This window comes from Streptomyces sp. NPDC041122 (genome assembly GCF_055592445.1).
Genome location: NZ_JBVIYQ010000001.1, coordinates 568059 through 625729, shown reverse-complemented (window position 1 = coordinate 625729; position 57671 = coordinate 568059). Strand labels below are relative to the sequence as shown.

Below are 57671 nucleotides of genomic sequence, written 5' to 3'. Positions count from 1 at the left end.
GTCCGCGCCGAGCCAGCCCGTGATGGCGTGCGCGCGCTCGTCGGCGTACGCCTCCGCCTCGCTCATCAGGCCCGCGGCGACCATCTGCGCCGCCCACGAGTCGTCCTCGGTCAGCCGGACGGTGGGGCCCGTGCGGTCGTCGGGCACCCAGTAGGCGCGGCTGTCGCCGACCCAGCCGACGACGAGCAGGCCGCCGGCGACGATCGCGCCGACCAGGGTGCAGGCCGGCGCGTTCTGGTGCGGGCTGTGCTCGCGGGCCGCGGCGGGCTCGTCGGCCAGCGCGTTGACCGCGTCGGCCGCCGCGAGGATCGCGTCGTGCATGCCCTGCTGCGGGTGGACGCCGCGCGGCAGGGACTCCCGAAGACAGGCGCCCGCGGCGCGGGAGGCGGCCAGCGAGGCCTCGTCCGGGCGGGTCGCCGAGGAGACGCCGTCGCAGACGATCGCGACGGTGGCGGGAGAGCCGTCGGGCAGCGCGGCCGCGGAGATCGCGAAGGCGTCCTCGTTGCGGTGGTGGCGCAGCCCGCGGTCGCTGACCGCGGCGACGGTATCGAGTTCCTGCTCCATGTGGTCGCGCTCGCGCGGCTGGGCGTGCCCGCAGTTCTCGCAGTACCCGTCCGGGTCCACCCGGCCCGAACGGCACGCCACGCAGAGCTTGGTGCCGGCCGGGGGCGTGCCGCCGGGCAGGTCGGTGCGCGGGTCGGCGCCGGCCGCGGGCTCGGCGGCGGGTACGGGGGCGGGTGCGCCCGCGCCGGGAGCGGGCAGCGGGTACTCGTCCGGCTCGGCGGGCGCGGGGCGCTCCGCAGGGGGCTGCGCCTGCGCGGCGTTCCGGGCCGCCGCGGCCACCGCACCGGCCTCCGGGGTGCCGGAGAGCGCGCCGCCCGCGGAGTCCGTGCCCGCCAGGTCCGTCGGCAGGTGGGCCGGCACCGGCCGGTCGGAGCTGTCGGCGTCCGGCGCGACCGGCCAGCGCTCCGGCTCGCCCGCTGCGGCGGACCCGTCCGGCGAGGCGGCCGGCCGCGGTGGCACCGCCGACAGGTCGAACCCGCACGCACCGCAATACAGGTCACCCGACTCCAGCGGCTCCTCACAGCTGGGGCAGGCAGACAGCTGGGGCATCTGCGACATACTCACACCCACGTCCGGGGGCGGAAACGGTTGGCCCGTTCCACCAGTTCGATCCTCTCCTCGCCACCCTGAGCGAGCCGGGCCAGTGTCCGGTACGAACGCTCCAGACCGAACCGGAGGCCGCGCTCGTCCAGGTCGCTGCCGAGCAGCACGGTCCGCGTGCCGGTGGTGGCCGGCGGCGCGGAGGCGTGACCAGAGTGCCTACCGGAGAGTACCCAGTCGAGCGCCGTGCCCAGTACCTCGGTCGACAGGCGCTCCCTGCGCACCGCGTCGAGACCGAAGGCGGCGAGCGCCTCGGTCTGCCCCGCGGCGGCCGTCAGGTCGTCCAGGAAGGCGGCGTCCAGCGACGGGTCCGCACCGGCGCCCATGCGCTGCCGCAGCCGCGCCCGCACCGCCGCGACCCGGGCAGCGGTGTAGTGGATGGACGACTCCGGCACCGACTCCAGGGTGCGCACGGCGCCGCCGCGGTCACCGGCCGCGAGCTGCACACGGGCCAGGCCGAACGCCGCGCTCACATAGCTCGGGTCGGTCGCCCACACCAGGCGGTAGTACTCGGCGGCGTTGTCCAGCTGGCCGAGGACCTCCGCGCAGACGCCGAGCGCCAGCTTGGGCGCGGGCTCGCCGGGAAAGGCGTCGTAGACGGCGTCGAAGGAGAGCGCCGACGTCTCGAAGTCGCCGGTCGCCAGGGACGCGACGCCCCGGTACCAGACCACCCGCCAGTCGTCCGGATGCTGGAGCTCCAGATCGGCCAGGGCCTGCGCGGCGGGCCGCAGTTCCCCCATGGCGAGGCGGGCGCGCAGGCCGCGCAGCTGGAGTTCGAGGGAGGCGGCGGGCGCCGCCCGCAGCGCGGTGATCAGCTCGGCGGGCGCGGAGGCGATGAGGCCCGCGAGGAACCCGGCGTTCGGGTCGGCCGGGTCGACGAGCGGCACGGGCAGCGCGAGGGCGGTGGTGACGGCGTCCATCGCGCGGACGATGCCGGTGGCGCCCTGCGGGCCGGTGCCGGTGCCGGTGCCGGGCGCGGGCGGTGCGGCGCGTACCCCCAGCAGGGACACGTCGCCGGTCTGCTCCGCGAACAGCTCGGTGTCCGGCACCTTCACCTCGGGTCCGAACAGCGTGGAGAGCGCGGGCCGCGGGCGCCCCGTCTGCAGCGCCACGACCTCCCGCAGGACGCCCGTGAGCTGCTCGGCCATCTCCTGCGCGGTGGCGAAGCGGCGGGCCGGGTCCGGGTCGGTGGCGCGCACCAGGAGCCGGTAGAACGACTCGTACGTACGGAAGACGTCGATGTTGTCCGGGTCGGGCAGGGAGTCCACGAAGACGTTGGTGTAGCCCTGGAAATCGAACGTCAGGACCGCGAGGGTGCGCGCGACCGTGTAGAGGTCGGAGGCCACCGAGGGGCCCGTGTCGGCGACTTCGGGGGCCTGGTAGCCGACCGTGCCGTAGATCGCGGACTCGTCGTCGTCCATCCGGCGGACCGCGCCCATGTCGATGAGCTTCAGCTGGCCCTCGGTCTGGATGGCGTTGTCGACCTTGAAGTCGCAGTAGAGGAGGTTGCGGCTGTGCAGATGGCCGAGCGCCTCCAGGGCCTCGATGCCGTACGCGCAGGCCTGCTCCACCGGCAGCGGGTCGCGCCTGCCGGTCTCCGTGCGGCGGCCGTTGGCTATCTCCTTCAGCGACTTGCCGCCGACGTACTCCATGACGATGTAGCCGTCCATCGAGCCCGTGCGCTGGTCGAGGTGCTCGACGAAGTTGTAGATCCGCACGATGTTGGAGTGCTCGATCTCGGCGAGGAAGCGGCGCTCGGAGATGGCCGCCGCCATCGCGTCCTGGTCGCCCGTGTCGAGCAGGCCCTTGAGGACCACCCAGCGGTCGGACACCGCGCGGTCGATGGCGAGGTAGACCCAGCCGAGCCCGCCGTGCGCCAGACATCCCACGACCTCGTACTGGCCGTGCACGATGTCGCCGGGGTTCAGCTTGGGCACGAAGGAGTACGGGTGACCGCACTTGGTGCAGAACCCCTCGGTGCGGCCCGGCCGGTCACCCCGCGCCCGCCCCACCGGGGCCCCGCAGTCCGAGCGCGAGCAGAACCGCTTGCGCTCCGGCACCTCCGGGTGATCCTGCACCGCGCCGCGCGGGTCGGGGCGCGGCACGTCCGGCACCGCGACCAGGCCGGCCCCGAGCCGCCCGCGGCCCGACGACGAGGCCGCCGAACCCGAGCTGCGCACCGACACCGAGCGGGATGTCGAGTCGCCGGACAGCGAGCGGGACAGCCGCCCCGACACCGACCTGCGCGAGGAGTGCGACCGCGAGGAACGGGACGAGCGCGAGGACGTGCCGGAGGTGGAGCGGGCGCTGGAACTGCCCGAGCCCCGCGACCCCTTGGCGCCGGCCGTGATGCCCGTCGGCGACGAGCCGACCATGCCGTTGGGCGCGACGACCGGGGCGAGGCCGCAGGTGTCGCAGTACATCTCGCCGCCGCCGACGTCCTCGTACGACCCCGTGCATCCGGGCCGCTGACACTGTCGCTGGCTCACGATTCCCCCGTCCGGTCGGTGGGCCCGCCCTGCTGCGGGACCTTCGGCGCGAGCGCCTCCGCGGCGGCCTGCTGGTAGCGCAGGACCGCCTGCTCCGCCACGCGGAGATCGCAGGGCGCGCTCCACAGCATCCGGCGCGCCGCGTCGTACCGCTCGATCAGGAACGGGTCCTCGGCGTGGCCGAGGCGGGCGATCTTCGCCTTGTACGCGTCCAGGCGGCCGCGCAGCTCCGCGCGGACCGCGAGCGGCGCCGTCACGGCGGTCAACGACTCGCGGGCGCGCAGCAGTTCGTCCTCGGCCTTCTCCTCGAGGGACTCCAGGAGCGGCGAGAGGCGGTGCCACTGCCCGAACCTGCGGTACTCGGCGGCGGCCGCCAGCTGTTCCTGCAGCGCGGTCGGCGGGCCGCTGACCGCGGGGACCTCGGAGGCGGCGATCTTGGCGAGGACCTCGCCCCGGGCGCTCCTGGCCTCCGCGAGGGTGCGGTCCGCGCGCGAGAGCACGTCGCGCAGCCTGCCGAGCCGGGCCTCCGCGTCCTGGCGGACGGTGAGCACCGCCTCGATCTCGCGGCGCACCTCCTCCAGGGCGCGGGCCTCGCGGTCGTAGCGCTCGGTGTGCGGGCGGCCGCCGCCGGGCGCCGAACTGCCCTCGGCGCGCTGCCAGAAGGCGAGCGGGTCGGAGACCACCTGCTCGCGCAGCGCGGTCAGGGTGCGGGTGATGCGGTCCAGGTCGTCGCCCGCGGGGTGCTCCCCGGGACGTACGCCCACGGAGTGCGCGAGCTGGCGGGTGCGGCCCAGCTCGGCGGCGAGCAGGTCGATGCGGGCGGGCAGTGCCGACCAGACCGCGTCGGCGGCGACCACCATGTCCAGGGAGTGCGCGTACAGCTCGTTCATCCGCGCCACGAGCTCTTCGAGCGTGAAGCGTTCGGTGAGTCTGGCGGGGCCGGTGACCGCGGCGGACGCACCCGAAGCGGAGCCGCCCGGGACCGTCACCGAGTCGCCGCGCAGCAGCTCGGTCAGCTCCACGAGGTCGTCCCGGCCGGGCCAGCGTCTGCGCTCCCGTACGTCGTGCGCGGTGCGCAGGGCGCCGGCGTAGGCGTCGAAGTAGGCCCAGAGCAGCGTGATCCGCTCCTCCGTCGTGGTCCAGCGCTCCTCGGTGACGCCGGTGAGCCGGGCGCCTTCGAGCAGGCGGCGGCCCGCGTGGTCCTGGAGGGCGAGGAGCGAGGTCTCGATCGCCTCGTGCTCGGCGTCGAGGCGCGCCAGCGCACGGTCCACCTCGTCCCGGTCCATCACCGGACCGGGGGGTCCCGCGACGCTCATCGATCACCTCTCCGCTCTGTGTCGCCGTGAGTCCTCGGTCGTGAGTCCTCAGTCGTAACTCTCCAGTGGTACCAGGTCCGTTGTCGGCTCCGGGTCAGTCGCGGTACGCGGGGGCCGGCGGGTCCGCGTCCTTGTCGAGGGCCGCCTTCAGCCAGCGGTCGTAGGACTTCTTCCAGCCGTCGTCGTCGCGGTAGTCGTCGAGGACCTTGTTGACCCGGCGGACCAGGTCGTCGGAGCCCTTCTTCATCGCGATGCCGTAGTGCTCGGTGGTGAACGGCTCCTTGCCCTTCAGCTCCACCGTCGGGTCCTGCGCCGCCTGGCCCGCGGCGAGCGCGCTGTCGGTCACCACGGCGTCCACCTCGCCGAGCTGGAGCCGCACCAGGCAGTCGAGCTGGTTCGGGACCGTGGTGGAGATGTCGGCGCCGTAGTTCTTCTTCTTGAGCTCCTCCTCGGCGATGGAGCCGGAGGCGGTGCAGATCTTCTTGCCGGCGAGCGAGGTGTCGTAGCCGGTGATGTCGGAGTTCTTCGGGGCGAGCACCTGCTGGCCCGTCTCGAAGTAGCCGGTGGAGAAGTCGACGTCCTTCAGACGCTCGCAGTTGACCGTCATGGTGCGCACGACCATGTCGACCTGACCGCTCTGGATCGCCTTGATGCGCTGGTTGGTGGGGATCGCGCGGAACACCACGGCGTCGCGGTCGCCGAAGATCTCCTCGGCGATCTCGTGCGCGAGGTCGATGTCGAAGCCCTCCAGACGGCCGCCCGCCTTGTTCGGGTCGCGGTAGCCCCACCGGTAGCTGTTCTGGTCGACGCCGACGACGAGCTTCTTCACCTCGCGGTTCTTGATCTTCTCGATCGCCGGGCCGTCCTTGCCGGAGGGGCGCAGGCTGCGGTCGTTGCAGTCGTCGGCGTCGGCCCGCGCGGGGGCCGCGACCGTGCTCCCGGGGCCGCCGCGGCCGGTACTGCCGTCCCCGCCGCCGCCCCACTGCGGGAGCACCAGGACCAGCGTGCCCGTCAGGGCGCACGCCACGCCCATCGCGCCGATGCCGCCCCAGCCGCGCAGCCTGCCGGGCGTGCCGCGCCGTGTCCGCATCGTCCGCGCGCCCCCTCTCACCTCTGACTCCATCACCGGTACTCCGAAAGCCTGCGGCCGATACCGAGCACGGCGCCCGCCGCGGCGAGCACGGCGAGCACGGCGGCGCCGACCGGGAGCCCGCTCATGGCGCCCCTGCCGTCCCGCGCCGCCTGCTGGAACTCGTTCTGTTCGAAGGCCAGGGCCCGGTCCAGGGCCGCGTCCACGTTGTCGAAGCACTCACCGGTCGGCTTGTCGGCCTTGGAGCCGATGACCTTGTCGAGCGCGCCCCGGTAGTTGCCCGCGTCGTCGCTGGCGCGCGCCACCTTGTGCCGGTCCTTCCACACGCCCACGTTCTTCGCGGCCTCGGTGACGGGGCTCTCGCCGCCGGTGTCGCGGGCGAGGTCGGCGGCCCTGCCGAGCAGACCGCTCCCGGCGCCGCCCAGCTGCTTCATCTGCGCACGGTAGGCGACGTCGAACTTGTCCTGCGCCTCGCCGTTCACCTCGGTGGTCTCCGCGCCCCGGCTGACCAGGGTGAGGTTCTCGTTGCCGCGCGCCTTCAGGGAGCTGATGCGGGCGTCGTTGAGGACGTTCAGCGAGCGCACGCCGTGGTCGTAGGAGTCGCCGAGACCCGAGCGGGCCACGGTGTGGCCGACGACGAGCCAGAGCAGCACCACCGTCGCGGCGGCGCTCGCGCCGAGCAGGCCGTGGTTGAACACCCGGTTCGTACGGCGGTAGTTGCGGCGCTGCGCCCAGCCGAGGGCGGCGAGGGCGAGGACGCCGAGGGCGATGGCGAACCAGGGGTAGGGCCTCGCGCTGTCGTAGTCCGAGCTCAGCCGGTCGTTCTCCGCCGTGTAGAGCTTCTCGGCGGCCGGCAGCATCTGGGTCTGCATCTTGTCGTTCGCGTACCGCAGATAGGCGCCGCCGAGCGGCAGGCCCTGGCGGTTGTTGGCGCGGGCGCGCTCGATCAGGCCGGTGTACTCGGGCAGCAGCTTGTTCAGCTTGCCGACGGAGGCCGCCGAGGAGGAGCCCGACCCGGCGTTCGACGCGGCCTTCGCCAGCTTGTCGGAGGCGCGCTCGATGTCGCGCTCGTAGCGCGCGCGTACGTCGGCGGGCTCCTGGCCGCCGGCCAGGAAGCCGCTGGAGGCCGCGGTGTTGGCGTCCGCGAGGGAGCGGTAGATGGCCGCGGCGTCGGAGGTCAGCGGCTGGCTGCGGTGCAGCACGTCGTCCGCGGCGGCCGAGCGCTCGGTCATCTGCCAGGTGGTCACCGCGCCGAACGCGACGACGAGCAGGGCCAGTACGGCGCCGATGATGCGGAGCCTGCCCGGTTCCGTGGTCGCGGCGGCGCGCAGCCGGTCCACGCCCTCGGACCAGGCGGTACGGCGGCGCGGGGCGCCGGGGGCCGCCGGGGGGCCAGGAGTACCCGGGGTGTGTGGAGTGCCTGGCGTCCCCGGTATCTCCGGTGAGGTCGACGGCGGCGGTACGGACGCGGCGCCCGGCGCCTGCGGCGGCCCGGCGGGCATCGCGGGCGCGGCCGGACCGGGGCCCTGCGTCGGCGGCCCCGGCGGGCCCGGCGGCACGGCTCTGCCGCTCGGCGGTTGTGTCACCTCGACCTCGACCTCCCCCTCGGTCTCCGGACAGTTGCTCCCGCCCGGCGCGCGGCGCGGGAAGAAGTGCTCGGCCGCAAGTATTGCCGCAGGGACTCACATCCGCACAGGTCTTGACTCGATCTTGTGCGGATCCCTGCCCTTGTACACGTGATTGAGGGGGGTTCGGTTCCATACCCCGCGCCACAGGGCGCGGGGCATCCGTCCGTTCAGCCGCGGGCGCCGCCCTCGTACTGCTCGCGCACCCGCGCGAACACCCGCGCGGGCGCGTCCACCCGGTCCAGGCCGAGCAGGGCCGCGCCGAGCACCGGCCGTGCGGCGACCACCCGGGGTACGGCCTTCGGCGCCCGCTCCGCGAGCAACATCCCGATCCGGTCGTCGAGTTGCGGGTGACGGGCGGCCAGGACGCTGCCGCCCAGCAGGACCGGCGCCTCCTCGTCGAGCAGGCCGAGCCGGTCCAGGGCGACGCCCGCCATGGCCACCACCTCGTCGGCCATCCGGTCCACCAGCGACCGGGCGACGGCGTCGCCGGCCGCCGCCGTGGCGAACAGGACCGGCGTCAGCTCGTGCCGCCGTAGCGCGGCGATGTGTCCCAGGTGCAGCGCCTCGATCAGCGCGTACATCGACACCAGCCCGAAGTGCGCGGGCAGCGCCTCGCGCAGCGCCGTCGCGGGCCCGCGCCCGTCCTCGGCGCGTGCCGCGTGCCACAGCGCCTCCTCGGCGAGGGCGGCCCCCCCGCCCCAGTCGCCGGAGATCCGGCCGATGGCCGGGAAGCGGGCGGTGCGGCCGTCCGCCAGCATGCCGACGCAGTTGATGCCCGCGCCGCACACCACGGCGACACCGCGCGGCTCGGCGTCCTCCAGGAGCCCGGCGCGCAGGACCGCGAACGTGTCGTTGCGCACCTCGACGGAGGAGCCCCAGGCGCGCAGCCGCAGCGCCTGCGCCAACTGCCGCTCCTCGACCGGGAGATCGGCGTTGGCCAGACACGCCGACACATGGCCCACGGAGTCGGTGCCGGCCTCGGCGAACGCCCGCGCCACCGCCCCCGCGAGGATGTCCACCGCGGCCTCGACGCCGACCAGCGGCGGCTGGAACCCGCCGCCGCGGGCCGCGCCGACGACGCTGCCGTCGGCCGCGACCACCGCGACGTCGGTCTTGCTGTTGCCCGCGTCGATCGCGAGCACGCTCGTGCCTACGCCCACGCCAGGTGCTCCCGGTTGTGCGCGATGAGGCTGTCGGTGAGCTGTTCGGCGTACGCGTACTGACCGATCAGCGGGTGCGCGAGCAGCGCCTTGAAGACGCGCTCGCGGCCACCGTGCAGCGCGGCTTGGAGAGCCAGGTCCTCGTAGCCGGTGACGTGCGCGATCAGTCCGGAGTACAGCGGGTCGAGACCCGGCACGGGCAGCGGCGTGGCGCCCGAGCGGTCCACCGTCGCCTGCACCTCGATGACCGCGTCGTCGGGCAGGAACGGCAGCGTGCCGTTGTTGACGGTGTTCACCACCTGGTGCGGGCTGCCGCCGTTGCCGAGCAGCGAGGCCGCCAGGTCCACGGCCGCCTCCGAGTAGAAGGCGCCGCCGCGCCTGGCGAGCAGCTCCGGCTTCTCGTCGAGCGTCGGGTCGCCGTACATCTCCAGCAACTCGCGTTCCATCGCGGCGACTTCGGCGGCGCGCGACGGCTTGATGCGGAGCTCCTCGACGACGGCGTCGTGCTGGTAGAAGTAGCGCAGGTAGTACGAGGGGACGACGCCGAGCCGGTCGACGATGGCGCGGGGCATGCGCAGGTCCTCGGCGACCGCGTCCCCGTGCTCGGCGAGCAGCTTCGGCAGGACGTCCTCGCCGCCCGGCCCCCCGAGCCGTACCCCCGTCTCCCAGGTGAGGTGGTTGAGGCCCACGTGATCGAGGTGCACCTCGCCCGGCGCGACGTCGAGCAGCCGCGCGAACTTCCGCTGGAAGCCGATCGCCACGTTGCACAGGCCGACGGCCTTGTGCCCGGCCTGGAGCAGCGCACGGGTGACGATGCCCACCGGGTTGGTGAAGTCGATGATCCAGGCGTCGGGGTTGGCGCGCCGCACCCGCTCGGCGATGTCGAGGACGACCGGCACCGTGCGCAGCGCCTTCGCCAGACCGCCCGCGCCGGTGGTCTCCTGCCCGACGCAGCCGCACTCCAGCGGCCAGGTCTCGTCCTGCTGCCGGGCGGCCTGCCCGCCGACGCGCAGCTGGAGGAGGACCGCGTCGGCGCCGGCGACGCCCGCGTCCACGTCGGAGGTGGTGACGATGCGGCCCGGGTGGCCCTGCTTGGCGAAGATGCGCCGCGCGAGGCCGCCCACCAGCTCCAGGCGGTCGGCCGCCGGGTCCACGAGGACGAGCTCCTCGATCGGCAGGGTGTCCCTCAACCGGGCGAACCCGTCGATGAGTTCGGGTGTGTAGGTCGACCCTCCGCCGACCACTGCGAGCTTCATACCGTTTCTCAGCCCTTTACTCCGGTGAGGGTGACGCCTTCGACGAAGGCCTTCTGTGCGAAGAAGAAGATGACGATGACGGGCGCCATGACGAGCAGCGTCGCGGCCATGGTCATGTTCCAGTTGACGCTGTGGGCGCTCTTGAACGACTCCAGGCCGTAACTGAGCGTCCACGCGCCGGGGTTCTGGGCCGCGTAGATCTGCGGCCCGAAGTAGTCGTTCCAGCAGTAGAAGAACTGGAAGAGCGCGATGGCGGCGATGCCGGGCTTGGCCATCGGCACCACGATCCTGACGAGCGTACGGAACTCGCCGCAGCCGTCGACCTTCGCGGACTCGATGTACTCCTTGGGGATGGTGAGGAGGAACTGCCGCAGCAGGAAGATCGAGTACGCGTCGCCGAACGCCATCGGGATGATCAGTGGCCACAGCGTGCCCGACAGGTGGAACTGCTGCGCCCACACCAGGTACATCGGGATCACGATGACCTGCGGCGGCAGCATCATCGTCGAGATGACGAGCAGCATCGCGGTGCGCCGGCCGCGGAAGCGGAACTTGGCGAGCGCGTACGCCACGGGGACCGCCGAGCAGACCGTGAAGAGGGTGCCGAGCCCCGCGTACATCAGCGAGTTGCGCCACCAGTCGAGGAAGCCCGGCGTCTCGAAGACCTGTCGGTAGTTGGACCAGTGCCACGCGTCGGGCCACAGGTCGCCGCTCATCGCCTGCGAGTCGCTCATCACCGACGTCAGGAAGACGAAGACGAACGGCAGGACGAAGAGCAGCGCGACGGCGATCGCCACGCTGTGCACGGCTATCCAGTGCAGGATCCGCTTGCGGCGGGCGCGGGCGGCGGCGGGGCCCCGTTCCCGGGAGGCGGGGGCCGCGGTGGTCGGCGCGCCGAGAGTCGTGGTCGTCATGAGTCCTCAGTCCTCCGCCGCGAGCAGCCCGGAGCGCTTGCGCATCAGGAGCGTCGTCACGGCCATGGCGATGGCGAAGAGCACGAGCGAAAGCACGCACGCGGCACCGGTGTTGAAGTTCTGGAAGCCCATCTGGTAGACGAGCTGGGGGACCGTGAGGGTCGAGTGGTCCGGGTAGCCGGGCTGGATCACCGAGCCGGGGCCGATGTTGACGCCGGAGGCCACCTTCCCCGCGACCAGGGCCTGCGTGTAGTACTGCATGGTCTGTACGACGCCGGTGACCACCGCGAACATCACGATGGGCGTGATCGCGGGCCAGGTCACGTAACGGAACTTGGCGAAGGCGCCCGCGCCGTCCAGGTCGGCGGCCTCGTACTGCTCCTTCGGCACGTCGAGCAGTGCCGCCATGAAGATCACCATCAGGTCGCCGATGCCCCACAGGGAGAGCAGCACCAGTGAGGGCTTGGCGGTGTCCGGGTCGTTGAACCAGTTGGGCCCGGAGATGCCGACCGCGTCCAGGATCTCGTTCACCGGGCCGGTGCCGGGGTTGAGCAGGAAGACGAAGGCGACGGTGGCGGCGACCGGCGGGGCGAGGTAGGGGAGGTAGAAGGCGGTGCGGAAGAAGCCCGTGCCCGTCTTGATCTTCGTGATGAGCAGCCCGAGCGAGAGCCCGAAGACCACCCGCAGCGCCACCATGACCACGACCAGCCAGAGGGTGTTCCACAGGGCGGGAGCGAACAGCGGCATCTGCTCGAACACGTACCTCCAGTTCCTCAGGCCCACGAAGGTGGGCTCCTTGATCTGGTTGTAGTGCATGAACGAGAAGTAGACGGTGGCGATCAGCGGGTACGCGAAGAAGACGCTGAACCCGACCAGCCAGGGGGAGAGGAAGCCCAGCGTGCGCAGTCTGCGGCGCGCGGGGTTGGAGAGGGAGAGTGCCATGGCGGGGTCCTCGGTTCAGCTCTTCGACTGGAGGGTGTCGGCGTCGATCTGTTCGTCGAGCTTCTTCAGGCCCTTGCGCAGGTCGGGGACGCGCCCGGCCTCCGCGGAGTACGAGAAGTCCTGCAGCGAGACGACGTAGGCGCCGCCGTTGACGGAGGGCGGCAGGGCCTTGCTGTGCTTGTTCTCCAGGATGTCGAAGAAGGTCCGGAAGGTCGGATCGGCGTCCAGCTTCGGCGACTTGAGCGCCGCGAACGTGGAGGGCACGTTGTGGATGGCGTTCGCGAAGTCCACGACCTGGCCGGTGTCCGCGGTCAGGAAACGCACCAGCTCCCAGGCGGCGTTCTGGTGCTTGCTGCTGTGCGCGATGCCGGCGACGGTGCCGGTGATGAAGCCGCGCCCGTACGTGTCGGCCTGGTCGTCGGGTACGGGCAGCGGGGCCACGCCCCAGTCGAAGTCGGCCTTGGCCTCCTTCAGCATCAGGCCGCGCCATTCGCCGTCCAGGTGCATCGCGACCTTGCCGGTCAGGAAGGCGTTCTGGCTGGACATCTCGTCGCCGAAGGTGAGGCGGAACCGTTCGAGATCGCCGTAACCGCCCTGTGCGTCGGCGAGTTGCCGCGCCGTCTTGAAGAACGCGTACGTCGACGGCTCGTCGGCGAGCCGCGCGTCCCCGGCCTTGTCGAAGTACCGCGGTCCCCACTGGGCGAAGAGGCGGTCCGGACTGTTCTGGTAGAAGCGGAAGTTGGGCATGAACCCGACCCGCTTGTACGAGTTCTTGCCGCTGCGCACGGTCAGCTTCCTGCTGACCTCCTTGAACTCGGACATGGTGCGCGGCGGACGCTCGATGCCCGCCTCTTTGTAGGCGTCCTTGTTGTAGTACATCCCGAAGGCGTCGGCGAGGAGTGGCAGGGCGCACTGCTTGCCCCGGTAACTCGTGTAGTCGAGCAGGGTCTTGGGGAACGTCTTGCGCTTGTCGAGGCCCGTCTTCGCCATGAACGGATCGAGATCCGCCCACATCCCCGAGTCGCAGTACTGGCCGACGTTGTTGGTGGTGAAGGACGACACCACGTCCGGGGCCTTGTCGCCGCCCGCCCGCAGGGCCTGGTTGATGGTCTCGTCGGAGACGTTGCCGGTGGCCCGCACCTTGATGTTCGGGTGCAGCTTCTCGAACCGGTCGATGCTGTCGTTCACGGCCTTGACCTCGCCGGGCGTCGCCCAGCCGTGCCAGAACTTCAGGGTGACCGGCTCGGTGGGGTCGTCGTTCGCGCTGCCGACGCTCGGGTTGGCGCAGCCGGAGAGCAACAGACCGGCTGCGGCGAGCGCCGCGGACGCGCAGATGGGCATGCGCCATCGCGGCATGGCGGACTTCCTTTGCAGGAGGGGGAGTTGGCGGGGCGGTGGACTGGTGGGCGGGGGTGCTTCAGGCCGTGTCGAAGACCTGGTCGCGGGCCTGGGTGAGGGCCGAGCGGAGGGCACCGGTGAGGATCGGGTCGCCGTCGAGTTCGCTGATGCGGATCTGGGGGCGGGGGAGGGCGAGCCCGGTCAGCTCCTCCTCGACCCTGACCCGCAGCTTGTCGCCGCCGGCCTGGGCCACCGATCCGGACAGCACGACGAGTTCGGGGTCGACGACGGCGACGACCGCGGCGATGCCGGTGGCGATGCGGCGGGCGACCTCGCCGAGCGCGGTGTCGTCGGCCATGACCTCCTCCAACGTGGCGCCACCGTCGGTGAGTTCGCGGACGACGTACGCGGAGACGAGGCTCTCGAAGCCGCCGTTGCCGCCGCCCGTGCCCTCGCCGCGCAGCAGTGGGGCGCCGGGGAGCGGCATGTAGCCGATCTCGCCCGCTCCGCCGGTCGCGCCGCGCAGCAGGGTGCCGCCGAGCACGATGGCGGCGCCGACTCCTTCGTCGAGCCAGGTCAGCACGTAGTTGTCGTGGTCCTGGGCGGCGCCCTCGTACTGCTCGGCGACGGCGGCCAGGTTCACGTCGTTCTCGATGTCGACGGGCGTGCCGAGGACGGCGGCGAGATCGTCGCGCAGCGTCCGCGAGTGCCAGCCCGGCAGATGCGGGGCGTAGCGCAGCTGGCCGGTGTGCGGGTCGATGGCGCCGGGGGTGCCGATGACGGCGGCGCGCAGATCGTCGTGGCCGAGGCCCGCCTGGCGCAGGGCGCCGTCGACGGCTTCGGTGACGAGCTGGGCGGTACGGTGCCGGACGTCCTCGGCGACGGCGTCCGCCTCCACGCGCGCCTTGCCGAGGACGGTGCCGGTGATGTCGGCGACCAGGGCGGTGATGCCGGTGGGGTCGGCGGACAGTGCGGCGACGTGGCCGGCGCCGGGGTCGATCTCGTACAGCTGGGCGTTGGGGCCGGGGCGGCCGCTGAGGCTCCCGGTGGTGTGGACGAGCCCGGCGGCCTCCAGGCGGCCGAGGAGCTGCGAGGTGGTGGGCTTCGACAGTCCCGTGAGCTCGCCGATACGGGTGCGGGTGAGGGGGCCGTGGACGACGAGGAGGTCGAGGACGGCGCGGTCGTTCATGGCGCGCAGGACGCGGGGGGTGCCCGGGGTACCTGGGGAGCCCGAGGTACCCGGGGAGCCCGGGGTGCTGCCTGCTGTCGTCATGCCGACGCCTGCCTCTCGACCGCTAACTGTTAGGAAACTTTCCAATTGGTGAGGACCGTACGGCTGGCGTGAACGGGGCGTCAAGAGTGAATGGCTCCCCGGCTACGAAGTCGTTATCTCGGAGGGGTTGGTGTTGCGCAGGGTGCGGCGGCGACGGGGCTCGGTCTGTCTCGGCCTCTTCGGTGGGCCGGTGGCGTTGATGGGTACCGGGGCCGCCCGGGTGTTTGCGGAGTGTGGCGCCTCCGGGACGGGAGTAAAGGGCGCTTCGCTGCGCTACGCGTCGGCTTCGCCGATTGCGCTGCGCTCCACCCTTGACTCCCGTCCCTCCACCGCAGCGAAACGTCCGCCCCGGCCGGCCAGGGGATGGCGGCGGACCTAGCCGGTCGGGTCATCGGCTTTCGCGGCCGGGTGCGGCCCGGCCCATCGTGGGCGGACGCCCCGGTGCGAGCTCGGCCAGCCGCGCGGCATCGCCGCTCGGGTCATCGGCTCGCGCGGCGGGTGCGGACCGGCCCATCGTGGGCGCGGGCCTCGGTGCGTGCTCGGCCAGCCGTCCGGCTTCGCTGCGCGGGTCATCGGCTTTCGCTGCCGGGTGCGGTCCGGCCCATCGCCAGCGGACGCCACCTCCGTTGGACTGCCCGCCGGGGGGGGCTGGCACCTACTTTGGGAAAGTTGCGAATGAGTATGCCGCGCGCCCCCCTCCCACACCCCAAAGCGCCCCGGAAGCGGTCAATCCGCCGCGAGGGGTGGGGCGGACGGGGTTTCTGCGGGACACGGGGAGTCTCGGGACAGACGGGTTGTCGTGACGCATGAGGCATGCGGGATGGATGAGTTGAGTGGGGCTGCCGGGCTCACGTGGACGGCGCGAGCCTGCAACCGGCCACCCACTCGGCGGCGCGTGGAGCGTGGGGAGGGGGCGCGCGGGGGTCTGCTTCGCAACTTTCCCGAAGTAGGTGCCGGACCCCCCCCGGGCAGGACAGTGAAGGTGGCATCCGCTGGCGATGGGCCGGTCCGCACCCGGCCGCGCGAGCCGGTGACCCGAACCAGCTGGGCCGTGGGCCGAGCCCCGACCGTGGCATCCGCGCACGATGGGCCGGGCCGCACCCGGCGACGAGAGGGGGTGGCCCGAGCAGCGTGGCCGCGTGGCTGGCCGAGCACGCACCGAGGCGTCCGCCCGCGATGGGCCGGTCGGCACCCGGCAGCGAGAGGTGATGACCCGACCGGCTAGGTCCGCCGCCATCCCTTGGCCGGCCGGGTCGGACGTTTCGCTGCGGTGGAGGGACGGGAGTCAAGGGTGGAGCGCAGCGGAATCGGCGAAGCCGACGCGTAGCGCAGCGGAGCGCCCTTTACTGCCGGCCCGGAGGCGCCACACTCCGCAAACACCCGGGCGGCCCCGGTACCCATCAACGCCACCGGCCCACCGAAGGCTCCGCGCAGACCGAGCCTCGCCTCTGACGTCCGCCCCCATGGGGCCGGTTCGCGTGATGGACGGAGCAGAGCGGGCCAAGCCCGCCGCCATCCCCCTACTTCGACCTACTTCGACATGTTCGGCGGGGGCGGCGGGATCGGCGACGCCGCCAAGGACTGGGGGGACGTCGCCGACGCGTACGCCGAGAGGGCCGCCACCGCCGCCGACGGATCCGGCGCGTCCTCCGCAGACTGCAACGGAAGGCCGCCCACGATCCGGATGCCCGCCTCGTCGAACGCCCGCTTGATGCGCCACCGCAGCTCCCGCTCCACGCCCAGGGACTTGCCCGGCATGGTCTTGGCGGAGACCCGTACCACCATCGAGTCGAGCAGCACGCTGTCCAGGCCCAGGATCTCCACCGGCCCCCAGAGACGCTCGTTCCACGGCTCGTCCTTGGCCATGGTCTCGCCGACCTCCGCCAGCGTCGCCTTCACCTTCTCCAGGTCCTCGTCCGGGCGGACCGTCACGTCGACGCCCGCCGTGGACCAGCCCTGCGACAGGTTCCCGATCCGCTTGACCTCGCCGTTGCGCACGTACCAGATCTCGCCGTTGTCGCCGCGCAGCTTCGTCACGCGCAGGCCGACCTCGATGACCTCGCCGGAGGCCACGCCCGCGTCGATGGAGTCGCCGACGCCGTACTGGTCCTCCAGGATCATGAAGACGCCGGAGAGGAAGTCCGTGACGAGGTTGCGGGCGCCGAAGCCGATCGCGACGCCCGCGACACCCGCGGAGGCGAGCAGCGGGGCCAGGTTGATGTCGAAGGTGCCGAGGATCATCAGCGCGGCGGTGCCGAGGATCAGGAACGACGCCACCGAGCGGAGCACGGAACCGATCGCCTGCGAGCGCTGACGGCGGCGCTCGACGTTCACCAGCAGGCCGCCGAGCGCCGTGCCGTCCACGGCCTGGGCCGTGCGGTTCATGCGGTCGATCAGCTTGGTTATGGCGCGGCGCACCAGGACGCGCAGGACGACGGCTATCGCGACGATGAGCACGATGCGCAGACCGATGCCCAGCCAGGCGGACCAGTTCTGCTCGACCCAGCTGGCCGCGTTCGTGGCGCTCTCCTGCGCGTCCTCGAGCGTGGGCGGCTTCTGCGTCGGCTTGTCGTCCGGGTCCGTTCCGGCTGCCGACAGGACGGACAAGAACACTGCGGGTACCTCCAGGTATCGCGGCCTGCCCGGGAGGTGAGAGCGGCTCGACGGAGACGAACCGCGGGTCCGGGCAGACACACCACACTAACGGGGCATCGTGTGTGGATCGTTGCCATCTTCGCGGGAGAGACGGTGCTCACCTGGGGAAGAACCAAGGGACGTCCCGCCGCCGGCACCCGTTGTGGTCGAAAACACTTCAAGGCCGTTACGAGCACATGCTGGCGCTACGACCAGGCATGAGGGGAGACTGGCTGCAGATCGTCCCGGCGCGAGCCACGCGCCGCCGGCGTACAAGGAGGCATCCGCCGTGCCGCATGTCTTGGTCCTCAACGCGTCGTACGAGCCCCTCGGCGTCGTACCGCTCCGCCGCGCGCTCGTCCTCGTCCTGGAGAACAAGGCTCTCTGCCTCGAGGAATCCGGCGCCTTCATGCACAGCGCGTCGCGCACCGTCCCCGCACCCAGCGTGGTCCGCCTCAAGCGGTTCGTCCGGGTCCCCTACCGGGGGCCCGTTCCTCTGACCAGGCGGGCGCTGTTCGCCCGCGACGGCGGTCGGTGCATGTACTGCGGTGGCGTCGCAACCAGCGTCGACCACGTCATTCCGAAGAGCCGAGGCGGCCAGCACGCCTGGGACAACGTGGTGGCCTCGTGCCGCCGCTGCAACCACGTCAAGGCCGACCGTCACCTGATGGAGCTCGGGTGGCGGCTGCGGCACAAACCCGCACCGCCCTCCGGCCTCGCCTGGCGCATCATCGGGACCGGACACAGGGATCCGCGCTGGCTGCCGTACTTGCAGCCGTTCGGCGCGGACGACGCGATGGCCCGGATCGACGGCATTTCCGCCTAGCTCCCGATCCGGGCCTTTGTTGTACGCGGCTGTACGGCCGCGGGTGTACGGACGACGCGGTACGTACGCGGATGCCGTACGCGGTCGTCAAGGGTCACTCCTCGGCGACCGCGTACGCCTCCACCGACCAGAGCGAGTAGCCGAACCGCGTCGCCCGCCGGTCGCCCTGCACGCGGAGGTAGCGGGTGCCGGGCGCGTCCATCCGGACCGACTCGCGGCCGCCCCGGCCGTGCCGCACCGTGGCCGCCGTGCGCCAGGTCCGGCCGTCGGCCGACGTCTGCACGCGGTACCGGGCGGCGTACGCGTCCTGCCAGCGCAGCACGACCTCGCCGAGCCTGACCGGCCCGGCCAGTTCCACCTGCCACCACGCGCCGTCCTCGGCGGGTGACGACCAGCGGGTCCTCGGGTCGCCGTCGACGGCGGCCGACGCCGGGAAGTCCTTCGTCTCGTCGCCCGAGGAGTCCGCCCGCGCGCCGCGCGCCAGATCGGGGCCGGCGGTTCTGGGGACGGCGCGGACGGTCACCGTGCGGTTCTCCCCGCCGAAGGCCACCGGGACCTCGTACGTGCCCGCGCGGGTGCCCGCCGGGACGGTGAGGCCGACCGGGACGCCGACCCGCGTGCCGCGCGGCAGCGTGACCTCGCCGGGCGCCTTCACCGCGAGGCCCCGCGGGGCCCTCACCCGCAGCCTTCCGCGGACGTCGGCGGGGCGCAGGGAGCGCAGGCCCACCGTGATCCGGCTCGGGCCGCCGCCGATCTCCACGTCGGCCTCGGCGCGGCTCAGCGTCAGGCGGGCCGCCGGGCCGTCGGCGAACCACGGCACGAGGTGACGGACCGCGCCGTCCGCGCCGTGGGCGGGAACGACACGGACGGCGTCCGCGCGCCTCGCCGTGGTGCCCGCCGCGTGGCCGTCGTCCCGCGGGAGGCGGAGCTCCGTGAAGCCGCTGCGCGCGAGCGTGCCGAGCCGTCGCCAGCCCTCGCCGGGGACGTGCGACTCCACGGTGCCGCCGGTGCCGGGGTCGGCGAGCACCGTCACCGCGGCGAGCGCGCGGGCGCGGCCGAAGCGGGCCGTCGCCTCGTCGGTCGCCCGCTCGCCGTCGGTCCCCGCCCACGTCGCGTACGCCTGGAGCGCGCGCTGGAGGAACGGGTCGAGCACCCCCTTGCCGACGGTGACGCCGCCCTCCTTCAGCTCCTCGCGCAGTGCGGTCAGCCTGCGCGCGCCCCGCCAGGCGGCCGCGCCGTCCCCGGCGGACTGCGCGGCCAGCAGGTCCACCGCGGTCTCGCCCGCCGCGCCGTACCGCCCCAACTGCGTGATCCAGGGCCGCACCTCGCCGGCGAGCTCGCTGCCGGCCAGCCGGCGCGGCGCCCCGCGCATCACGGTGAAGGCGGCGCGCAGCCGCTTCGCCGCGCTCTCGGCGGCCGCCCGGTCCGGCTCCGTGCGGGCGCGCCAGAAGGCGGCCATGAGCGGGCGCAGATACGCCGACTCGTCGGCGCCGAGCACGGACGAGGCGTTGTTGCCCGCGAGGGCCCGCAGCGCGCCGCGCGCCTTCGGGTCCTCGCCCGCGAGGTCGTCGATGGCGGCGAGCCAGGACGCGTGGGGGCGGTAGGCGCGCGGGTTCCAGGCGTAGTCGGCGGCGGTGAACAGGGGGATGCGGGAGGCGGCCGGCTGCTCCATGGCGTTGCCGAGGAGCGCGGCCGATCCGGTGGCGACGGCGGGCCGGCGGCCGGTGTAGGGGCCGAGGAAGACGCGGTCCTGCGCGAAGTCGTTGACGGGGTAGTTGTCCATCGTGACCAGCGGGTGCGGCCCGAACGCGGCGCGGGCGCCCGCGAGTTCGCGCCCGGTGATGGTGCGGGGGACGACGCCGACGCCCGTCCAGGCCACCTCGACCCGGTGGTCGAGGCCGCGCGAGAGGGCCGCGCGGTACTCGGTCGTGCCCCTCTGGAAGTACTCGGTCGGCAACAGGGAGAGCGCCGGCGCCCCCGGGTGGCGCCGGGCCAGATGGGCGGCGACGGCGTCGGCGACCCGGGCCTGGGCCCGCGCCGCGGCAGCGGGGCCCGAGCCGAACCGTTCGGCGTCCTGCGCGCAGTGCCATTCGCTGTAGCTGACGTCCTGGAACTGCAGCTGGAAGGCGCGTACGCCGAGCGCCCACATGGCGTCGATCTTGCGGGTGAGGGCGGCGACGTCCTGGTCGGACGACAGGCACATGGCCTGGCCGGGGGAGACGGCCCAGGCGAGCGTGACGTGATGGGCGCGGGCGCGCTCGGCCAGCGCGCGGAAGTCGGCGCGCCGGGCGGCGGGGTAGGGCTCGCGCCAGCGGGCCTGGCGGTAGAGGTCGTCACCCGGGGCGTAGAGGTAGCGGTTCTGTTTGGTGCGCCCCATGAAGTCGAGCTGGGCGAGGCGCTGCTCGCGGGTCCAGGGGGTGCCGTAGAACCCCTCGGTCAGACCGCGTACGGCGGTGCCGGGCCAGTCCCGGATCCGTACGCCGGGCACCTGGCGCGGGCCGCTCCCCGCGCCGATGAGCTGCCGCAGGGTCTGTACGCCGTGGAAGAGGCCGTCCGTGCCGGTGCCCGCGAGGGCGATGGTCGCGCGCCCGGCGACGCGGCCGACGGCCAGGCGGTAGCCGCCCGCGGGCAGGTCGCCGCGCTCGCGGACGCCGAGGGAGCGCAGGGCCGGTTCGGCGCCGGTCCCGTCCGCGCGGACGACGAGGGCGCCGCCCGCGGGGAGCGGGTCGCCGTCGCGCACCTCGGTGATCCGCCGGGCGCCGGCATCGCGCAGCAGGGTGCGGAGGGTTCGGAGGGCGTACGGGTCGGCGGCGCCGGCTTGCGGTGCGACGAGGAGGACGTCGTCCCCGACGGTGACGGCGGTCCCGGTGGCGCTCATGGACTGGGGGCGCGGCCAGACGGCGGGCAGGCCGGCGCGGGGGGCCTCGTCCGGGGAGGTGACGGGGGCATCGGGTCGGGCGGGCGGTGCGGACGTACCGGGCGCACCAGGTGCTCCGGGGGCCGCGAGGGCGCCGGGCGCGCCGCCGAGTGCTCCAGCGATCACGGCGAGCGCGACGACGGCCGTACCCTTCCTGCGTCGCAGCTGCACGGCCCTCGCCCCTGTTCTCGTTCCCGGGGGTCCTTGCGGTCCCTTGCGTCACATGTGGCAGCGAGCCCACCACTGACGCGAGGGGGGTGTCAACGGGGCCGGGTATCGGTCGGGTGATTCTTCGCGGAACCTGTGCGCATCCTTGCGGCGGGAGGTTCGGATCAGGCGGTACGAGGGTCCGGACCGCCCCGGAATCGGGCGTTCCGGGGGCCTCCGTGCGGGCCCCGCGCGGGCCGGGGCGCGGGCCTGCGCGCCGCGCAGATCTTCCCGGGCGCCGCCGCTCCGGAGCCTGTTCTTCCGGGGGCGGCGGGGGCTCGGGGAGACAACGTCCGCGACGGGAACCGGATGTGACCCAGGACACGTTGAGGCAACGTATACGTCTGCGACCCCGCGCATTGGGTAGGGCTGCCGAGACCTGCCCCCTGACAAGGAGCTCCCACGTGGCCGCTTCCGCGAATCTTCTGCTCTCCGCCCTCTCCAAACAGGTGTCCTATCCCGACCAGGCCGCCTACCCGGACCAGCTCTCCTACCCGGACTACCCCGACCAGGTGTCCCACCCCGACTCGGGCCTCGACGGCTCGTGCTCCTGCGGCTGCATCGAGCCGCCCCTGACCAGCGAGCCCCCGCTCGCCGACGCCGCGCCGCTGACCAGCGAGCCGCCCCTCGCCGACGCCGCCCCGCTGACGAGCGAGCCCACCTCCACCGGTATGGCCTCGGGCCTGGACTTCATGGCGGTCTGATGGGTCTGTCGCGGCTGGCCGCCTCCTACGGCGTGGCCACCTCCTACTCCCCGTCCCCGGGGCGCGTCGTCCCGGCCGCCGACGCCGCGGTGATCGCGGCGCTCGCCGCGCTGGACGTGGACGCGAGCACCCCGGAAGCGGCCGGGTCCGCCCTGGCCGCGCGCGAGGCGGAGCTGTCCGCGCGCCTGCTGCCGCCGACGGTGGTGGCCTGGACGGACGCCCCCACGCCGTCGACGCCCTCGACCGCGCCCGACCGGCCGGCCCTCCCCACCACCTCCGCGCCGCTCGCCGGACTGCCGCCGGGGTCCCGGGTGCGGGTGGACCTGGAGGACGGCGGGGTCACGGTGTGGGAGGTGCCGCAGCCCCACGGCCGGGACGGCCACGGCGTGAGCGGGCCGCTCCCCGCGCCGTCGCCGGACGGCCACCGGGGCCGGGGCGGGCCGCTCCCCGCCCCCTCGCCGGACGGTCACAGGGGCCCGAGCGGACCGCTCCCCGCCCCCCTCCCGCACGGCGTGCACCGGCTCCGGGTGCGCGCCCCCGACGGCCGTGACGCGCACGCCCACCTCATCGTCGCGCCCCGCCGGGTCAGGACCCCCGGACGGCGTGCGCACGGACTCCTCGTCCAGCTCTACTCCCTGCTGTCCCGCCACTCCTGGGGCATGGGCGACCTCGGGGACCTCGCCGAGCTCGTCGCCTGGTCGGGACGCGACCTGGGCACCGGCTTCGTCCAGGTCAACCCGCTCCACGCGGCCGTGCCCGCCCCGCCGGGAGGCCCGGGCGGCGACCCCTCGCCGTACCGGCCGTCCTCCCGGCGCTTCCCCGACCCGGTGCACCTGCGCGTCGAGGCCGTCCCGGAGTTCGCGTACCTGCGGGGCGAGGCCCGGGACCGGGTCGACGCGCTGCGCCGCCGGGCCGCCGAGCTGAGCGAAGGGGTGCTGCGCGAGGACGCGTTGATCGACCGGGACGCCGTGTGGGAACTCAAGCGCGAGGCCCTCGAACTGCTCCACGAGGTCCCCCTCGGCCCCGGCCGCCGCGCCGCCTACAGCGCCTTCCTCGCCGACCAGGGCGCCGCCCTGGAGGACCACGCCACCTGGTGCGCCCTCGCCGAGGTGTACGGCCCCGAACCGCACTCCTGGCCCACCGCCCTGCGCGACCCCGCGTCCGCCGAAACGGCCCGCGCCCGGCGCGAGTTGATGGACCGCGTCGACTTCCACAGCCGGCTCGCCTGGCTCACCGACACCCAGCTGGCCGGCGCCCAGCGCGCCGCGCGCGAGGCGGGCATGGACATCGGTCTCGTGCACGACCTCGCGGTCGGCGTGCACCCCGGTGGCGCCGACGCCTGGTCCCAGCGGCACCACTTCGCCCCGCACATGACGGTCGGGGCGCCACCGGACGCCTTCAACGCGCTGGGCCAGGACTGGGGCCTGCCGCCGTGGCGTCCCGACCGCCTCGCCGAGTCCGGCTACGCCCCGTACCGGGCCCTCCTGCGCGGCCTGCTGCGCCACGCGGGCGCCCTGCGCATCGACCACGTCATGGGCCTGTTCCGGCTGTGGTGGGTGCCCGAGGGGCGGCTGCCCACCGAGGGGACGTACGTCCACTACGACGCCGAGGCGATGCTCGCCGTCCTCACCCTGGAGGCGCACCGCGCGGGCGCCCTCGTCATCGGCGAGGACCTCGGCACCGTCGAGCCGGGTGTCCGCGAGACGCTGCGCGAACACGGCGTGCTCGGCACCTCGGTGCTCTGGTTCGAGCGGGACTGGGAAGGCACCGGCCGGCCGCTGCCCGCCGCCGGCTGGCGCGCCGACTGCGTGGCCACCGCCACCACCCACGACCTGCCGCCGACCGCCGCCCGGCTCACCGGTGAGCACGTCCGACTCCGGCACGACCTGGGCCTGTTGACGCGGCCCCTGGCCGAGGAGCAGTCGGAGGCCGCCGCGGACGTGCGCGAGTGGCTGGGCGTGCTCTCCCGGCTCGGCATGCTGCCCGGCGGCATGGGCTCCGAGGAGGACGAGGTCCGCGCCGTGCACCGCTTCCTGCTGGCCACCCCGGCCCGCATGATCGGCATCTGGCTGCCGGACGCGGTCGGCGACCGCCGCCCGCAGAACCTCCCCGGCACCTGGGACCAGTACCCCAACTGGCGCCTGCCCGTCGCCGACGCCGCCGGACGCCCCGTCACCCTGGAGGAACTCGCCGCGTCACCGCGTCTGCACGCGCTCATGGCGGTGTTCCGCGAGGGCGCGGGAGCGGTCGAAAGCGCCCGTACGGCACCCCCGGGCGCGCACCCCGTTTAGGAGTTCGCTACGTTGGCACCGTGGACAAGAAGAACGCACTGCGCGCCGGCGCCCTGGCCTCCGGCACGACGCTGATGATGCTGCTCATGTCGTCCCCCGCCTTCGCGGCCCGCGACGACGGCGACGACCCGGGCTCCGGCCTGAGCGTCATCGACACGCTCGGCCTCTACGTCGCCGCGCCCATCGTGCTGTTCCTGGTGATCGCCGGCCTTGTGATGGTCGGCGACAAGTCCCGCAAGCAGCAGAAGCGGGGCTGACCCGCCGCACCGCTCTTTCCGCCGAGGGCGCCCTCCGGCGACGTGTTCCCCGTACCGCGTATCCGCGTACGGACGTCGCCGGAGGGCGCCCTCGGCGTGCTCACGGCCGCTCGGCCGTCAGATAGCGCTGCAGCGTCGGCGCCAGCCAGTCCGTGACCTCCTCGGGCGTCAGCGCGACCGTGGGCGGGAAGCGCAGCACGTACCGGGTCAGCGCGAGCCCGAGCACCTGGGCGGCGCAGAGCCCCGCCCGCTTCGGCGCCTCGGCCGGATCGGGGCAGGTCTGGCGCGCGACCGGCAGCAGCTGCTCCTCGAAGATCCCGCGCATCCGCTCCGCTCCCGCCTGGTTGGTGAGGCCCACCCGGAGCAGCGCGGTGAGCACCCCGTCGTCCTCCCACAGGGTGAGGAAGTGCGTCACCAGGACCCGTCCGACGTCCGCGCGGGGCACCCGGGTGAAGTCGGGAAGCCGCAGGTCGACGGAGGTCGCCGCGTCGAAGAGCCCCTCCTTGTTGCCGTAGTAGCGCATCACCATCGACGGGTCGATCCGGGCGTCCCTGGCGATGGCGCGGATCGTGGCGCGTTCGTACCCGTCCGCCGCGAACCGCTCGCGGGCCGCCGCGAGGATGCCGGCGCGGGTGGCGTCGGAGCGGCGGGGCTGCGTGGCTGCCGTGGCGGTGGGCGCGGCGGACGCGGCCGAGGTGGCTGAGGCGTTTTCGGTCATGCCAACAAACGTAGGCCAACGGACGTTGACAGTCCATGGGTGCGGCCCTACGTTGGCCAACAAGCGTTGACCAACAGACGTTGACCAACGGGCGTTGGCATCAGGAGGCAGCCATGAACGGCACCACCGGAACCATGGACACCACGAGCCGCGCTCGCGCGGACGGCGCGGGCGGCACCGGGGGCCCGGGCAAGGCCACCGGGACCGTCGTGGTCGTCGGCGCGGGACCCACCGGGCTGCTGCTCGCCGGTGACCTCGCCGCCGCGGGCGTCCCCGTCACGCTCGTCGAGAAGCGCGCGCACGGCATCAGCAACCTGTCGCGCGCCATGGTCGTGCACGCCCGCACCCTGGAGCAGCTGGACGCGCGCGGCCTCGCCGACGAGCTGGAGGCCAGGGGTGAGCCGCTCGACAGGCTGCGGCTCTTCGAGCGTCTGTCGTTCGACCTCGCGGGGCTGCCGTCCCGCTTCCCGCACGTCCTGGTCCTCGCGCAGTACGAGGTCGAGCGGGTCCTGGAGCGGCGCGCCGTCGAGGCCGGGGTGCGCTTCTCGTACGAGACCGAGGTGGCCGGACTCACCCAGGACGCCGACGGCGTGACGCTCCAGCTGCGGCGCCCCGGCCCCGGCGGCGGGTCGAGCACCCTGCGGGCCGCCTACGTGGTCGGTGCCGACGGGCTCCGCAGCGGGGTGCGCCGGGCGGTCGGCCTGCCCTTCCCCGGCCGGTCCGTCATCCGCTCCCTCGTCCTCGCCGACGTCCGGCTCGCCGAACCGCCCCGGTCGCTGCTCGCCGTCGACGCCGCCGGGGACTCCTTCGCCTTCATCGCGCCCTTCGCCGACGGCTACCACCGCGTCATCGGCTGGGACCGCCGCCGTGACGTCCCCGACAGCGCGCCGCTCGACCTCGACGAGGTCAGGGGCATCGTCCGGCAGGCGCTCGGGCGGGACTTCGGCATGCACGACGCCCGCTGGATGTCCCGCTTCCACAGCGACGAACGCCAGGCGCCCGCCTACCGGGTGGGCCGCGTCTTCCTCGCCGGGGACGCCGCGCACGTGCACTCCCCGGCCGGCGGCCAGGGCATGAACACCGGCCTCCAGGACGCCGCCAACCTCAGCTGGAAGCTGGCCGCCGCCGTCAACGGCACCGCTCCGGAAGGCCTGTTGGACACCTACCAGGCCGAGCGCCACCCGGTCGGCAAGGCAGTGCTCCGCAGCAGCGGCGGCCTGGTCCGGCTCGCGATGGCCAAGCGCCCGTGGACCCGGGCGGCGCGCGCCGCGGTCGCCACCGTCGTGAACCACGTGCCGGCGGTACGCGCCAAGGCGGTCGGCCAGGTCACCGGTATCGGCATCGCCTACCCCGCCCCGAAGGGCGCGCACCGCCTGGTCGGACGCCGCGTCCCCGATGTGGCGCTGAAGGAAGGGCGGCTCTACGAGGCCCTGCGCGCGGGGGAGTTCGTGCTCATCTCCCCGGCGGACACGGCGGACACGGCGGACACGGCGGACGCGGCGGACACGGCGGACCCGGCCCCCGCGGCGGGCCGCGCCGTACCGGTCCACTGGGCGAGCGACCGCCGCACGACGGTCCTGGTCCGCCCCGACGGATACGTGGCGTGGGCGGCGGAGGACGCGGGGGTGGAGGCGGTGCGGGAAGCGCTCGCGCACCACGCACCATAGATTCGTTCACTTCTTCTTAAGAGAACAAGCAAAAGTATTCGATGGACCTGATGGGTCAGGGGGTGCCACGGTGGTCTCCGCGAACGACGTGACCGACCACCGAGACGCCCCGCAGGCGCGGGGAGAGAGACAAGGGATACCCCGTGGCACTCCTGGACCGGACCCCCGCACGCACCGCACCCACCGCTCACCCCGCGGCGCGCCCCATCGGCGTCGGGCTCGCCCTCGCGGCCCTCGCCACGGTCGTCTGGTCGGGCAGCTTCGTCACCTCCCGGGCCCTCCACGACAGCGTGCCGCCCATCCAGCACGCCTTCTGGCGCTGGGTCATCGCCATCGCCGCGGTCGCGCCGTTCGCGGTCCGGCGGACCTGGCGGCAGCGCAAGCTGCTCCGCGCACACCTCAAGTACCTGCTGCTGGCCTCCCTGTTGGGCGTCACCGTCTACAACACCCTGGTGAACCAGGCCGGTATGACGACCACCGCGGGCAACATGGGCATGATCATGGCCGCGTCACCGGTCCTGATGGCCCTCTACGAACGCCTCGGTGGCGTCCGGCTGGGCGCCCGCCGCGTGACCGGCATGTTCGTCGCCTGCGCCGGAGTCCTCCTCTTGGTCAGCAAGGGCTCGCTCGCCATGGACTTCGCGGTCGGCGACCTGTGGGTCATCGCGGGTGCGGTGTCCTTCGGCTCGTACAGCGCACTGCTCAAGCGCAGGCCCGCCGAGATCGGCGGACTGCCCTTCCTCTTCACGACGTTCGTGCTCGGCGCGCTGATGCTGCTGCCGGTGTTCCTGATCGACTTCGCGGTCGAGGGCGGCTTCGAGCCGACACCGGGCACGGTCTCGCCGCTCCTGTACGTGGGCGTGGTGTCCTCGGCGGTGGCCTTCTTCGCCTGGAACAAGGCGATCTCGATCATCGGCGCGGCCCGCGCCGGGGTCGTCTACTACCTCCAGCCGGTCTGCGTCGCCCTGCTCTCCTTCGCGCTCCTCGGCGAGGCCATGGGGTGGCTCCAGGTGCTGTGCATGGGACTGATCCTGGGCGGTGTTGTGCTCGGCGCCGCCCGCGCGAAGTAGGGGGGCGCGGCCGGTGGGGTCCGTGCTCCTGACCAGTAGGTACGTTGGCCTCATGAGCGAGTGGGACATCAAGAAGCTGCAGATCCTGCGCACGCTGAGCGAGCGAGGCACCGTGACGGCGACGGCGCAGGCGCTGCGGATGACGCCGTCGGCCGTCTCCCAGCAGCTGTCCAACCTCGCCAAGCAGCTGGGCGTGCCGCTCCTGGAAGCGCACGGGCGGCGGGTCAGGCTCACCGACGCCGCGCATCTGGTGCTGCGGCACGCCGAGGCCGTCTTCGCCCAACTGGAGCAGGCGGACGCCGAGTTGGCCGCGTACGCGCAGGGCGAGGCCGGGGAGGTGCGGGTCGGGGCGTTCTCGACCGCCGTGCCCGCGCTGGTCGTGCCGGCGGTCCGGGCGCTGCGGGAGGCGGCGCCCGGAATCTCCGTGCGGGTACGGGAGACCGAGGCGGCCCGGGCGTACGAGCTCCTCGCGGCCGGCGAGGTCGACATCGCGCTCTCCCTGGCCGTCCAGGCGCCCGCAGCGGCCGACGCGGACACCCGCTTCACCCGGGAGTCCCTGCTCGCGGACCCGCTGGACGTGGCGCTGCCCGTGGACCACCCGCTGGCGTCCGCGGACGACCTCAGGCTCGCCGATCTCGCGGCCGAACCGTGGATCTTCGGCGGCAGCGGCCCCTGGTCGGACATCACGCGGGCGGCGTGCGAGGGCGCGGGGTTCGATCCGGAGCAGGCGCACTCGGCGTCCGGCTGGACGGCGATCCTCGCGATGGTGGAGGCGGGGATGGGCGTGGCGCTGGTGCCGAGGCTGGCGGCGGTGCGGCGGGACGGGGTGGTGATGCGGGACCTGGCGACGGACCGCCCGCGCCGCCATGTGGTCGCGGCGGTGCGGCGGGGGGCCGCGTCGGGCGTGGCGGTCTCCCGGGTGTTGCGGGCCCTGCGGGAGGCGGTGCCGGAGCGGGACCGGTAGGCCGGTGGAGCGCCGGGGCCCCGCGGTTGGGCCGGTGGAGTGCAGAGCCCCTGCGGTCCTTGCCGGCCCGGCATACGCTGTGGCGCATGACGCAAGAGGACAGTGGTGAGCTGGACAGCCTCGTACGCAAACGGATCCGCGCCCTGCGCCTCGCCCAGGGCTGGTCGCTGGAGGAGCTGGCCGCCCGGGCCAAGGTCAGCCAGTCCACGCTCAGCCGCATCGAGAACGGCCGGCGCCGGCTGGCCCTGGACCAGCTGGTGACCCTCGCCCGCGCCCTCGACACCACGCTCGACCAGCTGGTCGAGACGGCGACGGACGACGTGGTGTCGAGCCCGGTCATCGACGCGGCGCACGCCCGGATGAGCTGGCTGCTCAAGGCGGAACCGGGTGTGACGGTCATGCGCCAGCGGATGACCGAGCCGCCGCCGGAGAACCTCTCGCGCATGCGGGCGCACCCGGGCCGGGAGTGGCTCGTGGTGCTCTCGGGCACGGCGACGCTGCTCCTCGGCAACCGCCGCTTCCGGGTCGAGACCAACCAGTCCGCCGAGTTCCCGACGATGCTGCCGCACGCCATCGGCGCGGAGGGCGGGCCGTGCGAGGTCCTCGGCATCTTCGACCGCGACGCGCGCCGCGGCCACCAGCGCGGCGAGGACGGCGGGGCGGAGGGCCCGGGCCGGCGCTGAAGCCCTGGGGCCCTGAGGTCCGGATGCCTCCGCCCCTCCCCCCGGCCCGCCCTCGTTCGCCCGGACTCCTTCTCGGGGGCCGCTGATGCTCAGCGGCGGGCTGCCCAGGCCTGGCGTTCGGTCCGGACCGCCAGGTCGTCGCGGCGCAGGATGCTGTGCGGGCCTCCGGTGTCGAGCAGGCGGTCCAGCGCGGCGATGTCGGCGGGCGCGAGCACGTCGTCGACGGTGCCGCGGATGCGGCGCAGGCCCTCGAGGGCGTAGCGGCCGACCGCTTCAGACCCTGCGCCGTCGATGTCCACGGTGACCGTGCGTTCGGCCTCGACGGTGAACCCGGCGGCGGTGAGCAGCGGCCCCCAGTCGGCGCCGCGGTGCGGCATGTGGGACGCGTGGTGGTGCTCGGTGGCCGCGTGGCAGCGCTCTTCGAGGCCGGGCGCCTCCTCGGGGGCGTCCGCGGGCAGGAAGCGGGGGAAGCCCGCCAGCTCCACGACGGCGAGCAGACCGCCGGACACGAGCGAGCCGTGCACCTGGCGCAGGACGCGCGCGGGGTCGGCCATGTGGTGCAGCGAGGCGGACGCCCAGACGAGGTCGGGGGCGTCGAGTTCCGGCCAGGAGGTGTCGAGGTCGGCGAGGACGGTCCGTACCCGGTCGCCCACGCCCCGGGCCTCCGCCTTCTCGCGCAGGCGCCGCAGGTGGGCCTCGGAGGAGTCGACCGCGGTGACGTACGCGCCGGGGAAGCGGTCCAGGAGGGCCAGCGTGCCGGTACCCGTACCACTGCCGAGGTCGACGACGCGACGCGGCGCCTCGGTGAGGGGAAGCCACCCGGTGAGGGACGCGATGTGCTCGGCGAGGACGTCCGCGTCGAGGTCGAGGAGGTCGGACTGGTCGGCACCGGTGTCGGTGTCCGGGCCGGTCCCGTGCGTGTGCTGGTGTGTCGCGGAGTGGGTCATACGTGCACGCTAGGGCGGCCGGGGCGCGGATCCGCCTCCTGCGGCGGGATGCGCAAGACGATGCCCCTCCACACTGCCGAAAGCGCAAGACGCGCGAGCCGTCCGGGGACGACCGGGCCGGGTCCCACGGGTTCGGTCCCGACCGCCGCACGGCGAACCCGCCCCCACCGGCGTGCCGGGACCACTACGCGCCGAGCAGGAGGCCCCCGTCCCCCCGCCCGGCCAGAGGGCTACGCGTCGGCCGCCCGAGCCCGCAGCGCCCGCTCCACGCCCGCGCGGGACTCCGTGATCAGACGGCGCAGGGCCGCCGACGGCTCCGCCTCGGCGAGCCAGGCGTCCGTGGCGTCCAGCGTGGCCATGGAGACCTGGAGCGCGGGGTAGAGGCCCGTCGCGATCTGCTGCGCCATCTCGTGCGAGCGGGAGTCCCACGCGCCCTTGACCGCCGCGAAGAACTTCTCCGTGTACGGGGCGAGCAGTTCGCGCTGGTCGGTCTGGACGAAGCCGCCGATCACCGCCTCCTGGATGGCGTTCGGCAGGGTGTCGGACTCGACGACCGACGCCCAGGCCGCGGCCTTCGCCTCCGGGGTCGGCAGCGCCGCCCGCGCGGAGGCCGCGTGCCGCTCGCCCGCCGCGGTCCTGTCCCGCTCCAGCTCCGCCGCGATGCCCGCCTCGTCGAGACGGCCGGTCGCCGCGAGCCGGGCCACGAACGCCCAGCGCAGCTCGGTGTCGACCGCGAGCCCCTCCACCGACTCCGAGCCGTCCAACAGGCGCTCAAGCAGGGCGAGTTCCGCGTCCGTGCGGGCCGTCGCCGCGAAGGCGCGGGCCCACGCGAGCTGGTGGTCGCTGCCCGGCTCGGCCGCCCGCAGGTGCTCCAGCGTCGCCTCGGTCCAGCGGGCCAGCGCCGCGTCCCGGCCGGCCGGCGCCGCGTACAGGTCGAGGGAGAGCTTCACCTGGCGGTGCAGCGACTGCACGACGCCGATGTCGGACTCCTTGCCGATGCCCGACAGGACGAGGTTCAGGTACTCCCGGGTCGGGAGCTCCGCGTCGCGCGTCATGTCCCACGCCGACGCCCAGCACAGCGCGCGCGGCAGCGACGCCTCGAAGTCGCCGATGTGGTCCGTGACGAAGGCCAGCGACTCGCTGTCCAGGCGGACTTTCGCGTACGACAGGTCGTCGTCGTTGAGCAGGATCACCGCGGGGCGGCGCTTGCCCACCAGGGCGTCCACGGCGGTCAGTTCGCCGTCGACGTCCAGTTCGACGCGGTCGGTGCGCGCCAGCTTGCCGGTCGCCTCGTCGAGGTCGTACAGGCCGATCGCGATGCGGTGCGGGCGCAGGGTCGACTCGCCCTTCGCGCCCTCGGGCAGCGCCGGGGCCTCCTGCTTGACCGCGAACGACGTGATGACGCCCTGCGTGTCGACGTCCACGACCGGGCGCAGGACGTTGATGCCCGCCGTCTCCAGCCACTTCTTCGACCAGGTCTTCAGGTCGCGGCCGCTGGTCTCCTCCAGGGCGCCGAGCAGGTCCGACAGGCGCGTGTTGCCGAACGCGTGGCGCTTGAAGTACGCCTGCACGCCCTGGAAGAACTCGTCCTCGCCGACGTAGGCGACGAGCTGCTTCAGGACGCTCGCCCCCTTCGCGTACGTGATGCCGTCGAAATTGACCAGGACGTCGTCCAGGTCACGGATGTCGGCCATGATCGGGTGCGTGGAGGGCAGCTGGTCCTGCCGGTAGGCCCACGTCTTCATGGAGTTGGCGAACGTCGTCCACGAGTGCGGCCACTTCGAGCCCGGCGCGTACGCCTGGCAGGCGGCCTCGGCGTAGGTGGCGAACGACTCGTTCAGCCACAGGTCGTTCCACCACTCCATGGTGACCAGGTCGCCGAACCACATGTGCGCCAGCTCGTGCAGGATCGTCGCGGCGCGCACCTCGTAGGCCGCGTCGGTCACCTTCGAGCGGAACACGTACTGGTCGCGGATGGTCACCGCGCCCGCGTTCTCCATCGCGCCCGCGTTGAACTCCGGCACGAAGAGCTGGTCGTACTTGGCGAAGGGGTACGCGTAGTCGAACTTCTCCTGGAACCAGTCGAAGCCCTGCCGCGTGACGGCGAAGATGGCGTCCGCGTCGAGGAACTCGGCGAGCGAGGGGCGGCAGTAGATGCCCAGCGGCACGGACTGGCCGTCCGGGCCCTCGTACGTCGAGTGCACCGCGTGGTACGGGCCGACGATCAGCGCGGTGACGTACGTCGACATGCGGGGCGTCGGCTCGAACGTCCAGATGTCGTCCTTCGGCTCCGGCGTGGGCGAGTTGGAGATCACCGTCCAGCCGCTCGGCGCCTTCACGGTGAACTGGAACGTCGCCTTCAGGTCCGGCTGTTCGAAGGAGGCGAAGACGCGCCGGGCGTCCGGCACCTCGAACTGCGTGTACAGGTAGGCCTGCTGGTCGACCGGGTCGACGAAGCGGTGCAGGCCCTCACCGGTGTTGGTGTAGTCGCAGTCGGCGACGACCCGCAGTTCGTTGCGGCCGGCCCGCAGGTGCTTGAGCGTGATGCGGGAGTCACGGAAGACCGACGCCACGTCCAGCGCGCGGCCGTTGAGCACCGCCTCGTGGACCGCGGGGGCCACCAGGTCGATGAAGGTCTCGGCGCCCTCCTCCGCGGCGTCGAAGCGCACCGTGGTCACGGACCGGTAGGTGCCGCCCTCCTGCGCGCCGGTGAGGTCGAGATCGACCTCGTACGAGTCAACGGTGAGCAGCTTCGCCCGCTGCTGCGCCTCTTCGCGGGTCAGATTGGTGCCGGGCACGCGGTCATCTCCTCGGGTACGACGTCCGCGCCTTCGTGAGGGGGACGTCTGGGGTCTCTCGGATCTTCGGGGGTGCGACTTCTCAGGGGTACGACTTGTCGTGTTTCCGGCCATCCTTCCATGCGGCCCCGGATGGCCGCCCGGGCCATTGTTCTCCCGCTGCCGTGCCGTTACGCTCCGCGCGTTCGCACCGGTCCGCACCGGCCGCCGACCACGGCCCCGCGGACGGTCAGGGACCACAGGGGGATGCCGGAGATGCTGGGGATCGAGGGGCCGCCGCCCGGCCCGTGTCCGGACGGCGCGGGCCGGGCCGCGCGGCGGCCATGACCGACGTACTGGTGGCGGGCGCGGGCATCGGCGGGCTCACCGCCGCGCTCAGCCTGCACGCGGCGGGCATCGAGGTCCGCGTGGTGGACGCCACCGACCAGCTGCGCCCCGTCGGCGTGGGCATCAACCTGCTGCCGCACGCCGTACGGGAGTTGACCGAGCTCGGGCTCGGCGACGAGCTCGCGGCGACCGCCGTCGCCCCCGACGCGATGGCCCACTTCGACCGGCACGGCAACCGCATCTGGGCCGAGCCGCGCGGGCTCGCCCTCGGCTACCACTGGCCGCAGTACTCCCTCCACCGCGGCGCCCTGCAGCTGATCCTGCTCGACGCGGTCCGCGACCGGATCGGCGACCACGCGGTGCGCACCGGTACCGCCTTCGTGCGCCTGGCCGAGCGCGAGGGCGGCGCGCTGCGGGTGATCCTGCGGGACCGGGCGCGGGGCAGGGAGCACGCCGTACGGGCACGGGCCCTGGTCGGGGCCGACGGGCTGCACTCGACGGTGCGGGCCATGCTGCACCCCGGCGAGGGGCCGCCGCTGTGGAACGGCGTCCGGATGTGGCGCGGCACCGCCGACTGGCACCCGGTGCTCGGCGGCCGGACCGTCGCGGTGGCGGGCAGCAACGCCACCGCGAAGCTCGTCGTCTACCCGATCTCCCGCCGGGCACAGGAGCGGGGCAGGGACCTGCTCAACTGGGTGGCGGAGGTGCGCTCCCCGCTGACCCGGCACCACGGGATGGCGGGGCCCGCCGACTGGAACCGCTCCGGGCGGCTCTCCGACGTCCTGCCGCACTTCGCCGGCTGGCGCATCGGCGACCTCGACGTCCCCGCGCTGCTCGCCGGCACGCGGCACATCCTGGAGTACCCGATGGTCGACCGGGACCCGCTCGCCCGGTGGGGCCGCGGCCCGGTCACGCTGCTCGGCGACGCGGCGCACCCGATGTACCCGGTGGGGTCGAACGGCGGCTCCCAGGCGATCCTCGACGCCCGCGTCCTGGCCCGCTGCCTCGCCCACTGCGCGCCGGACCGGGAGGCGGGGCTGCGGGCGTACGAGGAGCTGCGCCGGGAGCCGGTCAACGCGCTGGTCCTCGCCAACCGCGACATGCCCGCGGACCGCGTCCTGCACACGGTCGCCCTGCGCGCGCCGGACGGCTTCGACCACGTCGAGGACGTCCTGACCCCGGCCGAACTGGCCGAGCTGGACGCGGCGTACCGCAGGACGACGGGCGAGGACGTGCGGGAGCTGAACGGGCGGGGGTCCTGGGGGGTGGGCTGACCGCACCCGTGCGCGAAGCCCGAGGACGAGCCGACGGCCACCCACGGGGATCCTGCGGTTGGGCCGAGCGCCACTCGCGCGAGCCCCGGACTCCCCGTCCGAATCCCGCCAGCGCCGTCCTCGCCCGCGCGCGAGGCTCGACCCATGACCACCACACCCACGGACATCCCCGCGGCCACCGCCTACACTCCCCGCCCCATCGCGCCCGAGACCCTGCGCCGGCTCCGGGACACCGATGACGCCGGGCAGCCCTGCGCCCCGTACGTCGACCACGAGGGCGGCGACCCGCTGCGGTGCTGTCTGCGGCCCATCGCCCCCGGCGAGCGCGTCGCCCTCGTCTCGTACGCCCCGCTGCGCCGCTGGGCCGCCGGGACCGGTGCGGCCCCCGGCGCCTACGACGAGCAGGGGCCCGTCTTCATCCACGCCGACCCCTGCGCGGGGCCGACGGGGGAGCGCGCGGGCTATCCCTTCTCGCACGCCGGAGCCCTGCGCACCCTGCGCCGCTACGACGAGAACGGCCACATCGTCGGGGGCCGCCTCCTGCGGATCCCGCGGGACGAGGAACAGGCCTTCGACGCCGCGTTCGCCGAGGCCTTCGCCGACCCGGACGTCGTCCTCGTGCACGTCCGCGCGGTGGAGTACGGCTGCTTCCACTTCGAGGTCCGCAGGCCCTGATCGGTCCGGGCGGGTCCGGCCGGGTCAGGGCGGGCCGGCCGCGGCGAGCGCCCGCGCGAACTCCCGTACCCGGCCCGTCTCCCCGTCCCGGTGCCACACCATCGCGAGCACCGAGTCGGGCACCCCGTCGACCGGCACGAAGACCACGTCCTTGCGGCCGTGGTACTCCGCCGTCGGGCGGCACAGGAGCATCGCCCCCCGGTCCGCCGCGACCAGCGTCAGGCCCTCCTGGAGGGTGCGGACCGCCGGGGCGGCGGGCGCGGCCGTCGACGGGGCGTGCGCGGCCCGCCAGTACCCGGGCGCCGGCGCGGCGGCGGAGATCAGCGGGGTCCGCGCGAGATCCGCCGCCGTGAGCGAGCCCCGCCCCGCGAACGCGTGCCGCACCGACACGGCGACGGTCTGCCGCTCGGCGGCGAGGACGGGGCCGACCACCAGATCCGGCTCGTGGACCGGCAGCAGCACCACCGCCGCGTCCACGTCACCCGCACGCACCGGTCCGAACGGGTCGGAGAACAAGATCTCCACGACCTCCGTGGCACAGCCCGGGTGCCGCTCCTGGAAGGCCCCGATGGCGTGCGTCAGACGGGCATCCGCGGTCCCCTGGAAACCGACCCGCAGCGTCCCCTCGACGCCCCGCGCCGCCGCCCTGGCCCGCTCGACGACGTCCGTCAACTCCCGGTAGGACGGCTGGAGTTCGGAAAGAAAACGCTCCCCGAGTGTGGTCAGTGCCACCCGGCGGCTCGTACGCTCCACCAGACGCGCGCCGATCCGCCGCTCCAGGGCGGCGAGCAGCTGGCTGACGCGGCTCTGCGACACATAGAGACGCTCGCCGGCCCGCCCGAAATGCAGCTCCTCGGCGAGCACCAGGAAGCACTCCAGCTCCCGGATCTCCAGTCCCCTCCCGCTCATCACGCGCGGTCCCTCTCCCGTACTCGCCCCGACGACCGTCCCGGTCGATGAATCCGGCTCATACAAGGATGAGATCTTCCGCGTTGTTCCCCAGCGGACACCCCCACAGGGTGGAGGCCATGTCACAGAGCACCCCTCTCCCCACGCGGACAGGCGCGTCGCCGCGCCCGCACACCCTCCTCGCCGTCCTCGTGGTCGCCGCCGCCACCTTCACCGTCGTCACCACCGAGATGCTGCCCGTCGGGCTCCTCACCGCCATCGGCGCGGGCCTGCACGTCTCGGACGGCACCGCGGGCCTCGCCGTCACGCTGCCCGGCGTCGTCGCCGGACTCGCCGCCCCGCTGCTGCCCGTCGCCGCGCGCCGCGTCGACCGGCGTACCGTCCTGGCCGCGCTGATGACGCTGCTCGCCGTCGCCAACATGGTCTCCGCGCTCGCGCCCGCCTTCGGCGTCCTGCTCGCCGCGCGGGTCCTGGTGGGCGTCTGCACCGGCGGGGTCTGGGCCGTCGCGGCGGGCCTCGGCGTCCGGCTGGCCCCGGCGGGCGGCGCGGGACGGGCCACCGCGGTGATCTTCAGCGGCATCGCGGTGGCGTCCGTGCTCGGCGTGCCCGCAGGGACCCTGCTCGGTGAACTGGCGGGCTGGCGCTGGGGGTTCGTGGCCCTAGCGGCGCTCGCCCTGGCCGTCGCGGGGCTGCTCACCGCGGTGCTGCCCCGGCTGCCCGCCCGCGAGGGGATCGGCCTCGGCGCCTTCCCCGGGCTGCTGCGCGCCGGCCGGCTGCGGGCCGGTCTGCTCGCCGTCACGCTCCTGGTCACCGGCCACTTCGCCGCGTACACCTACATACGCCCCGTCCTGGAGCGGGTGCCGGGCATCGGCGCGGGACTGATCAGCGTGCTGCTCCTCGCCTACGGGACGGCCGGCATCGTCGGCAACTTCGCGGGCGGCGCCGTCGCGGCCCGCGATCCGCGCCGGGCGCTGCTGATGATCTGTGCGCTCCTCGCCGCCGTGGTGCTGCTCATGGTGCCCGCGGGCGGCTCGCTCGCCGCGTCGGTGGCGGTGCTCGTGGTGTGGGGGCTGGCGTACGGCGGGGTCTCGGTCTCCGCGCAGAACTGGGTGATGGCCGCCGCCCCGGACGCCCGCGAGGCGGCGTCCGCGCTCTTCGCCGGGGTGTTCAACGGGGCCATCGCGCTCGGCGCCTTCACCGGCGGCCGGGTCGCGGACGGCCACGGGGCGGGCGCGGTGCTGTGGCTGGGCGGCTCGCTCGCCGCGCTCGCGCTGGTCGCGGTGGCGTGCGCGGGGCCGCGGCGCGGGCGGCCCGGCGGGTACGCGAAGGGGGCGGCCACCGGCACCCGGTGACCGCCCCCTCCGGCGGCGTACGAGCGGGCCTCAGCCCTGGAACCTCAGCCCCTGCGCCTCCTCCTTCAGGAGCTCAGCCCTTGAGCTCGGCGGCGACCAGCTCCGCGATCTGCACGGCGTTCAGCGCCGCGCCCTTGCGGAGGTTGTCGTCGGAGATGAAGAACGCCAGGCCGTTCTCGACCGTCTCGTCCTTGCGGATGCGGCCCACGAACGCGTCGTCCTTGCCCGCGGCGACCAGCGGCGTGGGCACCTCGGTGACGACGACGCCCTCGGCCGAGGAGAGGATCTCGGTGGCCCGCTCGGGGCTCAGCGGCCGCGCGAAGCGGGCGTTGACCTGGAGGGAGTGGCCGGTGAAGACGGGCACGCGGACACAGGTGCCGGAGACCTTCAGCTCCGGGATCTCCAGGATCTTGCGCGACTCGTGGCGGAGCTTCTGCTCCTCGTCGGTCTCGTTCAGGCCGTCGTCGACGACGGAGCCGGCCATCGGCAGGACGTTGTAGGCGATCGGCGCGACGTACTTGTCCGGCTCGGGGAACTCGGCGGCCGTGCCGTCGTGGGTGAGCTTCGGGGCGTCCTCGCCCACCTTCTTGACCTGCTCGAAGAGCTCCTCGACGCCGGCCAGGCCGGAGCCGGAGACCGCCTGGTAGGTGGCGACGACCAGCGCTTCGAGGCCGGCCTCGGCGTGCAGCGGCTTCAGGACCGGCATCGCGGCCATCGTCGTGCAGTTCGGGTTGGCGATGATGCCCTTGGGGCGGTCCGCGATCGCGTGCGGGTTCACCTCGGAGACCACGAGGGGGACCTCGGGGTGGCGGCGCCAGGCCGAGGAGTTGTCGATCACGACGGCGCCCTGCGAGGCGACCTTCTCGGCGAGGGCCTTGGAGGTGGCGCCGCCGGCCGAGAACAGCACGATGTCCAGGCCCGTGTAGTCGGCCGTGGAGGCGTCCTCGACGGTGACGCCGTCCAGGACCGAGCCGGCGCTGCGGGCCGAGGCGAACAGACGCAGCTCCTCCACCGGGAACTTCCGCTCGGCGAGGATCTTGCGCATGACCGTGCCGACCTGACCGGTGGCTCCGACGATTCCGACCTTCACAGGGACTTCCTCCGTATGTGCGTGCGGCCTGGTGACCCCGGCCTGGGCTTGCTCCATCATGCGTCTGTCCAGGGCCGCGTTGTCCAATCCATTGTCCGAGGTGCGGGACGCCACATTCGGGGGCGGCCGCCGTGAACGTTTCGGGCCGCCCCCGCGTCGTAGGGAAAACGCGGGGACGGGAGGGGCACATTGCTGCGCGGAAAGGCGCGCCGCGCGCCGCGGGCGGGCACGGCGGCCGGGGGAGCGGATCCGCTGGACGCGGCCCAGGAGGACCGGGTCCGTGCGGTGCTCGCGCTCGGCGGTGTGCCGCACGCCGACCTCTCCGACGGGGTGCAGCAGGTCCGCCTGAAGCTCCTGGAGCGGGCGGCGGACGGGCGCGAGGCGCCGCGTGACGTCTCCGCGTGGGCGGCCGTCGTCGCCTCCCACCTGGCCATGGACTGGCACCGGGCCCGGCGCCGCCAGGAGCGGCTCGGCGAGCGGCTCACGGCGCTGTGGCGGGAGGCCGACGACGAGGACGGCGCGGAGGCGCGGGCCACCTCGCTGGCGCTCGCGCAGGGACTCGGCGAGCTGCCCGACGCCCAGCGGCAGGTGGTGGTGCTGCGCTTCTACGCGGACCTGCCGGTCCGGGCCATCGCCGAGGAGCTCGGCATCCCGGAGGGCACGGTCAAGAGCAGGCTGCACACGGCGGTACGGCTCCTGCGGGCCCGCCTGCACGAAGGGGAGGTGGTGTGAGGGTGCCGGAGAACGACGCCGACGCGCTGATGCTCGCGATCACGGGCGAACCGGTGCCGGCCGAGGCGCTGCGCGATCCCGGCCTCGCCGCCGACCACGCGGCGGCGGCCGCCGACGTCGCGCTGCTGCGCGAGCGGCTCGGCACGCTGGGCGACACCCTGGCGGCGGGCCCCGGCCCCCGCCTGGGGTCCGCGCCCGCCCTCGCGCCGCCCGGACGGACCCGGGCCCGGCGCCGGTCCACCGTCGCCCTCGGCGCGGTCGCCGCGACGCTGGCGGCGGTGGTGGTGGTGGGCGGCCTCGGCTGGCTCGCGGTGGACGCGGGGCGGGGCGGCGGGAGCGACCAGGACGCGGGCGGGAGCACGGCATCCGACGGCAGGCCGGGTCGCGCGGGCGGCGGGGCCGCGGATCTCAGCCCGGAGGGCTTCGTCGCCTGCTCGCGGCTGATCGTGGAGGGCACGGTCACGGCTCTCGACCCGGTGCCGGGCGCCTTGCAGGAACGTGTCACGGTCGACGTCACCCGGTACCTGAAGCCCGACTCCGGCAGCGGCACGGTCAGGTTCCCGGTGGACCGCTACGCCGAGCCGCGCCTGAAGCAGGGCGACCGCGTCCTGGTCACCGTCGACGAGGGGGCGGCGGAACCCGCCAGCTGGGCCGTCGGCAAGGAGCGCGACCGGCTGCGCGCGATGATCGTCGAGGCGCTGCCGGCCGCGCAGCGGATCAGCTGCGGCGCGGGCCCGGGACCGGGCGACTGAGCGGCCGCCCCGGGCCGGTGCACGGCCCGGCCGCGAGAGGCGCACGGCCCGGCCGCGCCCGCTGAAACCGGACGTCCCGCCGGGACGCTCGCGTGACGCGGCATCCCGGCGGGACTCCTCAGCTGGTCCGCCGGGGCGGACAGGGGTTACGGCGTGACCTTCTCGACCTTCACGCTGCCGCTGCCCGCGGCCGTGCCGCCCGCGTTCAGCAGGGACACCTCGCCGAAGAGCTCACGGCCCGCGGCGGCCGGGGCCTTGGCCTCGACCTGCGCGTCGACCTTCGCCGACGCGCCGTTGGCGAGCTTCACCGTCTTGGACTCGTCGACGGTGACCTTGCCGAGCGCGCCCGAGAAGAACACGTCCCGGTAGTCGTAGGCGGTCGTCCCGGCCGGCACCGAGTAGCCCGTCACCTCGATCGTGTACGTACCGGCGGCGGGCTTGGTCAGGCTGACCGACTCGTCCGAGTCGCCCTCCGCCGACGAACCCACGACCACGCCGTCCTTCTTGACGGCCAGGTCCAGGTCGGCGGCGATGTCCGCGGGCGCGCCGATGGCGGCGTCCAGACGCTCCGCGCCCTCGGGTACGACCACCTCGGTGGTCTGCGTCTCACCCTGCTTGATGCTGGGCCGCGCCGACTTCGCCGAGCCGAGCGAGCCGCCCTTCAGCTTGCCGTCGACGGCCGCGAAGTTGTTCTTCACGGTCCAGGAGACGGGCGCCGGCGTGCCGACCTTCGCCTCGGGGACCGTCTGCACGGCCGGGTCGAAGGCGACGCCGAGCGCGGCGACGGTCAGCTTGTACGGGTTGTCGAGCAGCGGCGACGTACGGCGTGACTCGACCTCGATCTCCCAGACGCCGGCCTGCGGGTCCGGGTACGCCCGCAGGTCGGGGCGGCAGGTGTCGGCCGGGTTCTCGTAGTTCGGGTAGCAGACGATCGACGAGGTGGAGTCGACCGGGACGCCGTAGGGGTGCACCGCGATGAAGCGGGTCTGGCTCTTGCCCTTCAGGCCGCCGAGGGCGACCTCCAGGGACTTGGCGCCCTGGGGCACGGTCACGAAGTAGGACTTCGTGCTGTTGCGCTGCGTCGAGCCGGACGCGGAGAAGGTGTACGCCGGCTTGGCGAGCGGCGCCGAGACGACGACCGTCGACATGATCTGCTGGTCGATGCCCTCGGTGCGCTCGTCGTCGACGGTGAGGATCGCGCTGTGCAGCCCAGCCGACTTGGCCTTCGCCCGCACCTTGACGGTGACCGGCTTGTTCAGCGGCAGTGCGATGTCGTCCTTGCCGAGCAGCTTGAACGTGCCCTCGTGGTTGTTGACGAGGTCCAGCTCGTGGCGGACGGCGCGGGCCGGGCCCGAGGTGCGGGTGATCGTCACGTCGTACGTCCGCTGCTGACCGGTCCTCAGGCCGCCCTCACGGTCGTAGATGCCGGTGCCGGGCTTCTTCAGCTCCTGGTCGAGGGCGGTGTCGACGGGGGCCTGCACCGTGTACGTGTGCGCCGTGGCGTCGTCCTCGATGGCCTTCCAGGCGTGCACGACGTCGATGAGGCCGGTGCCCTGCGCGTACGCCTGCTCGCCGGGGATGTGGCGTGCGGTCGAGGTCAGCGCGGTGCGCAGCGCCGCCGGGGTGAGGCGGATCTTCTCCCGCTTGGCGGCGGACAGCAGCAGCGCCGAGGCGCCCGCGGCCTGCGGGGACGCCATCGAGGTGCCCTGCAGCATCGAGTAACCGGCCGGCAGCGAGTAGCCGGCCTCGGCGACCGGGGAGCCGGGCAGCCAGGTCTGGGTGGTGTTGATGGCCGCACCGGGCGCGGAGATGACCGGCGCGAAGCCGCCGTCCTCACGCGGGCCGCGCGAGGAGAACGGCATCATCGCGTACTTCTTCTCCACCTGGGAGCCGTAGTTGGCGGCCCAGGTCTCCTTGGAGATGGCCGCGCCCACCGAGATGACCTTGTCGGCGAGGCCGGGGTCGCCGATGGTGTTGGCGCCGGGTCCTGAGTTGCCCGCGGAGATCACCAGCTGCACGCCGTAGGTGTCGATGAGGCGGCTGTAGAGCTCGGCGCGCGCGTTGTTGCCGTCGTTGAGCGCCGGGAGGCCGCCGATCGACATGTTGACGATGTCGACTCCGCGCTTCGTCACGAGGTCGATCATGCCCTCGGTGAGCGCGACGTTGGTGCAGCCGCCGGTCCAGGTGCAGGCGCGCGAGGAGACCAGCTTGGCGCCGGGGGCGGCGCCGTTCATCCTGCCGCCGAACAGGCCGTTGGCCGCGGTGATGCCCGCGACGTGCGTGCCGTGCTCGGACTCGATGACGCCGATGTTGACGAAGTCGGCGTGTTTGCCGACCCAGTCGCCGCCGTAGGGGTCGGTCGGCACGTCCTTGCGGATCTCGACGACGAACGGGACGCGCTCGGCGACGTCGGTCGCCGGGTCGTCCTTGCCGAAGTAGGCGACCTGGTGGTCGTCCTTGTAGGGCTTCATCGGCTCGTCGTCGGTGAAGTCGTTGTCGTCGTCCAGGTCCACGCGGACCGTGCCGGCCGCCGGGTCGTACAGGACGCCCCAGCTGTCGGTGGTGTCGCCGTCGCGGTTGAGGTCGCCCTTGGCGTCGCCGCCGGCGGTGGCCGACTCACGGAAGCGGTTGACCTGGAAGGAGCCCGCCGGGGACTTCCACGTCTCGCCGTCCCAGGTGAAGACGGGGCCGGTGACGGGGTTGGTCATGCGGCGCCAGGTGCCGTCCGCGTCGACGATCGGGTCGGTCGCCGTCACCCAGTCGGTGATCTTGCGCTCGCCGGTGCTGGTCTTCTTCAGCGCGGGATGACCGAGGTCGATGCCGGAGTCGAGGATGCCGATGGTGACGCCCCGGCCGTCGGCCGTGCGGTTCTTCTGCACGAAGTCGACGGCGCCGGTCTCGGCGGACGGGTTGTACGGGTTCTTCGCCGGGGTGCCCTTGTCCGGGCCCGGGTACGTGCCGCGCGCCGCGGACTTGGCGCCCTTGGCGCGGTCGGCGGCGGGCGTCGGGTCGTCCAGCGCGATCTCGTGGCGCAGGTCGATGGCGTGCACCGACGACAGCTTCGTGGCCGACTTGATCGCGGCGTCCGCCGCGGCGGTCGGCACGGTCGCGCGGACGTAGCCGAGCTTGTCGTCGGTGCGGCCGACCGAGCCGCCCTTGACGCCGTCGAGCTGCGCGGTGACCTGCTCGGTGGCGCCGGGCGCGGTGGCGACCATCATCGTGACGGTCTTCTCGCCGGCCGCCTCGGCGTCGGCGAGCAGTTCGGCGTCGGCCGGACCGAGCTTGCCGGCCGCGGACTTGGGCGCGGGCACGGGGGACGGGGTGTCGTCCGCCGCGAAGGCGAGGGGTGCGGCCCCGGTCGCGCAGAGCGCGGCGGTGAGACCGACGGCTATCGCGAGGCGGGGCGCGCGTCTCGCGCTCGTACCGGAACGGGAACTGGATCTGGGCATCGGCATCCCTGCGTGAAGGTCGGGAGGAGGGTCGGTACGGCCCGCGGTCCGCGAAGTTCCGGAATCCGGGGCCGGATGACCGCTCAGCCTTACGCAAGTGACTGCTGTTTGGGGAGAGTTGTCCGAGCTGTGATCAGGGCGTGACGCAATTCCGCCAAGCGCCATGGGGGACAAGAGAGTTCATAGCCGGACATGACCCGAGGACGTCGCCCGTAACGGGCGGCGGGAAGCCGGACAGGCCCTAGCGTCGACCGGGTGCAGAAAGAACTGAGGGTGGCGGCCTACGCCGTATGCGTACAGGACGGCCGGGTCCTGCTGGCCCGCTGGGTGGCCGGGGACGGGGTCAAGCGCTGGACGCTGCCGGGCGGCGGCATGGACCACGGCGAGGACCCGTACGACACCGTCATCCGGGAGGCCGACGAGGAGACCGGCTACACCGTCGAACCGGTCGCCCTCCTCGGCGTCGACTCGCTGCGCCGCCGCTACCCGCGCCGGCTCGGCGCCGTCGCCGACTTCCACGGGCTGCGGCTCGTGTACGAGGGACGCGTCACCGGCGGCGCCCTGCGCAACGAGACCGACGGGTCCACCGATCTCGCGGCCTGGCACCCGCTGACGGCCGTACCGGACCTCGACCGCGTGGGCCTCGTCGACATCGGTCTCGACCTGTGGCGCACCCGCCCCGCCGACGGCCACCGCAGGGGGTCCGCCGAAGGCCACCACCCCGGCCGCGAAGGGGAGCGCTGAGCCCGCTCCCCGCCTTCCCTTCCCCGCGAGGTGAACACGGAGTGACCGCTTCCTCTCCGGCCGGAGAGGACCGCGTGACCGCGCAGGGTGCCGGGTGATCCACGTACGGTGATCGGCGTCGCGCGTTGCGGCCTCGTTCACGCGCAGGTCACCCCCGCTGCCAACGATCCAGTACGAGCGGGAAGTCCGCCGGCCGCACCAGGGCCCGGGCCTCCCGCGACCACTGCCGACGCGTTCGCACCCGGGGAGACCGCGCATGCCGCGCATACGCTCTGTCGCCACCGCAACCGCCACGGCCGCAGCCGACGCGGCCTCCACCGTCGCCCGCCTCGACCGCCGCGCCTTCCTCGCCGCCACCGGCGCCGTCACCCTCTCCGCCGGCGTCGGCTACGCGCTCGGCCCCGGCGCGGGTTCCGGCAACGCCGCGCCCGCCGGCCGCGCCACCGTCCCGCGCTCCCGGCCCGCCCCCGCCGCGCCCCTGGCGCCGTACAAGAACGGCACCACTCTGCTCACCGCCGCCGCCCCGCGGGGCGCCACCGGCTACCGGCGGCTCGGCGACGGGCCCGCCTGGCCGCGCGTCGTCCGCGGCGACCTGGCGCAGGCGCGGGCGGGCCGCGAGGCGCGGCGCACCGCGCTCGCCGCCTTCGTGCAATTCACCGACCTGCACCTCGTCGACGTCCAGCACCCGCTGCGCTACGAGTATCTGCGCGCCCAGACCGCGAGCGCCTGGCGGCCCCACGAGTCCCTGTCGGTGGCGGGCGCCGTCTCGCTCGTCGAACGGGTCAACGCGCTGCGCGGGGCGCCCGCCACCGGCGCGCCCCTGCACTGCGTCGTGACCACCGGCGACAACACCGACAACAACTCCCGGTCGGAACTGGACTGGTTCCTCACGGTGATGAGCGGCGGCCGCATCACCCCCAACACCGGCGACCCGCGCCACTACGAAGGCGTGCAGGCCAGTGGGATCCCGCTGTACTGGCACCCGGACGACACCCTGCGCGACGCCGACAAGCACCGCGGCTTCCCGCGGCTGCACGGCTTCCTCGACGCCGCGATCCGCGAGGTCAACAGCCCCGGCCTCGGCCTGCCCTGGTACTCCACGGTCGGCAACCACGACGCCCTGCCCGGCGGCTGCTGGGCGCCCCGCGACCCGTACTTCACCGAGTTCGCCACTGGCGGCCGGAAGCTGATGTCCCTGGACGAACAGCGCGGGGCCGCGCTCTGGAAGGCCGTCAAGAAGGGCCGCGACCCCAAGGGCGCGCACTTCAAGGAGCTGCTCAAGAGCGAGGCGCGGCGGATGCGGAGCGTCACGCCGGACGCGTCCCGGGCGCCGTTCACCCCCGCCGAGTACCTCCGGGCGCACCTCGACCCGGCCCACAAGGGCCACGGCCCCGTCGGTCACGGCTACACCCAGGAGAACCTCGCCGCCGGCACGCAGTACTACTCCTTCCGCGTCAGCGACGACGTGCTCGGCATCAGCCTGGACACCACCGACCCCGGCGGCCACTACGAGGGTTCGCTCGGCACCGCCCAACTGCGCTGGCTGGAGCGGGAACTCGAGGCCAACGAGCGGCGGGCCGGCGGCCCCTCGTACGTCGTGGTCCTCAGCCACCACACCAGCAGGACCATGCGCAACCTCCGCGACGACCCGACGCACCCCGGCGAGCGGCGGCACGGCGGCGACGAGATCGTCGAACTGCTCGGCCGCCACCGCTCCGTCCTGGCCTGGGTCAACGGCCACAGCCACAAGAACGCCATCACCCCGCACACCACCCCTGACGGCTCCTTCTGGGAGGTGTCCACCGCATCCCACATCGACTTCCCGCAGCTCGCACGGGTGGTGGAGATCAGCGACAACCACGACGGCACGGTCTCCCTCTTCACCACCCTCATCGAGTCCGCCGCCCCGCACCGCACGGACTTCGCCGACCTCTCCCAGACGGGCCTCGCCGCCCTCTACCGCGAGCTGTCCTTCAACGCCCCGGGCGCACGCCCCGCGTTGGGCGGCGAGCCCGGCGACAGGAACACCGAACTGATCCTCCGGAAGGGATGAGTCCGGCCCGCTGAGCTACTGAGCCACCGGCCCCGCCGCGCTACCGGGGCAGCACGACGACATACGCCGCCGGGTCGCGGTCGACCGACGCCATCAGGGCCGTCCGCACCACCGTGGCCTGCTGCTCGACGGAGTCCCTCAGCTTCTTCGGCGTGACGTGCACGACGGTGATGCCGAGCCGCTCCAGGTGCTCGCGCTTGCGGACGTACTCCGACCACAGGGCGTCCTCGTCCTGGCGCGGGGCCCGGGTGTCCAGCTCCACGGCCACGGAGTGGTCGGGCCAGTAGGCGTCGACGCCGCCGAGGTGCGGGCCGCCGGGCAGCCGCAGATCGACGTTCCACAGCGGGTCGGGCAGAGCGTGCTCGGCGACCATCCGGTACAGCCGGTCCTCGGCGATGGCCCGCCCCTCGGCGAGCAGCGAGTCGACGGCGTCCACGACGTGCGGCCGGGTGAGCAGCCGCGCGCCGTTCAACTCCCGCACGATCGCCGCCGGTTCGCAGTGTCCGCCGCGCACCGCCTCGGTGAGCAGCCGCCGCACCGCGCCCGCCTCGGCGAGCTGCGCCACGGCGTCGGCGAGCGCCCGCGGCACCGGCGCCACCGGGACGCCCGTGATCTGCTGGGCGGCGGGCATCGCCTGAGCGCGCACGAGCCGCGCGAACCCCACCGAACGCAGCCGCCGGGTGCGGGGCACCAGCACGTCGATGTGGTTGAGGGAGAGCAGCGGGGGAGCGGACGAGAAGTCGTGCAGGGCGAGCGCGGCGAGTCCCGTGATCATCGCGTCCGCGTACGGTGCGTGCGGCTCGCCCGCGCGGGGCTGGGCGGGCACGGCCCTGGCCGCTCGGGCCGGCGGACGCCCCGCGTACAGCAGGGCGCCGTGCAGCCGCTCCTCGCTGGTCGGCGGTCCCGGGTGCAACAGGCAGACGCCCGGCAGCAGTTGCTGCCAGGGTCCGCCGGGCCGGCAGTGCGCGCCGGCGTCCGCCGCGGTGACGCCGTGCTCGCCGAGCTGGGCGGTGCTCATGACGCGCAGCTGGGCGTCGGCGAGGTGGGTGAGGGGGAGGGGGGAGAGCGGGGTGTCGTGGTTCATGACCCGGTCGTTCCCGCGCCCGACCGCCGCGCTAACCGCTGTTACACGCCCGTCGACAAACCCGGACAACCTCGCCCTAAAGCACGGGCGTTCGACGACCGATGGGCACCGCCCCGGCACACGACGGCTGACCTGCGGTCCGGGCGGGGGCGGGAGGCGGGGAAGGGCGGCGCGGGCAGCGGGGGAGGGGGCAGCGGTCCCGCGGAGGCCGCCGCCCCCCTCACCCCCTCACCACGTCACCGCTCTAGCTCGCCGCCGCGGCATCGCATGCCTGGGCCCGCAGCGAGCGGGCCAGGTCGTCCCGGGCCTCCAGGACGAGCCGGCGCAGTGCGGGCGCGCTCGCCTCGTGCGCGGCGAGCCACTCGTCCGCCGCCGCCAGCGTCGCCTCGTCGCCCTGGAGATGCGGGAAGAGGCCCCGCACCACGTCCATGCCGATCTGGATGGACCGCTCGGCCCACACCCGCTCGATGGCGTCGAAGTACCGGGCGGCGTACGGCGCGATGAGCTCCCGCTGCGACGGCTGCGCGAAGCCCGAGATGGTCGCCTCCACCAGCGCGTTGGACAGCGCGTCCGACTCCACCACGGCCGCCCACGCCTGGGCCTTGACCGCCGCGGAGGGCCGCGCGGCCAGGCACCGCACCTGGTGCCGCTTGCCGGACGCCGTGTCGTCGCGGGCCAGCTCCGCCGCCAGGACGTCCTCGCCTGCGACACCGTGCGAGGTCAGCGGGGACAGGAAGGCCCAGCGCAGCTCCTGGTCGACGTCCAGGCCGTCGATCTTGGCGTTGCCCGCCAACAGGCCCTGAAGGAGCTGGAGATCGGCCGCCGAGGACGCCACCGTGGCGAAGAACCGCGCCCACGTCAGCTGGTGCTGGCTGCCCGGCGCTGCGATCCGCAGCTCCCGCAGCGCGCCCTCGGCGAGCGTGCGGGCGCCCTCCTCACGCCAGCTCGGGGCGGCGTAGTGGGTGAGGGCGGTGTTGGCCCAGGCGTGCAGCATCTGCAGGACGCCGATGTCGCTCTCCCGCCCGGCGAACCGGAGCACCGACGCGATGAAGTCGCGCGCCGGCATGAGCCCGTCCCGCGTGAGACTCCACAGCGCCGACCAGCACAGGGCGCGGGCCAGCGGGTCGGTGAGGTCGCCGAGGTGGTCCCGCAGCGTCGCCAGGGAGTTCTCGTCGAAGCGGATCTTGCAGTAGGTCAGGTCGTCGTCGTTGACCAGGACCAGCTCGGGCGCCTCCTCGCCGGCCAGCTCGGCCACGACCGTGCGCGGCCCGTCCACGTCGGCCTCCGCGCGGGCGTACCGCTCCAGGTCGCCGCCGGAGGTGCGGCGGTACAGGCCGATGGCCACGCGGTGCGGGCGCAGTTCGGGGTGGGACTCGGCGGCCTCCTGCAGGACGGAGAGCTCGGTGATGCGGCCCTCCGCGTTCAGGATGACCTGCGGGGTGAGGGAGTTGACGCCGGCCGTCTGCAGCCACGCCCGGGCCCAGGACGTCATGTCGCGCCCGGAGGTCTCCTCCAGGACGGCGAGCAGATCGGCGAGGGTGGTGTTGCCGTACGCGTGCCGCTTGAAGTAGCGCCGCGCGCCTTCCAGGAACGCGTCCCGGCCGACGTAGGCGACGAGCTGCTTGAGGACGCTCGCGCCCTTGGCGTACGTGATGCCGTCGAAGTTGAGCTTGGCGTCTTCCAGGTCATGGATGGTGGCCGTGACCGGGTGGGTGGAGGGCAGCTGGTCGGCGCGGTAGGCCCAGGCCTTGCGGTTGTTGGCGAAGGTGATCCAGCCGTTGGTGAAGCGGGTGGCCTCCACCAGCGAGAAGCTGCCCATGAAGTCGGCGAAGGACTCCTTCAGCCACAGGTCGTCCCACCAGCGCATGGTGACCAGGTCGCCGAACCACATGTGCGCCATCTCGTGCAGGATGACGCCGGCCCGGCGCTCGTACGACGCCTGGGTCACCTTGCCGCGGAAGATGTACTCCTCGCGGAAGGTCACCATCCCGGGGTTCTCCATCGCGCCCAGGTTGTACTCCGGCACGAACGCCTGGTCGTACTTCCCGAAGGGGTACGGGTAGTCGAAGTTGTCGTGGAAGAAGTCCAGACCCTGCTTGGTGACGAGGAAGACGTCGTCCGGGTCGAAGTGCGGGGCGAGGCCCTTGCGGCACATCGCGCCGAGGGGGATCTCCAGGCGGGTGCCGTCCGCGAGGACGCGCTCGTAGGAGTCCGTCACGTAGTGGTAGGGGCCGGCGACGACCGCCGTGACGTACGTCGAGATGGGCTTGGTCTCGGCGAATCGCCATACGCCGTCGAGGACTTCGCCCACGCCGTTGGACCACGCGGTCCACCCGTCGGGCACCTGCACCTGGAAGCGGAAGGTCGCCTTGAGGTCGGGCTGCTCGAAGTTGGCGAAAACGCGGCGTGCGTCCGCCGGCTCGTACTGCGTGTAGAGGTAGACCTCGCCGTCCTCGGGGTCGACGAAGCGGTGCATGCCCTCACCGGTGCGGCTGTAGACGCACTGGGCGTCCACCACCAGTTCGTTCTCCTCGGCGAGGTCCTCCAGCGCGATCCGGGCGCCGTCGAAGACCTCGGAGGGGTCCAGGTCCTTGCCGTTCAGCGAGACCGCGGTGACGCTCGGCGCGATCAGGTCGGCGAAGGTGGTGGCGCCCGGCTCGGCGCTGCGGAACCGGACCGTGGTGACCGAGCGGAACGTGCGCGGCTCCCGACCGCTCTCGCCGATCGCCGACCGCAGGTCGAGGAAGACCTCGTAGCTGTCGACGGAGAGCAGCGCGGCCCTCTCGCGGGCCTCGTCGCGGGACAGATTCTCACCGGGCACGGGCGGCACTCCTTTGTGACTCGCATGTCTGTGATTCGCCTGACTCGTACGAATGTCTACGATCCTCGCATGCGCCGTCGGCGCCCGGCATCCGGGAATGCCCTGGTGCGCCACCGACGTTTCCCCGGCCAGATGCGAACGGATTCCCTAGGGAGAGACATGTCCGAGAACGGCAGCAAGACCCCCGTCGACTTCTGGTTCGACCCGCTGTGCCCCTGGGCCTGGATGACGTCGCGCTGGATGCTCGAGGTCGAGAAGGTCCGTGACGTCGAGGTCCGCTGGCACGTGATGAGCCTGGCCGTCCTGAACGAGGACAAGCTCGACGATCTCCCCGAGGAGTACCGGGAGATGCTGGAGACGAAGGCCTGGGGCCCCGTCCGTGTCGTCGTCGCCGCCCAGCAGAAGCACGGCGACGAGGTCCTCGGCACGCTGTACACCGCGCTCGGCACCCGTTTCCACAACCGTGGCGAGGGCCCGACCCGCGAGGCGGTCGTCGGCGCCCTGGAGGACGCGGGCCTGCCCGCCGACCTCGTCGAGTACATGGACTCGGACGCCTACGACACGGAGCTGCGCGCCTCCCACAAGGAGGGCATCGACAAGGTCGGCCAGGAGGTCGGCACGCCCGTCATCGCCGTCCCCGGCGCCGACGGCGAGCAGGTCGCCTTCTTCGGCCCCGTCGTGACCCCGGCCCCCAAGGGCGAGGCGGCGGCGAGGCTCTGGGACGGCACCCTGCTGGTGGCCTCGACCCCGGGTTTCTACGAGATCAAGCGGACCCGCACCCAGGGCCCGGTCTTCGACTGACGCCCCGGAACAGCGGCCCGACCGAAAGGCCCCCGTGAGTCACGTCCTCACGGGGGCCTTTCCTTCTTCCGCCCGCCCCGGTGAAGGTTGAGAAGACGATCACGAGGCAGGGCGTCGTCGGGCTGTCACCGGGGGAGCGGCCGACAGCCCTGGCTCACGGGGCGAGCAGCAGGCTGTTGACCCGCTCCTTCGCGGCGGCGTAGCGCTTGGCCACGTCCTGCCAGTTGACGACCTGCCACATGGCCTCGATGAAGTCGACCTTCTGGTTCTTGTACTGCAGGTAGAAGGCGTGCTCCCAGGCGTCGAAGACCAGGATCGGCGTCGAGCCCTGGCCGACGTTGCCCTGGTGGTCGTAGACCTGCTCGACGATGAGGCGGTTGCTGAGCGGCTCGTAGGCGAGCACGCCCCAGCCCGAACCCTGCGTCGTCGCCGAGGCCTTGGTCAGCTGGGCCTTGAACTTGGCGAACGAGCCGAAGGACTCCGCGATGGCGTCCGCCAGCTCGCCGACGCCGTCGGCGGCCAGCGGCTCGCCGCCGCCACCGTCCTTGGGGCTGTTCATGTTGTGCCAGTAGATGCTGTGCAGGATGTGGCCGGAGAGGTGGAAGGCGAGGTTCTTCTCCAGGCCGTTGATGGCGCCCCACGTCTCCTTGTCGCGCGCCTCCTCCAGCTGCTCAAGGGTGTCGTTCGCGCCCTTCACGTACGCCGCGTGGTGCTTGTCGTGGTGCAGCTCGATGATTTGCGGGTTGATGACGGGTTCGAGCGCCGCGTAGTCGTACGGAAGTTCAGGAAGCGTGTAAATGGCCATGAGTCCGAGCCCTCCGACTGCTGCTCTGCTGTGGTGCGCTGTTGTGGTTCTCAACTTATTGCAAGTCGTTCGCAAGTGCAGGCTAGCAGCAGGAGGTCGGCAAAGTTGATCAGCCCTTCGTCCTAGGTCCGGACGGGAATGTCCGGGCATGCGAAGAAGCCCCGGACCGGCGGGTCCGGGGCTTCTTCGGGAGGTGGGGTGGTGACTACGCCGCCGCGCGCCGCTCGGCCGTCCTCTGCCGCACGAAGCCGATCACCGCGAGCACCAGCGTCAGCGCGCCGGTGGCCAGCAGCTGCTTGCGGGTGTCCGGCTGGTCGGTCATCAGGTAGAACACGTACGCCATCGCGGCCAGCGACACCCAGGTCAGGAAGGGGAACGCCCACATCTTCACGACCAGCTTCTCCGGGGCCTCGCGCTCGGTGCGGCGGCGCAGGATCAGCTGCGAGACGGCGATGAAGATCCAGACCATCAGGATCATCGCGCCGATCATGTTGAGCAGCCAGGGGAAGACGTCGTCCGGGCGCCAGTAGCTGAGCAGTACGCAGACGAAGCCGAAGACCGAGGAGGCGAGCACCGCGAGGCGCGGCACGCCGCCCGAGACCTTGCCGAGCACCTTGGGGCCCTGGCCGCGGGCGATCAGGGAGTAGGACATCCGCGAGGCGCCGTAGATGTTGGCGTTCATCGCGGAGAGCAGGGCGATCAGGACGATGACGTTCATGATCTGGCCGGCGCCGGGGATGCCCAGGTGGTCGAGGGTGGCGACGTACGGGCCCTTGGCGACGACCTCCTTGTTGTCCCACGGCAGCAGCGTGACGACGACGAGCATCGAGCCGACGTAGAAGACGGCGATGCGCCACATCGCCGTGCGCACGGCCTTGGCCACGCTCTTCACCGGGTTCTCGGACTCGGCCGCGGCGATGGTGACGGTCTCCAGGCCGCCGTACGCGAAGACGGAGGCGAGCAGGCCGATGATCAGGCCGTCCGTGCCGTTCGGCATGAACCCGCCCTCGCCGGTGAGGTTCGCGGAGCCGGGGGCGGAGACGTCGGAGCCGGGCAGGATGCCGAGGATCGCGAGGACGCCGATGCCGAGGAAGAGCGTGATGGCGCCGACCTTGAGGGCGGCGAACCAGAACTCGAACTCGCCGAAGTTCTTCACGGCCGTCAGGTTCGCCCCGCAGAACACCAGCATGAAGAGGGCCACCCACACCCACTCCGGGCTGTCCGGGAACCAGCCGACCATGATCTTGGCGGCGCCGATGCCCTCCAGGCCGACGGCGACGCAGAGCAGGAACCAGAAGCCCCACCCCGCGGTGAAGCCCGCCCAGGGGCCGATCGCCCGCTCGGCGTGGACCGAGAACGACCCCGACGCCGGGTTCGCGGCCGACATCTCGCCCAGCATGCGCATCACGAGCATGACGAGCGCGCCGGATATCGCGTAGGCGAGGACGATCGAGGGCCCGGCCGCGGCGATGCCCGCCCCGGAGCCCACGAAGAGACCGGCCCCGATCACTCCGCCGAGCGCGATCATGGAAAGATGCCGCTGCTTGAGGCCGTGGACGAGCGGGGAGTCGGCCTGCGGTGCTGCGTCGGGTGCGGTGTCCTGCGGGGTGGACGTCCGAGACATGGGCGTGCCCTGTTCAGTAGCCGAGACGGGGGAGAGAGCGGCCCACAGTCTGAGCCGCGGTACCGCTGACAGGGAACAGCTGACCGCTATACGGACACGACGCTCACACGTCGTGAAGGGGCACGCACATCAAGTTCACCTGTTGTTAATGCGCTTCCCGCTCATTGACGTGCTTCCCGCGCCACTCCCGCAGCCCGGCCACCGCCAGCACGAGCCCCGTCGCCCCCGCCGACCACAGCAGCTGCGGCCGCGCGCCGTCGTCCGTCAGCATCAGCACGAGCACGGCGGTCATCGCGGCCAGCGCCGCCCACGTCAGATACGGGAACGCCCACATCCGCAGCACCAGCCGCTCCGGGGCCTCCCGCCCGATGCGCCGGCGCAGCCGCAGCTGCGAGACGGCGATCAGCGCCCAGACGAAGAGGAGCACCGCGCCGACGGAGTTGAGCATGTAGAGGAAGACGGAGTCCGGCCACTCCAGATTGAGCAGCACCGACACGAACCCGAAGGCGACCGAGGCGAGCACCGCCCGGCGCGGCACCCCGCCACCGCCCACCTTCAGCAGCGCCTTCGGTGCCTCGCCGCGCTCGGCCAGCGAGAAGACCATCCGGGACGACCCGTAGAGGTTCGCGTTGAGCGCCGAGAGCAGCGCCACGAACACCACGATGTTCATGACCTGCCCGGCGGACGGCACCCCGATCGAGTCGAGGACCGTGACGTACGGGCTGACCCCGGCGCGCTGCGCCGTCCACGGCAGCACCGTCACGATGACGAGCATCGACCCGACGTAGAAGAAGAGGATGCGGTAGACCGCGCTGCGCACCGCGCGGGCGACCGAGCGCACCGGGTCGTCCGACTCGGCCGCGGCGATCGTCACGACCTCCAGGCCGCCGAACGCGAAGACGACGGCCAGCACCCCGGAGACCACGCCCGACCAGCCGTGCGGCAGGAACCCGCCCTGCCCGGTGAGGTTCGCGAGGCCCACCGCGTCGGTGTCCGGCAGCACGCCGAAGACGGCGAGCAGACCGAGCACCAGGAACGCCACGATCGCGCAGACCTTCAGGGTCGCGAACCAGAACTCGAACTCGCCGAAGTTCTTCACCGAGGCGAGGTTGGCGGCGGTGAAGACCACCATGAAGATCAGCACCCACGCCCACTGCGGCACCGCGGGCGCCCAGCCGTTCGCGATCTGCGCGGCGCCGGTCGCCTCCACGGCGAGCACGACCACCAGCAGGAACCAGTAGAGCCAGCCGACGCTGAACCCGGCCCAGCGGCCCAGCGCGCGCTCCGCGTGCACGGAGAACGAGCCGGAGGCGGGCATCGCCGCCGACATCTCGCCGAGCATCCGCATCACGCACATCGCGAGCGCGCCCGCGATCAGATACGAGACGACGATGCCGGGCCCCGCGACGGAGATCCCCGCGCCCGACCCCACGAAGAGCCCGGCGCCGATGACGCCGCCGAGCCCGAGCATGGTGAGGTGGCGCTGCTTGAGGCCGCCGGAGAGCGGCTCGTGCTCGGCACCGAGAGGCCCGCCGGCGGGCGGGGCGGCCGTGGCCTGGGGGTCGCGCATGGTGCTCAACGCTGCTCTCGGTGCTCAAGGAGTTGGCAGGAACCTACAGTCTCCCCGGGGAGCGGCCCCCCGCGCAAAACGAGCCACCCACCCGCTCACCTCCGTGACGAGCGTCACGCCGGGCGAGGTGTACAGGCATCCCTTTGTACGGAGCCCACCAAGGCCCCGCCCCCGGGTTGTCGCCCGGAGACCGTGTGGCGGCGGCCGGCCCTGGGATAGCGTCGACGCGTCCCAACCTGCCCACGTCCCCGCGGAGTCCCGATGAGCATCGCCGCTGCCACCACCCGCCCCGGCCAGGTCCTCGCCGACCTGCTGCCCGCGTCCCGCGTGAAGGACGCCGCCCTCGTGCTCGGCGGCGCCGCGCTCACCGGGATCGCCGCCCAGATCGCGGTGCCCGTGCCGGGCTCCCCGGTTCCGGTGACCGGGCAGACCTTCGCCGCGCTGCTCGTCGGCACCGCGCTCGGCGCCGGCCGCGGCTTCCTCTCGCTCGCGCTGTACGCCCTCGTCGGCATGGCGGGCATGCCGTGGTTCGCCCAGGCGGGCTCGGGCGTCGCCGCCCCCTCGCTCGGCTATGTGTTCGGCATGCTGCTGGCGTCCACGGTGGTGGGCGCCCTCGCCCGCCGCGGCGGCGACCGCTCGGTGCTGCGCACCGCGGGCACGATGGTCCTCGGCTCCGCGATCATCTACGCGGTCGGCGTCCCGTACCTGGCCGCCGCCACCGGGATGTCGCTGACCCAGGCCGTCGCCGCCGGGCTCACGCCCTTCCTGATCGGCGACGCCCTGAAGGCCGCCCTCGCGATGGGCGTGCTGCCCACGGCGTGGAAGTTCCTCGACCGCTGAGCCGGTCGTCCGACCGGTCGCGGGCCGGTCAGCCGAGGCGGTAGTTCCGCCTGAAGAGGTTCGCCGGGTCATGCGTGGCCTTCAACTCGGCGAGCCTCTTTCGCGTCTCCGCGTCGTACAGCCCCTCGGGCCGGTCGGCGGCGCCGAAGACGAAGTTGAGCGAGCGCCCCAGGGTCTGCGGCGCCACGTGCCCGAACGCCGCCGCGTGCACCGCGCGCAGGTCCGCCACGTCCACGCCGTCCACCAGCGGCGACAGCAGCCGGACCAGCCAGCCCGCCTCGCGGTAGGGCACGGCGTTCGGCGCGGTCCTGGCCAGCGCGCCGCCCAGGTGGTTGAACTGCAGGATGTGCATCGAGGCCGCCCGGGGCCCGGTCAGTGCGAGGATCTCGCCGGCCGCCGCCGGGTCGAGGTGGCCGAGGACCGCGTTGTCGCCGTAGTAGGCGTGCGGGAAGTCCGGGTCGCCGTGGATGGCGGGGCTCTCGGTGTATGGCATCTCGTGCAGCGTGTCCGAGACGGTGGGCCCGAGCTCCCGCAGCGGTGCCACGAGGCGCTCGCCCTCCGCCGCCGAGCCGGTGAACGCGACCCGGATCAGGACGAGATAGCGGCCCTTGAGGTGCGGCGGCAGGTGCGGCAGGTCCGGGTACACGAGCGCCGCGAGCGACGAGGTCAGCTCGTCGGGCAGGGTGCGCGTCCACTCCTCGTAACCGCGCAGCACGGCGGCCGGGTCGACCGCGGTCCCGTCGAACGTGAGGGCGCCGCCGTACAGCCGGGCGACCGGCACCAGACCGATCTCCAGGCCGGTGACCACGCCGAGGTGCGGGCCGCCGCCGAGCAGGCCCCAGAAGAGCTCCGGGTCGGCGTCGGCCGTGACGTGCCGCAAGGTGCCGTCCGCGGTGACGACGTCGACGGAGCGGACGTGGTCCGCGGCGTAGCCGAACTCCCGGCCCAGGATGCCGAGTCCGCCGCCGAGCGTGTAGCCGACGACGCCCACCCCGGGCGCCGTGCCGTTCAGCGGGGCCAGTCCGTGCGGCGCCGCGGCCTCCACGACCTGGCCCCAGCGGGCGCCCGCGCCGACGGTCGCGGTGCGCGCGCCGGGGTCGACCCGCACGGTGTCCATCCGCCGTGTGGTGATCAGGACGCCGCCCTCGAAGGCGCCGGGGACGCCGTGCCCGGTGGCCTGCACGCCGACGGGCAGGCCGGCCTCCGCGGCGTACGCGACCGCGGCGGCCACGTCGTCGGGGCCCGTGGCGCCGACGACGAGGTCCGGCCGCGTCGCGAAACCGGTCTGCATGCCGGCGATCTCCTCCGCGTAACCGGCGTCGTCCGGCCGGAACACGAATCGCTGGGCGGTCAAGTCCACGGGAGCCTCCGTTGAGCGGCGCGCGGCTACCGGGCCGCGTGTTTCGTCCGACGGGGACAGCATCCCTCACGGGTGTGACAAAGGGAGGGACACCCGCCGTCGGTTCATCCGCGGCTCCACCGGGACTCGCGCGCGCCGCGAACCGGGCTGTGGCGG

Annotated in this window: 42 protein-coding genes (1 of these 42 only partly in view); 17 read left to right on the top strand and 25 right to left on the bottom strand. The window is 73.3% G+C overall.

From position 1 onward, the window contains the following. The 12 genes from ACZ6B8_RS02670 to ACZ6B8_RS02615 all read right to left on the bottom strand — a co-directional run. Positions 1-1122, bottom strand: partial view of a PP2C family protein-serine/threonine phosphatase gene (locus ACZ6B8_RS02670; RefSeq protein WP_471606059.1) — the 5' portion only. It extends 258 nt beyond the left edge of the window; only the first 1122 of its 1380 coding nucleotides appear in the window; it begins with the start codon at positions 1120-1122; the stop codon falls past the left edge of the window. A gap of 2 nt (positions 1123-1124) precedes the next feature. Beyond that, positions 1125-3653: a serine/threonine-protein kinase gene (locus ACZ6B8_RS02665; RefSeq protein WP_471606058.1), complete on the bottom strand. Its 2529-nt coding sequence runs from the start codon at positions 3651-3653 to the stop codon at positions 1125-1127. Beyond that, positions 3650-4969 carry a hypothetical protein gene (locus tag ACZ6B8_RS02660; RefSeq protein ID WP_471606057.1) on the bottom strand — a complete coding sequence of 440 codons (1320 nt, stop codon included), beginning with the start codon at positions 4967-4969 and terminating at the stop codon, positions 3650-3652. Before ACZ6B8_RS02660 ends, ACZ6B8_RS02665 begins: the two co-directional genes overlap by 4 nt. Before the next feature lie 94 nt (positions 4970-5063). Then, positions 5064-6059, bottom strand: a complete 996-nt coding sequence (locus ACZ6B8_RS02655) for a glutamate ABC transporter substrate-binding protein (RefSeq protein ID WP_471073834.1) — start codon at positions 6057-6059, stop codon at positions 5064-5066. 32 nt (positions 6060-6091) lie between these two features. Beyond that, positions 6092-7645: a hypothetical protein gene (locus tag ACZ6B8_RS02650; protein ID WP_471606056.1), complete on the bottom strand. Its 1554-nt coding sequence runs from the start codon at positions 7643-7645 to the stop codon at positions 6092-6094. A 209-nt stretch (positions 7646-7854) separates the two neighbouring features. Next, positions 7855-8847 (bottom strand): N-acetylglucosamine kinase, encoded by a 993-nt coding sequence (locus ACZ6B8_RS02645; protein ID WP_471606055.1) that lies wholly within the window; start codon positions 8845-8847, stop codon positions 7855-7857. Continuing rightward, entirely contained in the window at positions 8838-10103 is a 1266-nt protein-coding gene (locus tag ACZ6B8_RS02640) for a 6-phospho-beta-glucosidase (RefSeq protein WP_471606054.1), read from the bottom strand. The genes ACZ6B8_RS02645 and ACZ6B8_RS02640 overlap by 10 nt, the downstream gene beginning before the upstream one ends. A gap of 8 nt (positions 10104-10111) precedes the next feature. Further along, positions 10112-11017, bottom strand: coding sequence for a carbohydrate ABC transporter permease (locus ACZ6B8_RS02635; protein WP_471073846.1), 906 nt, complete (start codon positions 11015-11017; stop codon positions 10112-10114). A 6-nt stretch (positions 11018-11023) separates the two neighbouring features. After that, a complete protein-coding gene (locus tag ACZ6B8_RS02630; protein ID WP_471606053.1) occupies positions 11024-11959 on the bottom strand; it encodes a carbohydrate ABC transporter permease in 936 nt (311 codons plus the stop codon). 15 nt (positions 11960-11974) lie between these two features. Next, entirely contained in the window at positions 11975-13315 is a 1341-nt protein-coding gene (locus ACZ6B8_RS02625; RefSeq protein WP_471606052.1) for an ABC transporter substrate-binding protein, read from the bottom strand. 61 nt (positions 13316-13376) lie between these two features. Further along, positions 13377-14570 carry an ROK family transcriptional regulator gene (locus tag ACZ6B8_RS02620; protein ID WP_471606051.1) on the bottom strand — a complete coding sequence of 398 codons (1194 nt, stop codon included), beginning with the start codon at positions 14568-14570 and terminating at the stop codon, positions 13377-13379. 1530 nt (positions 14571-16100) lie between these two features. Next, positions 16101-17183, bottom strand: a complete 1083-nt coding sequence (locus ACZ6B8_RS02615; RefSeq protein ID WP_471073857.1) for a mechanosensitive ion channel family protein — start codon at positions 17181-17183, stop codon at positions 16101-16103. 310 nt (positions 17184-17493) lie between these two features. On the opposite strand from ACZ6B8_RS02615, the gene ACZ6B8_RS02610 reads away from it, so the two are divergent. Beyond that, positions 17494-18030, top strand: coding sequence for an HNH endonuclease (locus ACZ6B8_RS02610; protein ID WP_150167800.1), 537 nt, complete (start codon positions 17494-17496; stop codon positions 18028-18030). Between the two features lie 94 nt (positions 18031-18124). On the opposite strand, the gene ACZ6B8_RS02605 is transcribed toward ACZ6B8_RS02610, so the two are convergent. Next, a complete protein-coding gene (locus tag ACZ6B8_RS02605; RefSeq protein WP_471606050.1) occupies positions 18125-21118 on the bottom strand; it encodes a beta-N-acetylglucosaminidase domain-containing protein in 2994 nt (997 codons plus the stop codon). A 440-nt stretch (positions 21119-21558) separates the two neighbouring features. On the opposite strand from ACZ6B8_RS02605, the gene ACZ6B8_RS02600 reads away from it, so the two are divergent. Genes ACZ6B8_RS02600 through ACZ6B8_RS02590 form a run of 3 tightly spaced genes read left to right on the top strand, consistent with a single transcriptional unit; the run spans position 21559 to position 24406 of the window. Beyond that, positions 21559-21858: a hypothetical protein gene (locus ACZ6B8_RS02600; protein WP_471073864.1), complete on the top strand. Its 300-nt coding sequence runs from the start codon at positions 21559-21561 to the stop codon at positions 21856-21858. After that, positions 21858-24149, top strand: a complete 2292-nt coding sequence (gene malQ, locus ACZ6B8_RS02595) for a 4-alpha-glucanotransferase (protein WP_471606049.1) — start codon at positions 21858-21860, stop codon at positions 24147-24149. Before ACZ6B8_RS02600 ends, malQ begins: the two co-directional genes overlap by 1 nt. A gap of 20 nt (positions 24150-24169) precedes the next feature. Further along, positions 24170-24406: a hypothetical protein gene (locus ACZ6B8_RS02590; RefSeq protein WP_471073870.1), complete on the top strand. Its 237-nt coding sequence runs from the start codon at positions 24170-24172 to the stop codon at positions 24404-24406. 100 nt (positions 24407-24506) lie between these two features. Here ACZ6B8_RS02590 and ACZ6B8_RS02585 read toward each other — a convergent pair whose 3' ends face one another. After that, the gene (locus ACZ6B8_RS02585; RefSeq protein WP_471073873.1) at positions 24507-25124 is read right to left on the bottom strand and encodes a TetR/AcrR family transcriptional regulator; all 618 of its coding nucleotides are present in this window, start codon (positions 25122-25124) and stop codon (positions 24507-24509) included. A 113-nt stretch (positions 25125-25237) separates the two neighbouring features. Between ACZ6B8_RS02585 and ACZ6B8_RS02580 the strand changes: the two genes are divergently transcribed. The 4 genes from ACZ6B8_RS02580 to ACZ6B8_RS02565 all read left to right on the top strand — a co-directional run bounded on the left by ACZ6B8_RS02580 (position 25238) and on the right by ACZ6B8_RS02565 (position 29508). Then, the gene (locus ACZ6B8_RS02580; RefSeq protein ID WP_471606048.1) at positions 25238-26791 is read left to right on the top strand and encodes an FAD-dependent monooxygenase; all 1554 of its coding nucleotides are present in this window, start codon (positions 25238-25240) and stop codon (positions 26789-26791) included. 143 nt (positions 26792-26934) lie between these two features. Further along, on the top strand, positions 26935-27861 hold the full coding sequence (locus ACZ6B8_RS02575; RefSeq protein WP_471073879.1) for a DMT family transporter: 927 nt from the start codon (positions 26935-26937) through the stop codon (positions 27859-27861). A gap of 52 nt (positions 27862-27913) precedes the next feature. After that, complete coding sequence (locus ACZ6B8_RS02570) at positions 27914-28825, top strand: LysR substrate-binding domain-containing protein (RefSeq protein ID WP_471073882.1); 912 nt, start codon at positions 27914-27916, stop codon at positions 28823-28825. Positions 28826-28911: 86 nt separating this feature from the next. Continuing rightward, positions 28912-29508 carry a helix-turn-helix domain-containing protein gene (locus tag ACZ6B8_RS02565; protein WP_471073885.1) on the top strand — a complete coding sequence of 199 codons (597 nt, stop codon included), beginning with the start codon at positions 28912-28914 and terminating at the stop codon, positions 29506-29508. Between the two features lie 89 nt (positions 29509-29597). Here ACZ6B8_RS02565 and ACZ6B8_RS02560 read toward each other — a convergent pair whose 3' ends face one another. Both ACZ6B8_RS02560 and pepN (ACZ6B8_RS02555) read right to left on the bottom strand, forming a co-directional pair. Then, the gene (locus ACZ6B8_RS02560; protein ID WP_471606047.1) at positions 29598-30455 is read right to left on the bottom strand and encodes a class I SAM-dependent methyltransferase; all 858 of its coding nucleotides are present in this window, start codon (positions 30453-30455) and stop codon (positions 29598-29600) included. A 230-nt stretch (positions 30456-30685) separates the two neighbouring features. Further along, positions 30686-33253, bottom strand: coding sequence for an aminopeptidase N (pepN, locus tag ACZ6B8_RS02555; protein WP_471606046.1), 2568 nt, complete (start codon positions 33251-33253; stop codon positions 30686-30688). A 323-nt stretch (positions 33254-33576) separates the two neighbouring features. Here pepN (ACZ6B8_RS02555) and ACZ6B8_RS02550 point away from each other — a divergent pair, with 323 nt between their 5' ends. Together ACZ6B8_RS02550 and ACZ6B8_RS02545 are read left to right on the top strand one after the other, a co-directional pair. Then, complete coding sequence (locus ACZ6B8_RS02550; protein WP_471606045.1) at positions 33577-34854, top strand: flavin-dependent oxidoreductase; 1278 nt, start codon at positions 33577-33579, stop codon at positions 34852-34854. A gap of 144 nt (positions 34855-34998) precedes the next feature. Beyond that, positions 34999-35529, top strand: a complete 531-nt coding sequence (locus tag ACZ6B8_RS02545) for a DUF1203 domain-containing protein (RefSeq protein ID WP_471073894.1) — start codon at positions 34999-35001, stop codon at positions 35527-35529. Between the two features lie 24 nt (positions 35530-35553). Here the strand turns inward: ACZ6B8_RS02545 and ACZ6B8_RS02540 are convergent, their stop codons facing one another. Continuing rightward, a complete protein-coding gene (locus ACZ6B8_RS02540; protein WP_471606044.1) occupies positions 35554-36438 on the bottom strand; it encodes a LysR family transcriptional regulator in 885 nt (294 codons plus the stop codon). A 119-nt stretch (positions 36439-36557) separates the two neighbouring features. Here ACZ6B8_RS02540 and ACZ6B8_RS02535 point away from each other — a divergent pair, with 119 nt between their 5' ends. Further along, positions 36558-37790 carry an MFS transporter gene (locus ACZ6B8_RS02535; RefSeq protein WP_471606043.1) on the top strand — a complete coding sequence of 411 codons (1233 nt, stop codon included), beginning with the start codon at positions 36558-36560 and terminating at the stop codon, positions 37788-37790. A gap of 73 nt (positions 37791-37863) precedes the next feature. Here ACZ6B8_RS02535 and ACZ6B8_RS02530 read toward each other — a convergent pair whose 3' ends face one another. Beyond that, positions 37864-38880, bottom strand: a complete 1017-nt coding sequence (locus ACZ6B8_RS02530; RefSeq protein WP_471073903.1) for an aspartate-semialdehyde dehydrogenase — start codon at positions 38878-38880, stop codon at positions 37864-37866. A 189-nt stretch (positions 38881-39069) separates the two neighbouring features. On the opposite strand from ACZ6B8_RS02530, the gene ACZ6B8_RS02525 reads away from it, so the two are divergent. Then, complete coding sequence (locus tag ACZ6B8_RS02525) at positions 39070-39612, top strand: sigma-70 family RNA polymerase sigma factor (RefSeq protein ID WP_471073906.1); 543 nt, start codon at positions 39070-39072, stop codon at positions 39610-39612. 2 nt (positions 39613-39614) lie between these two features. Further along, positions 39615-40364, top strand: a complete 750-nt coding sequence (locus tag ACZ6B8_RS02520; RefSeq protein WP_471606042.1) for a hypothetical protein — start codon at positions 39615-39617, stop codon at positions 40362-40364. A 146-nt stretch (positions 40365-40510) separates the two neighbouring features. Here ACZ6B8_RS02520 and ACZ6B8_RS02515 read toward each other — a convergent pair whose 3' ends face one another. Continuing rightward, positions 40511-43813: a S8 family serine peptidase gene (locus ACZ6B8_RS02515; RefSeq protein ID WP_471606041.1), complete on the bottom strand. Its 3303-nt coding sequence runs from the start codon at positions 43811-43813 to the stop codon at positions 40511-40513. 255 nt (positions 43814-44068) lie between these two features. Between ACZ6B8_RS02515 and ACZ6B8_RS02510 the strand changes: the two genes are divergently transcribed. Further along, on the top strand, positions 44069-44557 hold the full coding sequence (locus tag ACZ6B8_RS02510; protein WP_471606040.1) for an NUDIX hydrolase: 489 nt from the start codon (positions 44069-44071) through the stop codon (positions 44555-44557). Between the two features lie 256 nt (positions 44558-44813). Next, entirely contained in the window at positions 44814-46610 is a 1797-nt protein-coding gene (locus tag ACZ6B8_RS02505; protein ID WP_471606039.1) for a TIGR03767 family metallophosphoesterase, read from the top strand. 40 nt (positions 46611-46650) lie between these two features. Here ACZ6B8_RS02505 and ACZ6B8_RS02500 read toward each other — a convergent pair whose 3' ends face one another. Continuing rightward, positions 46651-47694 (bottom strand): hypothetical protein, encoded by a 1044-nt coding sequence (locus tag ACZ6B8_RS02500; protein WP_471606038.1) that lies wholly within the window; start codon positions 47692-47694, stop codon positions 46651-46653. 244 nt (positions 47695-47938) lie between these two features. Further along, a complete protein-coding gene (gene pepN, locus ACZ6B8_RS02495; RefSeq protein ID WP_471073923.1) occupies positions 47939-50515 on the bottom strand; it encodes an aminopeptidase N in 2577 nt (858 codons plus the stop codon). Between the two features lie 159 nt (positions 50516-50674). On the opposite strand from pepN (ACZ6B8_RS02495), the gene ACZ6B8_RS02490 reads away from it, so the two are divergent. Beyond that, the gene (locus tag ACZ6B8_RS02490) at positions 50675-51316 is read left to right on the top strand and encodes a mycothiol-dependent nitroreductase Rv2466c family protein (protein WP_471073926.1); all 642 of its coding nucleotides are present in this window, start codon (positions 50675-50677) and stop codon (positions 51314-51316) included. A gap of 154 nt (positions 51317-51470) precedes the next feature. Here ACZ6B8_RS02490 and ACZ6B8_RS02485 read toward each other — a convergent pair whose 3' ends face one another. From ACZ6B8_RS02485 to ACZ6B8_RS02475, 3 genes are all read right to left on the bottom strand, one after another. After that, positions 51471-52121 carry a superoxide dismutase gene (locus ACZ6B8_RS02485; RefSeq protein WP_358776033.1) on the bottom strand — a complete coding sequence of 217 codons (651 nt, stop codon included), beginning with the start codon at positions 52119-52121 and terminating at the stop codon, positions 51471-51473. A gap of 205 nt (positions 52122-52326) precedes the next feature. Then, on the bottom strand, positions 52327-53745 hold the full coding sequence (locus ACZ6B8_RS02480; protein ID WP_471606037.1) for an amino acid permease: 1419 nt from the start codon (positions 53743-53745) through the stop codon (positions 52327-52329). 145 nt (positions 53746-53890) lie between these two features. Next, a complete protein-coding gene (locus tag ACZ6B8_RS02475) occupies positions 53891-55315 on the bottom strand; it encodes an amino acid permease (RefSeq protein ID WP_471606036.1) in 1425 nt (474 codons plus the stop codon). A gap of 261 nt (positions 55316-55576) precedes the next feature. Between ACZ6B8_RS02475 and ACZ6B8_RS02470 the strand changes: the two genes are divergently transcribed. Then, entirely contained in the window at positions 55577-56155 is a 579-nt protein-coding gene (locus tag ACZ6B8_RS02470; protein ID WP_471606035.1) for a biotin transporter BioY, read from the top strand. Positions 56156-56183: 28 nt separating this feature from the next. On the opposite strand, the gene ACZ6B8_RS02465 is transcribed toward ACZ6B8_RS02470, so the two are convergent. Then, entirely contained in the window at positions 56184-57446 is a 1263-nt protein-coding gene (locus ACZ6B8_RS02465) for an FAD-binding oxidoreductase (protein ID WP_471606445.1), read from the bottom strand. Positions 57447-57671: the final 225 nt, after the last annotated feature.

Bases quoted from the DNA above. Each gene is read 5' to 3' on its own strand.
- ACZ6B8_RS02660 (WP_471606057.1), bottom strand. From the start codon at position 4,969: ATGAGCGTCGCGGGACCCCCCGGTCCGGTGATGGACCGGGACGAGGTG.
- ACZ6B8_RS02655 (WP_471073834.1), bottom strand. From the start codon at position 6,059: ATGCGGACACGGCGCGGCACGCCCGGCAGGCTGCGCGGCTGGGGCGGC.
- ACZ6B8_RS02640 (WP_471606054.1), bottom strand. From the start codon at position 10,103: ATGAAGCTCGCAGTGGTCGGCGGAGGGTCGACCTACACACCCGAACTC.
- ACZ6B8_RS02635 (WP_471073846.1), bottom strand. From the start codon at position 11,017: ATGACGACCACGACTCTCGGCGCGCCGACCACCGCGGCCCCCGCCTCC.
- ACZ6B8_RS02630 (WP_471606053.1), bottom strand. From the start codon at position 11,959: ATGGCACTCTCCCTCTCCAACCCCGCGCGCCGCAGACTGCGCACGCTG.
- ACZ6B8_RS02625 (WP_471606052.1), bottom strand. From the start codon at position 13,315: ATGCCGCGATGGCGCATGCCCATCTGCGCGTCCGCGGCGCTCGCCGCA.
- ACZ6B8_RS02620 (WP_471606051.1), bottom strand. From the start codon at position 14,570: ATGACGACAGCAGGCAGCACCCCGGGCTCCCCGGGTACCTCGGGCTCC.
- malQ (WP_471606049.1), top strand. From the start codon at position 21,858: ATGGGTCTGTCGCGGCTGGCCGCCTCCTACGGCGTGGCCACCTCCTAC.
- ACZ6B8_RS02585 (WP_471073873.1), bottom strand. From the start codon at position 25,124: ATGACCGAAAACGCCTCAGCCACCTCGGCCGCGTCCGCCGCGCCCACC.
- ACZ6B8_RS02580 (WP_471606048.1), top strand. From the start codon at position 25,238: ATGAACGGCACCACCGGAACCATGGACACCACGAGCCGCGCTCGCGCG.
- ACZ6B8_RS02570 (WP_471073882.1), top strand. From the start codon at position 27,914: ATGAGCGAGTGGGACATCAAGAAGCTGCAGATCCTGCGCACGCTGAGC.
- ACZ6B8_RS02565 (WP_471073885.1), top strand. From the start codon at position 28,912: ATGACGCAAGAGGACAGTGGTGAGCTGGACAGCCTCGTACGCAAACGG.
- ACZ6B8_RS02560 (WP_471606047.1), bottom strand. From the start codon at position 30,455: ATGACCCACTCCGCGACACACCAGCACACGCACGGGACCGGCCCGGAC.
- ACZ6B8_RS02550 (WP_471606045.1), top strand. From the start codon at position 33,577: ATGACCGACGTACTGGTGGCGGGCGCGGGCATCGGCGGGCTCACCGCC.
- ACZ6B8_RS02545 (WP_471073894.1), top strand. From the start codon at position 34,999: ATGACCACCACACCCACGGACATCCCCGCGGCCACCGCCTACACTCCC.
- ACZ6B8_RS02540 (WP_471606044.1), bottom strand. From the start codon at position 36,438: ATGAGCGGGAGGGGACTGGAGATCCGGGAGCTGGAGTGCTTCCTGGTG.
- ACZ6B8_RS02535 (WP_471606043.1), top strand. From the start codon at position 36,558: ATGTCACAGAGCACCCCTCTCCCCACGCGGACAGGCGCGTCGCCGCGC.
- ACZ6B8_RS02515 (WP_471606041.1), bottom strand. From the start codon at position 43,813: ATGCCCAGATCCAGTTCCCGTTCCGGTACGAGCGCGAGACGCGCGCCC.
- ACZ6B8_RS02505 (WP_471606039.1), top strand. From the start codon at position 44,814: ATGCCGCGCATACGCTCTGTCGCCACCGCAACCGCCACGGCCGCAGCC.
- ACZ6B8_RS02500 (WP_471606038.1), bottom strand. From the start codon at position 47,694: ATGAACCACGACACCCCGCTCTCCCCCCTCCCCCTCACCCACCTCGCC.
- ACZ6B8_RS02490 (WP_471073926.1), top strand. From the start codon at position 50,675: ATGTCCGAGAACGGCAGCAAGACCCCCGTCGACTTCTGGTTCGACCCG.
- ACZ6B8_RS02485 (WP_358776033.1), bottom strand. From the start codon at position 52,121: ATGGCCATTTACACGCTTCCTGAACTTCCGTACGACTACGCGGCGCTC.
- ACZ6B8_RS02480 (WP_471606037.1), bottom strand. From the start codon at position 53,745: ATGTCTCGGACGTCCACCCCGCAGGACACCGCACCCGACGCAGCACCG.
- ACZ6B8_RS02475 (WP_471606036.1), bottom strand. From the start codon at position 55,315: ATGCGCGACCCCCAGGCCACGGCCGCCCCGCCCGCCGGCGGGCCTCTC.
- ACZ6B8_RS02470 (WP_471606035.1), top strand. From the start codon at position 55,577: ATGAGCATCGCCGCTGCCACCACCCGCCCCGGCCAGGTCCTCGCCGAC.
- ACZ6B8_RS02465 (WP_471606445.1), bottom strand. From the start codon at position 57,446: ATGCAGACCGGTTTCGCGACGCGGCCGGACCTCGTCGTCGGCGCCACG.